General features: G+C 74.0%; 49 protein-coding genes, 3 pseudogenes and 1 riboswitch (1 of these 53 running past the window's edge). Of the genes and pseudogenes, 13 read left to right on the top strand and 39 right to left on the bottom strand.

Annotation, left to right across the window (positions count from 1 at the left end):
* Positions 1-1,037, bottom strand: partial view of an ABC transporter substrate-binding protein gene (locus tag AC0AIB_RS17425; protein WP_465097068.1) — the 5' portion only. The gene continues 508 nt to the left of window position 1, outside the view; only the first 1,037 of its 1,545 coding nucleotides appear in the window; the start codon lies at positions 1,035-1,037; the stop codon falls past the left edge of the window.
* A gap of 226 nt (positions 1,038-1,263) precedes the next feature.
* Positions 1,264-1,674: a hydroxyphenylacetyl-CoA thioesterase PaaI gene (gene paaI, locus AC0AIB_RS17420; RefSeq protein ID WP_328348809.1), complete on the bottom strand. Its 411-nt coding sequence runs from the start codon at positions 1,672-1,674 to the stop codon at positions 1,264-1,266.
* A 486-nt stretch (positions 1,675-2,160) separates the two neighbouring features.
* Here paaI and AC0AIB_RS17415 point away from each other — a divergent pair, with 486 nt between their 5' ends.
* Positions 2,161-2,646 (top strand): fluoride efflux transporter FluC, encoded by a 486-nt coding sequence (locus tag AC0AIB_RS17415; protein WP_465097067.1) that lies wholly within the window; start codon positions 2,161-2,163, stop codon positions 2,644-2,646.
* A complete protein-coding gene (gene crcB, locus AC0AIB_RS17410) occupies positions 2,643-3,005 on the top strand; it encodes a fluoride efflux transporter CrcB (RefSeq protein WP_465097066.1) in 363 nt (120 codons plus the stop codon). The genes AC0AIB_RS17415 and crcB overlap by 4 nt, the downstream gene beginning before the upstream one ends.
* Positions 3,006-3,098: 93 nt before the next feature.
* Here the strand turns inward: crcB and AC0AIB_RS17405 are convergent.
* The 20 genes and pseudogenes from AC0AIB_RS17405 to AC0AIB_RS17310 all read right to left on the bottom strand — a co-directional run.
* Positions 3,099-3,980: pseudogene (locus AC0AIB_RS17405) on the bottom strand (sirohydrochlorin chelatase); the annotation flags it as partial.
* Complete coding sequence (locus tag AC0AIB_RS17400) at positions 3,977-4,570, bottom strand: precorrin-8X methylmutase (protein WP_328347544.1); 594 nt, start codon at positions 4,568-4,570, stop codon at positions 3,977-3,979. The gene AC0AIB_RS17400 and the pseudogene AC0AIB_RS17405, both read right to left, overlap by 4 nt.
* A gap of 67 nt (positions 4,571-4,637) precedes the next feature.
* A pseudogene (locus AC0AIB_RS17395) lies at positions 4,638-4,838 on the bottom strand (DUF362 domain-containing protein); the annotation flags it as partial.
* A 23-nt stretch (positions 4,839-4,861) separates the two neighbouring features.
* A complete protein-coding gene (gene cobJ, locus AC0AIB_RS17390; RefSeq protein WP_465097065.1) occupies positions 4,862-6,685 on the bottom strand; it encodes a precorrin-3B C(17)-methyltransferase in 1,824 nt (607 codons plus the stop codon).
* The gene (gene cbiE, locus AC0AIB_RS17385) at positions 6,682-8,010 is read right to left on the bottom strand and encodes a precorrin-6y C5,15-methyltransferase (decarboxylating) subunit CbiE (protein ID WP_465097064.1); all 1,329 of its coding nucleotides are present in this window, start codon (positions 8,008-8,010) and stop codon (positions 6,682-6,684) included. Before cbiE ends, cobJ begins: the two co-directional genes overlap by 4 nt.
* Entirely contained in the window at positions 8,007-9,158 is a 1,152-nt protein-coding gene (locus AC0AIB_RS17380) for a cobalt-precorrin-5B (C(1))-methyltransferase (RefSeq protein WP_465097063.1), read from the bottom strand. Before AC0AIB_RS17380 ends, cbiE begins: the two co-directional genes overlap by 4 nt.
* Positions 9,155-9,985, bottom strand: a complete 831-nt coding sequence (cobM, locus tag AC0AIB_RS17375) for a precorrin-4 C(11)-methyltransferase (RefSeq protein WP_465097062.1) — start codon at positions 9,983-9,985, stop codon at positions 9,155-9,157. The genes AC0AIB_RS17380 and cobM overlap by 4 nt, the downstream gene beginning before the upstream one ends.
* Positions 9,982-10,734, bottom strand: coding sequence for a precorrin-2 C(20)-methyltransferase (cobI, locus tag AC0AIB_RS17370; protein ID WP_465097061.1), 753 nt, complete (start codon positions 10,732-10,734; stop codon positions 9,982-9,984). Before cobI ends, cobM begins: the two co-directional genes overlap by 4 nt.
* A complete protein-coding gene (locus AC0AIB_RS17365; protein ID WP_442930746.1) occupies positions 10,731-12,077 on the bottom strand; it encodes a cobyrinate a,c-diamide synthase in 1,347 nt (448 codons plus the stop codon). The genes cobI and AC0AIB_RS17365 overlap by 4 nt, the downstream gene beginning before the upstream one ends.
* Positions 12,074-12,685 (bottom strand): cob(I)yrinic acid a,c-diamide adenosyltransferase, encoded by a 612-nt coding sequence (gene cobO / locus AC0AIB_RS17360; protein WP_465097060.1) that lies wholly within the window; start codon positions 12,683-12,685, stop codon positions 12,074-12,076. The genes AC0AIB_RS17365 and cobO overlap by 4 nt, the downstream gene beginning before the upstream one ends.
* Positions 12,685-14,904 carry a VWA domain-containing protein gene (locus AC0AIB_RS17355; RefSeq protein ID WP_442930747.1) on the bottom strand — a complete coding sequence of 740 codons (2,220 nt, stop codon included), beginning with the start codon at positions 14,902-14,904 and terminating at the stop codon, positions 12,685-12,687. The genes cobO and AC0AIB_RS17355 overlap by 1 nt, the downstream gene beginning before the upstream one ends.
* Positions 14,905-15,018: 114 nt before the next feature.
* Positions 15,019-18,717: a cobaltochelatase subunit CobN gene (gene cobN / locus AC0AIB_RS17350; protein ID WP_465097072.1), complete on the bottom strand. Its 3,699-nt coding sequence runs from the start codon at positions 18,715-18,717 to the stop codon at positions 15,019-15,021.
* A 576-nt stretch (positions 18,718-19,293) separates the two neighbouring features.
* Positions 19,294-19,423: riboswitch (cobalamin riboswitch) on the bottom strand.
* A 257-nt stretch (positions 19,424-19,680) separates the two neighbouring features.
* Entirely contained in the window at positions 19,681-19,917 is a 237-nt protein-coding gene (locus tag AC0AIB_RS17345; RefSeq protein WP_465097059.1) for a hypothetical protein, read from the bottom strand.
* Positions 19,918-20,484: 567 nt separating this feature from the next.
* Entirely contained in the window at positions 20,485-20,820 is a 336-nt protein-coding gene (locus tag AC0AIB_RS17340; protein ID WP_328347562.1) for a hypothetical protein, read from the bottom strand.
* 163 nt (positions 20,821-20,983) lie between these two features.
* Positions 20,984-21,877 carry an aldo/keto reductase gene (locus tag AC0AIB_RS17335; RefSeq protein ID WP_328347563.1) on the bottom strand — a complete coding sequence of 298 codons (894 nt, stop codon included), beginning with the start codon at positions 21,875-21,877 and terminating at the stop codon, positions 20,984-20,986.
* A gap of 73 nt (positions 21,878-21,950) precedes the next feature.
* A complete protein-coding gene (locus AC0AIB_RS17330; RefSeq protein WP_328347565.1) occupies positions 21,951-23,177 on the bottom strand; it encodes an MFS transporter in 1,227 nt (408 codons plus the stop codon).
* A gap of 97 nt (positions 23,178-23,274) precedes the next feature.
* The gene (locus AC0AIB_RS17325) at positions 23,275-24,393 is read right to left on the bottom strand and encodes an FUSC family protein (RefSeq protein WP_465097058.1); all 1,119 of its coding nucleotides are present in this window, start codon (positions 24,391-24,393) and stop codon (positions 23,275-23,277) included.
* A gap of 268 nt (positions 24,394-24,661) precedes the next feature.
* On the bottom strand, positions 24,662-25,459 hold the full coding sequence (locus AC0AIB_RS17320) for a sugar phosphate isomerase/epimerase family protein (protein WP_465097071.1): 798 nt from the start codon (positions 25,457-25,459) through the stop codon (positions 24,662-24,664).
* 59 nt (positions 25,460-25,518) lie between these two features.
* Entirely contained in the window at positions 25,519-26,667 is a 1,149-nt protein-coding gene (locus AC0AIB_RS17315; RefSeq protein WP_442930748.1) for a dihydrodipicolinate synthase family protein, read from the bottom strand.
* On the bottom strand, positions 26,664-27,815 hold the full coding sequence (locus AC0AIB_RS17310) for a Gfo/Idh/MocA family protein (protein WP_328347570.1): 1,152 nt from the start codon (positions 27,813-27,815) through the stop codon (positions 26,664-26,666). Before AC0AIB_RS17310 ends, AC0AIB_RS17315 begins: the two co-directional genes overlap by 4 nt.
* Before the next feature lie 155 nt (positions 27,816-27,970).
* Between AC0AIB_RS17310 and AC0AIB_RS17305 the strand changes: the two genes are divergently transcribed.
* Positions 27,971-28,987 (top strand): LacI family DNA-binding transcriptional regulator, encoded by a 1,017-nt coding sequence (locus AC0AIB_RS17305; RefSeq protein WP_328348814.1) that lies wholly within the window; start codon positions 27,971-27,973, stop codon positions 28,985-28,987.
* Between the two features lie 46 nt (positions 28,988-29,033).
* On the opposite strand, the gene AC0AIB_RS17300 is transcribed toward AC0AIB_RS17305, so the two are convergent.
* Genes AC0AIB_RS17300 through AC0AIB_RS17265 form a run of 8 tightly spaced genes read right to left on the bottom strand, consistent with a single transcriptional unit; the run spans position 29,034 to position 36,677 of the window.
* The gene (locus AC0AIB_RS17300; RefSeq protein WP_465097057.1) at positions 29,034-29,642 is read right to left on the bottom strand and encodes a bifunctional 4-hydroxy-2-oxoglutarate aldolase/2-dehydro-3-deoxy-phosphogluconate aldolase; all 609 of its coding nucleotides are present in this window, start codon (positions 29,640-29,642) and stop codon (positions 29,034-29,036) included.
* Positions 29,642-30,697, bottom strand: coding sequence for a sugar kinase (locus AC0AIB_RS17295; protein WP_328347574.1), 1,056 nt, complete (start codon positions 30,695-30,697; stop codon positions 29,642-29,644). The genes AC0AIB_RS17300 and AC0AIB_RS17295 overlap by 1 nt, the downstream gene beginning before the upstream one ends.
* Positions 30,694-31,677, bottom strand: coding sequence for a DUF6807 domain-containing protein (locus AC0AIB_RS17290; RefSeq protein ID WP_465097056.1), 984 nt, complete (start codon positions 31,675-31,677; stop codon positions 30,694-30,696). Before AC0AIB_RS17290 ends, AC0AIB_RS17295 begins: the two co-directional genes overlap by 4 nt.
* A complete protein-coding gene (locus AC0AIB_RS17285; protein WP_465097055.1) occupies positions 31,674-32,306 on the bottom strand; it encodes a hypothetical protein in 633 nt (210 codons plus the stop codon). The genes AC0AIB_RS17290 and AC0AIB_RS17285 overlap by 4 nt, the downstream gene beginning before the upstream one ends.
* Positions 32,303-33,184, bottom strand: coding sequence for a carbohydrate ABC transporter permease (locus AC0AIB_RS17280; RefSeq protein ID WP_328347580.1), 882 nt, complete (start codon positions 33,182-33,184; stop codon positions 32,303-32,305). The genes AC0AIB_RS17285 and AC0AIB_RS17280 overlap by 4 nt, the downstream gene beginning before the upstream one ends.
* Positions 33,184-34,161, bottom strand: coding sequence for a carbohydrate ABC transporter permease (locus tag AC0AIB_RS17275; RefSeq protein WP_465097054.1), 978 nt, complete (start codon positions 34,159-34,161; stop codon positions 33,184-33,186). The genes AC0AIB_RS17280 and AC0AIB_RS17275 overlap by 1 nt, the downstream gene beginning before the upstream one ends.
* A 35-nt stretch (positions 34,162-34,196) precedes the next feature.
* Positions 34,197-35,540 carry an ABC transporter substrate-binding protein gene (locus AC0AIB_RS17270; RefSeq protein ID WP_328347584.1) on the bottom strand — a complete coding sequence of 448 codons (1,344 nt, stop codon included), beginning with the start codon at positions 35,538-35,540 and terminating at the stop codon, positions 34,197-34,199.
* Between the two features lie 18 nt (positions 35,541-35,558).
* Positions 35,559-36,677 (bottom strand): LacI family DNA-binding transcriptional regulator, encoded by a 1,119-nt coding sequence (locus tag AC0AIB_RS17265; RefSeq protein WP_328347586.1) that lies wholly within the window; start codon positions 36,675-36,677, stop codon positions 35,559-35,561.
* Positions 36,678-36,919: 242 nt separating this feature from the next.
* Between AC0AIB_RS17265 and AC0AIB_RS17260 the strand changes: the two genes are divergently transcribed.
* The 6 genes from AC0AIB_RS17260 (at position 36,920) to AC0AIB_RS17235 (ending at position 45,310) form a co-directional block, all read left to right on the top strand.
* Positions 36,920-38,248, top strand: a complete 1,329-nt coding sequence (locus AC0AIB_RS17260; RefSeq protein ID WP_328347588.1) for a Gfo/Idh/MocA family protein — start codon at positions 36,920-36,922, stop codon at positions 38,246-38,248.
* A 138-nt stretch (positions 38,249-38,386) separates the two neighbouring features.
* Positions 38,387-39,811 (top strand): glucuronate isomerase, encoded by a 1,425-nt coding sequence (uxaC, locus tag AC0AIB_RS17255; protein WP_465097053.1) that lies wholly within the window; start codon positions 38,387-38,389, stop codon positions 39,809-39,811.
* Positions 39,808-41,112 carry an enolase C-terminal domain-like protein gene (locus AC0AIB_RS17250; RefSeq protein ID WP_465097052.1) on the top strand — a complete coding sequence of 435 codons (1,305 nt, stop codon included), beginning with the start codon at positions 39,808-39,810 and terminating at the stop codon, positions 41,110-41,112. Before uxaC ends, AC0AIB_RS17250 begins: the two co-directional genes overlap by 4 nt.
* On the top strand, positions 41,103-42,593 hold the full coding sequence (locus AC0AIB_RS17245) for a mannitol dehydrogenase family protein (RefSeq protein ID WP_465097051.1): 1,491 nt from the start codon (positions 41,103-41,105) through the stop codon (positions 42,591-42,593). The genes AC0AIB_RS17250 and AC0AIB_RS17245 overlap by 10 nt, the downstream gene beginning before the upstream one ends.
* Positions 42,590-43,876: a Gfo/Idh/MocA family protein gene (locus AC0AIB_RS17240; RefSeq protein ID WP_442930751.1), complete on the top strand. Its 1,287-nt coding sequence runs from the start codon at positions 42,590-42,592 to the stop codon at positions 43,874-43,876. Before AC0AIB_RS17245 ends, AC0AIB_RS17240 begins: the two co-directional genes overlap by 4 nt.
* A 75-nt stretch (positions 43,877-43,951) precedes the next feature.
* Positions 43,952-45,310 (top strand): pectate lyase family protein, encoded by a 1,359-nt coding sequence (locus tag AC0AIB_RS17235; RefSeq protein WP_328347596.1) that lies wholly within the window; start codon positions 43,952-43,954, stop codon positions 45,308-45,310.
* A 182-nt stretch (positions 45,311-45,492) separates the two neighbouring features.
* On the opposite strand, the gene map is transcribed toward AC0AIB_RS17235, so the two are convergent.
* Positions 45,493-46,263, bottom strand: a complete 771-nt coding sequence (map, locus tag AC0AIB_RS17230) for a type I methionyl aminopeptidase (protein ID WP_328347598.1) — start codon at positions 46,261-46,263, stop codon at positions 45,493-45,495.
* Positions 46,264-46,329: 66 nt separating this feature from the next.
* On the opposite strand from map, the gene AC0AIB_RS17225 reads away from it, so the two are divergent.
* The 3 genes from AC0AIB_RS17225 to AC0AIB_RS17215 all read left to right on the top strand — a co-directional run bounded on the left by AC0AIB_RS17225 (position 46,330) and on the right by AC0AIB_RS17215 (position 48,234).
* A complete protein-coding gene (locus AC0AIB_RS17225; protein WP_328347600.1) occupies positions 46,330-46,632 on the top strand; it encodes a helix-turn-helix domain-containing protein in 303 nt (100 codons plus the stop codon).
* Positions 46,633-46,731: 99 nt separating this feature from the next.
* Positions 46,732-47,280: an ATP-binding protein gene (locus AC0AIB_RS17220; protein ID WP_328347602.1), complete on the top strand. Its 549-nt coding sequence runs from the start codon at positions 46,732-46,734 to the stop codon at positions 47,278-47,280.
* Positions 47,281-47,517: 237 nt separating this feature from the next.
* Entirely contained in the window at positions 47,518-48,234 is a 717-nt protein-coding gene (locus AC0AIB_RS17215; protein WP_328347604.1) for an HD domain-containing protein, read from the top strand.
* Positions 48,235-48,237: 3 nt separating this feature from the next.
* Here the strand turns inward: AC0AIB_RS17215 and AC0AIB_RS17210 are convergent, their stop codons facing one another.
* The 7 genes and pseudogenes from AC0AIB_RS17210 to AC0AIB_RS17180 form a co-directional block, all read right to left on the bottom strand.
* Positions 48,238-48,675, bottom strand: coding sequence for a barstar family protein (locus AC0AIB_RS17210; protein WP_328347606.1), 438 nt, complete (start codon positions 48,673-48,675; stop codon positions 48,238-48,240).
* 60 nt (positions 48,676-48,735) lie between these two features.
* Complete coding sequence (locus AC0AIB_RS17205) at positions 48,736-49,173, bottom strand: ribonuclease domain-containing protein (RefSeq protein ID WP_328347608.1); 438 nt, start codon at positions 49,171-49,173, stop codon at positions 48,736-48,738.
* 289 nt (positions 49,174-49,462) lie between these two features.
* On the bottom strand, positions 49,463-50,734 hold the full coding sequence (locus AC0AIB_RS17200) for a cellulose-binding domain-containing protein (RefSeq protein ID WP_465097050.1): 1,272 nt from the start codon (positions 50,732-50,734) through the stop codon (positions 49,463-49,465).
* A 451-nt stretch (positions 50,735-51,185) separates the two neighbouring features.
* Positions 51,186-52,040, bottom strand: coding sequence for a hypothetical protein (locus AC0AIB_RS17195; protein ID WP_328347612.1), 855 nt, complete (start codon positions 52,038-52,040; stop codon positions 51,186-51,188).
* Between the two features lie 324 nt (positions 52,041-52,364).
* A pseudogene (locus AC0AIB_RS17190) lies at positions 52,365-52,602 on the bottom strand (winged helix-turn-helix domain-containing protein).
* A 307-nt stretch (positions 52,603-52,909) separates the two neighbouring features.
* Complete coding sequence (locus tag AC0AIB_RS17185; RefSeq protein ID WP_328347614.1) at positions 52,910-53,611, bottom strand: VOC family protein; 702 nt, start codon at positions 53,609-53,611, stop codon at positions 52,910-52,912.
* Between the two features lie 131 nt (positions 53,612-53,742).
* Positions 53,743-55,536 carry an ABC transporter ATP-binding protein gene (locus tag AC0AIB_RS17180; protein ID WP_328348816.1) on the bottom strand — a complete coding sequence of 598 codons (1,794 nt, stop codon included), beginning with the start codon at positions 55,534-55,536 and terminating at the stop codon, positions 53,743-53,745.
* A gap of 326 nt (positions 55,537-55,862) precedes the next feature.
* On the opposite strand from AC0AIB_RS17180, the gene AC0AIB_RS17175 reads away from it, so the two are divergent.
* Positions 55,863-56,270: a MarR family winged helix-turn-helix transcriptional regulator gene (locus AC0AIB_RS17175; protein ID WP_328348817.1), complete on the top strand. Its 408-nt coding sequence runs from the start codon at positions 55,863-55,865 to the stop codon at positions 56,268-56,270.
* Between the two features lie 154 nt (positions 56,271-56,424).
* Here the strand turns inward: AC0AIB_RS17175 and AC0AIB_RS17170 are convergent, their stop codons facing one another.
* A complete protein-coding gene (locus AC0AIB_RS17170) occupies positions 56,425-57,531 on the bottom strand; it encodes an endonuclease domain-containing protein (protein ID WP_465097049.1) in 1,107 nt (368 codons plus the stop codon).
* Positions 57,532-57,671 lie beyond the last annotated feature (140 nt).

The following is a 57,671-nucleotide window of genomic DNA, read 5'->3' as shown; positions in this document are numbered from 1 at the left end:
GCCTGGTCCGGGTCGTGCCGGTACGGCGAGTAGTCGTAGTACCAGGAGCTGCCCTTGGGGATGGCTGTCTGGTTTGCGGTGGCCTGCCCGAACTTGGCGGCCTTGGTGATCGCCTCCCGGTCCAGCGCGAACGCGACGGCCCGCCGGACGTTCACGTCGTCGTACGGCTTGCGCCCCTCGTTGAGGGCCAGGTACCAGTAGTCGGTCGAGGGGGTGGTGGACACCGCCACCTCACCGGCCTCCTTGAGCGCCGGCACCTGCTGCGGCGGCAGGTTGTCGGTCCACTGCACCTCGCCGCCGCGCAGGTTCTGCAGGGCCACCGTCGGGTCCTTGACGAAGGTGAAGGTGACCCCGTCGAGCTTGGGCTTCGCCCCCCAGTAGGCGTCGTTGCGGGTCAGCTTGATGTTGTCGCCGGAGGTGTAGCCGGCCACCGTGAACGGGCCGCTGCCCACCGGCCTGGTCTTGATCGCGCCGGACTCCACGTTGGACTTCTCGACGATGGCGACGCCCTTGAAGCCGCCGAGGTTGGCCAGCAGGTTGGGCGTCGGCGCGGTCAGCGTGACCACCACCGTGGCCGGGTCGGGCGCGGTCACCGACTTGACGGTGGCGAACTTGTACGACGCGTTCAGCTTCTCCTTGATGATCCGCTGATACGAGTAGACGACGTCCTCCGAGGTCAACGGCGACCCGTCGGAGAACTTCACCCCCTCGCGGAGAGTGAACGTCCAGCTGAGCTGGTCGCTGCTGGTGGTCCACTTCGTGGCCAGCGCCGGGCCCATCTTCAGGTCGGCGTCCGGCTCGACGAGGGTGTCGTAGACGTTCTCCAGCACCTCGAAGCTGTAGTAGGCCGAGGTCTTGTGCGGATCGAGCTGGTCCGGTTCGCCGCCGATGGCGGCGGTGAGCGTGCCGCCGGCCGACCCACCGGCGGTGGAGCCGCCACCGTCGACGTCGACGCTCTCGCCCGCGCTGCACCCGGCCAGGCCGGTCAGGACGACGGCGAGTGCTCCCGCGGCGATCCTCGATCTGGTCATGGACACGGTCATCCTCCGTCGCCTGGCAGATCAAAAACGCGAGTCTTCTCCGCCAAGCGGGGCAATGTCAATGAAATCAGTGCAATTCCTCGATTGTCGCGCTGCGGCGCGTGCCGCCGGCCGTCGCGCGTGGAACGTGCCCCGCCAGCATCGCGCGTGGAACGTGCCCGCCAGCATCCCGCATGGAACGTGCACAGCGGACACCCCGCTACTCTTTCCCGCAGCACGACGGTCAAACCTCACCCCCGCGACGGGGCACGGACCCCTCGCCGACCGGCCGGTCGAGGGTGCGGCTGCGTCCCCGGAACTCGGCCACCACCTCGTCGCCCCGGGTGACGGTCACGTCGTAGATGCCGCTGCGGCCGTACCGGACGCGTTCGCTGGCGTACGCGGTCAGCAGGTCGCCCTCGCGGACGGGGCGCAGGAAGCTGATCTCGCCGCCGGCCGCGACGGTGGCCGGGCCGTGGGTGTTGCAGGCCAGCGCGAAGGCGGTGTCGGCGAGCAGGAAGACGAAACCACCGTGGCCGATCCGGTGCCCGTTGACCATCCCGGCGGTCACCCGCATCCGGGCCACCGCCGCACCGCCGCCGGCCGAGACCAGCTCGATGCCGAGGCCCCGGGACGCCACGTCGGCGTCGAACATGTCATGGGCGGCCGTCCGGCCCGTCCCGCCACCACCGGCTCCTCTCTCCCCGGCGGGCTCGTTCTTCCCGCCGGCCGGGCCCTCCCCGGCGGGCTCCTTCTCCACGGCGGAGGCGGGCTCCACCCGCCCGGCCCGCCCGCCGCCGCGCCGCCTGCCGCCGGTCCGCCCGGCAAGGTCCGGTTCGCCGGGGCGTGGGCTGCGGTCCGGCACGGTTCCTCCTGTGGTCACCCGGCGCGACGACCGGGGCCGACGCCGGTCGCCGCTGCCGACCGTACGCGGGCGGAGCGGTGACCACCGGCCGCGGGGGGCGGGGCGGGCACCGCGACCTGCGGCGTCACCTCCTCCGGGCGGCGGGGGGAGGTCGGCCGGGCTATGCTCACGGACGTGTCGGCGGTGGGGCCCGCCGTCCCGGCGTCGACCGGGAGAACCGCGCCGGACGCGCCAACGGTCCCTGCCAGTGGTCCACGTACTGGTGGGGAGGTCCCGATGGCACCACGGTCAACGCGCCGCGTCGATCCCGACGTCGACCTGCACGTCCCGGCCGACCGGGGTGAGCTGACCGCCCGCCCGGCCGCCGTGCTGGGCGCGATCGCCGCCGGTGGGATGCTCGGGGCGCTGGCCCGCGCCGGGGTGCAGACGGCCCTGCCGTACGCCCCGACCGGTTTCCCCTGGTCCACCTTTGCCGTGAACGTCACCGGTTGCCTGCTGATCGGGGCGCTGATGGCGGTGCTCGGCCGGCGTCGGGTCGGCCCGCTGGTCCGGCCCTTCGTCGGGGTAGGCGTGCTCGGCGGCTTCACCACCTTCTCCGCGTACGTGGTGGACGTGCACCGGGCGCTGGCCTCCGGGGCCGCCGGGACGGCCCTGTGCTACCTGGCCGCCACCCTGGTCGGCGGCCTGCTGGCGGTCGTCGCCGGTGACGCCCTGGCCTCCCGGCTGCTGGACCGGCGCACCGGCCGGGAGGTCCTCCGGTGACCGTGCTGCTGATCGCGCTGGGCGCGGCGCTCGGCGCGCCGCTGCGTTACCTCACCGACCGCGCGGTGCAGGCCCGCCACGACTCCCGGTTCCCGTGGGGGACGCTGACCGTCAACGTCGCCGGCTCGCTGCTGCTCGGCGCGGTGGTCGGGATGCCCGTCGGGCCGGCGGTGACCGCGCTGGTCGGCACCGGCTTCTGCGGCGCGCTGACCACCTGGTCCACCTTCGGCTACGAGACCGTACGGCTGGCCCGCGCCGGTGCCCGGCGGCACGCGGTGGCCAACGCCCTGGTCAGCGTCGTCGCCGGGCTGGGCGCGGCCACGCTCGGCTTCGCCCTGGCCCAGGCGCTCACCGGCTGACCGGCGGGCCGGACCTCAGCGGACCGTGGTCACGTCCCGGCCGGCGTGCTCGTGGCCTCCGCCGTGCTCGTGGCCGTGCTCGTGGCCGTCGCCGTGCCGGTGGTGGTGACCATGGCCGTCGACCGGGTCGTCGGGGTGGTCGTGCGGGGTCTGCGGGCGGCCCACCTTGTCGGCGAAGCCGGGCATCGACACCCGGTACACGCAGGTGTCGCAGTTCATCCGGATGTCCCCGCCCAGCGCCTCGGCCTGCCGTTGCAGCACCAGGTCGGCCAGGGCGTCGCAGTCGCCGATCACCTCGGCGACCCGGATGTCGAGGTCGGGACGGTCGGCGGCGAACGCCCGCGACTGGTCCACGATCCGGTCCGGTAGCACCCCGGCGAACAGGAAGTACGGGGCGACCACGATCCGGCGGGCACCGAGCCGACCCAGCCGGTCCAGCACCGCCGGCACGGACGGCTCGGCCAGCGAGATGAAACCCGGCTCGACTCCGGCGTAACCCCGCCCCTCCCAGAGCAGCCGGGCCACCTTCGCCACCTCGGCGTTGGCGTCCGGGTCGGTGGCGCCGCGCCCGATCAGCGCCACCCAGGTGCCGGCCCGGTCGGCCCCGGCCAGCGCGGCGTCGATCCGCTGCTCCAGGACGGTGTGCAGCAGCGGGTGCGGGCCGAGCGGCCGACCGTACCGGTAGGTCAGGCCGGCGTGCCGGTCCCGCTCACGCGCCATCGCGGCGGGGATGTCACCCTTGCCGTGACCGGCGGCGGTGAGCACCAGCGGCAGCGCGACAAGCGACAGGTGACCCTGCGCGACCAGCGCGCTGACCGCGTCGGTCAACGGCGGCCGGGACAGCTCGATGAAACCACCCTCGACGTCGCCGACAGCGGCCCCGGCCCGGTGCCGGACCCGGTCGACGAGGGCCGCGAACTGACCGACCCCGGCCGCGCTGCGCGTACCGTGCCCGACGATGACCAGTGCGGTCATGATTCCTCCAGATAGAGCAGGGCGTTGAGGGCGGCGGCGGCGACCGCCGAGCCGCCCTTCTCGCCGATGTTGGACACGGCGGGCAGGCCACTGGCCCGCAACGCCGCCTTGGACTCGGCGGCCCCGACGAAGCCGACCGGCAGGCCGACCACAAGCGCCGGGGCGGCTGCCACCGCGATCAACTCGACAAGTGCGGTCGGCGCGCAACCGACCACCCAGACCGCCCCCGGGCCGACCCGGTCCAGGGCGATCCGGACGGCCGCCGCCGACCGGGTCAGCCCGGCCTCCCGGGCCAGGACGGCGGTGGCCGGTTCACCGACCGGGCAGACGATCTCCCGCCCCGGGTGGGTGATCCCGGCGGCCACCATCGCCACGTCGGTGACGATCGGCGCCCCGGCCCGCAGCGCGGCCAGCCCACCGGCCAGCGCCACCTCGTCGCAGACCAGGTCGGTGACGTAGTCGAGGTCGGCGCTGGCGTGCACCACCCGCTCGACGACCGCGCGGGTCAACGGCGGCAGCCGTCCCAGGTCCACCCGGTCCCGCAGGATCCGGTAGGACTCCCGTTCGATCGGGTGGACGACCCGGCTCACCGGCCACCCCCGGCGGTCGGTCGGGCGACGGCATGTCCGGTCATGGCGCTCCTCGCACATCGGTGGTGGCCCGGATCGCGTCCACCGGGCAGATCTCCACACACTCCAGGCAGCCGGTGCAGCGGTCGGCCCGGACGGTCAGCCCGCCGGGCACCGGCCGGATCGCGTGCGTGGGGCAGGTACGCAGGCAGGCCCCGCAGCCCTGACAGGCGTCGATCACCACCGGTGGGAACCCGTGGGCCCCCGCTGCCGCGCCAGCCGGAGCCACCCCGGGCGGGGGCACGGCGGGGATCACTCGCGCCACCGGTAGCCCCGGGGGGTGACCATCCGGCCGCCGACCAGCCGGGTCTGCGAGCTGCCCACCACCACCAGCCCGTACATGTCGACCACTGTCGGGTCGAAGGTGGCGAGGGTGGCCAGGTGGACCTCTTCGTCGGGTCGGCTGGCGTGACGTACCACGCCGACCGGGGTCTGCGGCGGGCGGTGCGCGGCGAACGTCTTCAGCACCGCCCCGAGCTGCCAGTGCCGGGCCCGGCTGCGCGGGTTGTAGAGCAGCGCGACCAGGTCCGCCTCGGCGGCGGCGGCGACCCGCCGTTCGATGACCGCCCACGGGGTGTGCAGGTCGGACAGGCTCAGGTAGATGTGGTCGTGCCCGATCGGCGCGCCGAGCAGCGCGGCGGCGGCCAGCGCGGCGGTCACCCCGGGCACTCCGACCACGTCGATCCGCTCGTCGGCGTACTCCAGGGCGGGGCTGGCCATCGCGTACACCCCGGCGTCGCCGGAGCCGATCAGCGCGACGGCCTGCCCGGCGGCGGCCTCGGCGACGGCGCTGCGGGCGCGTTCCTCCTCCGCGCCGAGCCCGCTGGCGAGCACCCGGGTGCCCGGCCGGAGCAGGTCGCGGACCTGGTCGACGTACTGGTCGAGGCCGACGACCACGGCGGCCCGGCGCAGTTCGGTGACGGCGCGCGGAGTACGCAGGTCGGCCGCGCCGGGGCCCAGGCCGACGATGGCCAGCCGGCCACGCGGTGCCTGCCGGGCGACCGCGACGGTGGCCATCGCCGAGGCGGTCTTCGGCACCAGCAGGGTGCCGCCGTCGTGCAGCGCCGCCGCCTCGGCGACGCTGGGCGTGCCCACCGCGGCCCGGACCACCTCGCTGGGGTGCGGCACGTCGACCGTCGCCAGCTCCGCCGCCGGCCAGGTCCGCAGCGGTACGCCGAGCACGTCGGCGGTGGCCCGGATGCCCTCCTCGTCGGCCTTGACGTCGACGCTGGCCAGGCAGCGCAGGCTGGCCGGGCTCAACCCGGCGTCGCCGAGCGCCCGGCACAGCAGCGCGTCGACCTCGGCGGCGTCCACCCCCCGGCTGGACCCCACCCCGGCGACCAGGGACGGCGGTCGCAGCACGGCGGTCCGGCCGTCGACCGGCACGACCCGGTCGGTGACCAGCACCCGGAACCCGCCTTCCACCCCCACGCCACGATCCGGGCCGGCGGTGGGCTCCGGTCCGGCCGGTGCCTGCGGGTGAGGCGCGGTGGACGGGTCCACGGCGGCCGGGTGGACGAGGTGGACGTTCGGCGGCAGGGCGGGCAGCGGCCAGACCGCGTCGGCGACCAGCCGGACCGGTTCGCCGTCGAGGATCGCCCGGGACACCGCCGCCACCGCCCCCTCGACCGGCCAACCGAGGGTGTCCAGGCCGGGCAGGTCGACCGCGTCGGTGGCGGTGGTGACCACAGGTCGGGCGTCGAGCAGCGCGGCCACCTCGGCAGCCAGCGCGTTCGCTCCCCCGGCATGGCCGCCGAGCAGGGCGACGGCGTGCCGGGCGGCCTCGTCGACCACCACCACCGCCGGGTCGGTGCGCTTGTCACCGAGCACCGGCGCCAGGATCCGCACCACCGCCCCGGTGGCCAGGAACGCCACCACCGCGTCGTACCCCGCCCAGGCCTCGCGCAGCGCGTCGGCGACCCCGTCGGCCTCGACGAGTCGGGCGTGCGGCCACGCCGCGGCCAGGGTGCGGGCGTGTCGGCGACCGGCGGCGGTAGCCGCGACGAGTCCGATCCGGTGCGGGCCGGTGCCGGTTTCGGGCGTTCCCCGGTGCCGGCGTGGTGCGGTGGCGGTCACGGGCGCTCCCCGGTGAGGACGACCACCGGGTTGGTGGCCGCGAGTCGGATGGATCCGCCGGGCAGGTCGGCGAGGCGGGCGGCGGTGAGCTGGCTGCCCGTCACCGGGTAGCCGGCCGCGCGCAGCAGGTGCACCGCCGGGGCGACCCGGTCCAGGGCGGCGAGGGTGACCACCACCCGGGCGGGGCGACGGTCGACGACGGCGGCCAGCACGTCGGTGCCCCCGCCGCCGACGAAGACGGCGTCCGGATCGGGCAGCGCACCCAGCACGGCTGGTGCGTCACCGGTGACCACCCGGACGTCGACGCCGTGCCGGGCGGCGTTGTCGGCGATCGGGGCAGTCGGATCCCGCTCGACGGCGATCACCGCCGCGCCGAGCAGCGCGCACTCGATGCCGACCGACCCGCTGCCCGCGCCGACGTCCCAGACCAGCCGGCCGAGCCGGGGGCGCAGCCGGGCGACGGCCAGCGCCCGTACCTCGGCCTTCGTGATCATCGAGTCCCGGTGCCGGTACGCGGACTCGGGCAGCGCCCACCCGTCGACGGGCGCGGCGGCCGGCTGGTTGTCCGCCCGCACCGGCCCGACACCACCCGGGCCGTGGCTGCCCTCCGGGTCACCGGTCCCGGCGGCGGTCGGGGTCAGGCTGAGCAGGACGTGCGGGTCGGCCCAGCGGCGGGTGGCGGCCTGCTCCGGGGTGGTCCAGGTGACCCGCTCGGCGGCGCTGCCCAGGTGCTCGGCGACCACCAGGCGGCGGGACCAGCCGACCAGCCCGGCACCGATCTCGGCGGCCCCGGCACCCGGCGCGGTGAGCACGGCGACGGCGGGCAGCGCCCGGCAGGCGTTGAGCGCGGGGCCCAGCTCACGCCCATGGGCGGTGACCACCACCGCGCCGTCCCAGTCGAGGCCGGCACGGGCGAACGCGGCGGCCACGCTGGACACCGCCGGCAGCACCCGCACCGGCAGTCCGGCGACGCGCAGCCGGCGTACCACGCCGAAGAACCCGGGGTCGCCGCTGGCCAGCACGACGGCCGGCTGCCCGGCGGCGTGGGCGGCGGCGAGCCGGTCCAGCGCGGGGGCGAGCGGGCCGAGGGTGACGGTGTCGACGCCGGGCGGCACCGGCACGGCGGCCAGGTGCCGGGCCGCCCCGACGACCAGCCCGGCCCCGGCCAGGGCGGCGAGCGCCGGCGGGGGCAACGACCGACCGGCCGCGTCCATCCCCACCACCACGACCGGCTCCGGCCGCAGCACCTCGACCAGCGGCACCGATCCGGACCCGCTGGCCACCGGCTCCGGTCCGGTCCCAGCCGGCATCGGCGAGCGCGTCATGCCGGCCACCGGCCGGAGGAGGCGACCAGATGGTCACCGGTGAAGTCGACCATCGCCACGTCGACGGTGGGCACCGGTCCGGCGAAGCGGCGCAGCACCTGGCGGACCCGGCCGCAGAGCAGGTCACCGGCGGGCCGCAGCAGCCCGGCGGCCTCCCACAGCTCGTACGCGTGCCGGCCGGTGTTGGCCGCCAGCACCGCCGCGACCAGGTCGGCGTCGCCACCCGCCTCGGCGGTGACCGCGCCGAGCAGGGACAGGTCCACCTTCGAGCGGGTGTAGTGGGTCATCAGGATGCCGGCGGCGAGTTTCGCCAGCTTGCCGGCCATCCCGACGAAGACCACCCCGGTCATCGCGTCGCCGACGGCGGCGGTGACGGCCGCGCCGGTGAAGTCACCGACCTCGACGAAACACACCTCGGGCAGCTCCGGCAGCAGCGTGCGGGCGGCCCGTTCGGTGCGCCCACCGGTGCACAGCACCACGGTCCGCTCCCCCTGGGCGGCCATCACGTGCACCGCCTGCACCACGCTGGCCCGCCAGGAGGCGGTGGAGAACGGCCGGACGACGCCGGTGGTGCCGAGGATCGAGATGCCGCCGACGATGCCGAGCCGCCGGTTGGTGGTCCTACGGGCCATCACCTCACCGCCCGGCACGCTGATCACCACCCGGACGCCCACCTCGGTCAGGTCGACCACCTCGGCGACGGCCTGGCCGATCATCCGCCGGGGGGTGTCGTTGATGGCCGGCCCGCCGACGGCGAGGCCGAGCCCGGGTCGGGTGACGGTGCCGACGCCGGAGCCACCGGCGAGGTCCAGGCCGGGCCGGGGCCGCCAGCCGACGGTGGCGGTGAGGTGCGCGCCGTGGGTGACGTCCGGGTCGTCCCCGGCGTCCTTCACCACCACCGCCTCCGCCCGCGGGTCGGGCGGTCCGCTGAGGTCGCAGCGGGCGACCGGGAAGGACACCCGCCGACCGGCGGGCAGCCCGATCTCCACCTCCCGCTGGGGAACCCCGGTGACCAGGGCGGTCACCGCCGCCTTCGCCGCCGCCGTCGCGCACGCGCCGGTGGTCCAGCCGGTCCGCAGCGCGACCGGCCGGACCTTCGCGGTACGCGGCAGGTCCGGCTCGCGCAACGGCGGCTCGGCGTACGTCACGGTGTCGCGTCCCCCGGTCCGGCGGCGCGGGACCGGCGCAGCTCGGCGCGGGCGGTCGGCTCGGCCCGGCGGAAGGTGTGGAAGTGCCCGGGGTGGTAGAGGTGCGAACGGGTGCCGCTGGCGGCGAGCGCCGGGCCGACCAGGAACAGGGTGTGCTTCCACAACCGGTGTTCCCTGACGGTGGCCGCCAGGTCGCCGAGCGCGCACCGCACCACCAGCTCGTCCGGCCAGGTCGCCTGGTAGGCCACCACGACCGGGGTGTCGGCCGGGTAGCCGCCGGCGAGCAGTTCGGCCTGGGCCTGCCCGGCGCGGGCGGCGGACAGGAACAGCGCCATGGTGGTGCCGTGCCGGGCGAAGTCACGGACCCGCTCCCCCGCCGGCATCGGCGTCTTACCGCCCTCCAACCGGGTGAGGATCACCGACTGGGCCACCTCGGGGATGGTCAGTTCCCGGCCGACGATCGCGGCGACGGCGGTGAACGAGGAGACCCCGGGGACGATCTCCACGGCCAGGTCGAGGGCCCGGCACAGGTCGAGCTGCTCCTGCACCGCACCCCAGAGCGCCGGGTCGCCGGAGTGGATCCGGGCCACGGTGAGCCGGTCGGCGGCGGCCCGCCGGTAGAGCGGCAGCACCCCCTCGATGGGCAGCTGCGACGAGTCGACGATCTCGGCGTCGGGGCGGGCGTGTGCCAGCACGTCGGCGTGCACCAGGCTGGCCGCCCAGATCACCACGTCGGCGTCGGCGATCACCCGGGCGGCGCGCAGGGTGAGCAGGTCGGCGGCGCCGGGCCCGGCCCCCACGAACCACACCTTTCCGGTGGACGTCACAGTTTTCCTCCCCGCCGGTCCCGGCGGGCCGGGACCAGCAGCGTCGACAGGTACGGCAGGTCGTCGTCGGCCGGCCCGACCGGCCCGATCCACTCACCGGGCAGGCCGAGCCCCCGGCCGAGCACCGCGTCGTCGAGCCGGCCCTGTCGGCGCAGTTCGTCGACCAGTTCCCGGTGCCGACGCCAGCCCTTGTAGACCACGACGGTGCCCGGCCCGGCGAGGGCGTCGGCGACCGGCGTCAGGCCGGCGGTGGCGGGCAGCAGGGTCAGCGGTTCCCGCCCCTGACACAGCGGGACGCCACTGCGGGCGGCCAGCTCCTGCATGGCGGTGACCCCGGGGACGGTGTGCACCCGCACCGCCGGGCGCAGCGCCCGGACGCCCTGGGCCAGGTAGTCGAAGGTGGAGTAGACGTTCGGGTCGCCGATGGTGGCGAAGGCGACCGACCGGGCACCCGAGTCGATCGCGTCGACCACGACCCGGGCGGCGGTGTCCCAGGCCCGTTGTCGACGTTCGGTCACCCCGCCCCGGTCGTCGAGGGCGAAGGGCAGCCGGCGCAGCCGGTCCGCCGGCACGTGCGCGCGGACCGTCGTCTCGGCCCGACCTGGGGGCGTCGCCGGGTCCGCCGCCAGCCGGTCCAGCACCGGTACGACCACCAGGTCGGCCTCGGCCAGCACCCGGACCGCCTTCAGGGTGAGCAGTTCCGGGTCCCCCGGCCCGACCCCCACCCCGGTCAACGTGGTGGCGGTCACCGGCTCGCCGCCTCGACCAGGCGTCGGGCGGCCCGTGGTCGACCCGCCCAGTGGGTGTGCAGGTAGGAGGCGTGCACCTGCCCGGTGACGAAACCGTGGGCGGTGCCGTCCCAGCGCCAGGCGGGTCGGTCGCCGTGACCGGGGTCGGTGACGGTGCGGTGGAACTCGTGGCCGCGTACCGGCTCACCGGCGGGGTGGACCGGGGAGTCGACGGCGGAGACCGCGTCGCGGTAGCCGAGGGTGAGCCGGCCGGTCATCCGGGCGTGGTGGTCGAGCCGGCCGCACATCGGCACCCCGTCCAGGGACCGGCCGAGGTAGAGCAGCCCGGCGCACTCGGCGACCACCGGCCCGGCGAAGCCGGCCAGCTCGGCGCGGAGCCCGGTGTTGGCGCTCAACGCCTCCACGTGCACCTCGGGGAAACCCCCGCCGATCACCACGGCCCGGGTGCCGGGCGGCAGCGCCGGGTCACGCAACGGGTCGAACGGGGCCACGGTCGCCCCGGCGGCGGCGAGCAGTTCGGCGGTCTCGGCGTACGAGAAGGTGAAGGCGGCTCCGGCGGCGACCGCGACGACCGGACGGTCCCCGCCGGCCGGGCCACCGACGGCGACTGTCGGATCCCAGGCGTCCACGGTCAGCGGTGGTGCGCTGCGGGCCAGGTCGAGCACGGCGTCCAGGTCGATCGTGGACTCGACGAGCCCGGCGAGCGCCTCGACGACGGCACGTGACTCAGGTGCCCGCTCGGCGACCGGCACCAGCCCCAGGTGCCGGGCGGGCGCGGCCACCTCCACGGCCCGGGTGACCGCCCCCAGCACCGGTACGCCGATCTCGGCGAGCGCGTCGCGCAACAGGGTCTCGTGCCGGGGCGAGCCGACCCGGTTGAGGATGACCCCGCCGATCCGCACCGCCGGGTCGAAGGCGCGCATGCCGAGCACCAGCGCGGCGGCCGAACGCCCCTGTGCGGTGGTGTCCAGGACCAGCAGCACCGGCGCGTCGATCAGCGTGGCCACGTGGGCCGTGGAGGCGTACCCGGCCCGGCCGACCGCGCCGTCGTACAACCCCATCACCCCCTCGACCACCGCGACGTCGGCGGGGACGGGGACGCTCGCGCCGTGTCGCAGCAGCGGGGCGATCAGCTCCTCCCCGACCAGCCACGGGTCGAGGTTGCGGCCCGGACGGCCGGCGGCGAGCGCGTGGTATCCGGGGTCGATGTAGTCGGGGCCGACCTTGTGCGGGCTGACCGCGAGACCCCGGCGGCGCAGCGCGGCGAGCAGCCCGGTGGCCACCGTGGTCTTGCCGTGCCCACTGGCCGGGGCGGCGACCACCACCCGGGGCAGCGCGGTCACCACTCGATGCCCTTCTGGCCCTTCTGGCCGGCGTCCATCGGGTGCTTGACCTTGGTCAGCTCGGCGACCAGGTCGGCCGCCTCGACCAGGCGCGGGTCGGCGTCCCGGCCGGTGATCACCACGTGTTGGAAGCCGGGCCGGTGGGTGAGGGTGTCGACCACCTCGTCGACGTCCACCCAGCCCCATTTCATCGGGTAGGTGAACTCGTCCAGGACGTACAGGCCGTAGCGCTCCGCGGCGAGGTCGCGTTGGATCTGCCGCCACCCCTCCAGCGCGTCGGCGGCGTGGTCGGCGTCGCCGCCGCGCTGGATCCAGGACCAGCCCTCGCCCATCTTGTGCCAGGCGACCGGGGCGCCCTGTCCGGTGTCGGCGTGCACCTGGCCCAGGGCGCGGAAGGCGTTCTCCTCGCCGACCCGCCACTTGGCGCTCTTGACGAACTGGAACACCCCGATCGGCAGCCCGGCGGTCCAGGCCCGCAGCGCCAGCCCGAACGCGGCGGTCGACTTCCCCTTCATCTGCCCGGTGTGCACGATCGTCAGCGGGCGGTGCCGCCGCTGCCTGGTGGTCAACCCGTCGGCGGGCACGTGCTCCGGTCTTCCCTGCGGCATCAGCGCACGCTCCGATTCGCTCCGACGGTGGCGAGGCCGGCCAGCGGGTCGGCGGCCACCGTGTCCAGGTGGTGGTGGGCCGCGCCGAGCTGACCGGCCAGCCGGCGGGCCAGGTGCAGCCGGACCGGGCCCGACTCGCAGTCGACCACCACACACGACGCACCGGTGGCGGCCAGCACGGCCGCCGCCCGCGCCGACCGCTCCAGCGGCCGGGTGCCGGCGGTGGCCCGGCCGTCGGTGACGACCAGCACCAGCGGACGCCGTCGCGGGTCCCGCAGCCGCTGCACCCGCAGCAGGTCGGCGGCGGCGAGCAACCCCTCCGCCAACGGGGTACGCCCACCGGTGGGCAGCTCGGCCAGCCGCGCCGACGCGGCAAGCACCGAGGAGGTGGCCGGCAGCAGCACCTGCGCGCCCGCGCCCCGGAAGGCGACCACCGCCACCGTGTCCCGGCGCTGGTAGGCATCGGTGAGCAGGGCGAGCACCGCGCCCTTCACCGCCGACATCCGTTGCCGGGCGCCCATCGACCCGCTGGCGTCGACCACGAACAGCACCAGGTTGCCCTCGCGGCCCTCCCGGACCGCCTCCCGCAGGTCGCCGGGGCGCAGCAGCAACCGGCCGCCGCACCGGCCCCGCCCGGCCTGGTGCGGGGCGGCGGCGCGCAGGGTGGCCGGCAGGTGCAGCGCGGCCGGCCGGCCGGCGGGCACCCGCGCGCCGGTGGTCCGGCCCCGCCCGGTCCGGGCCCGCGACCGCCGGCCGGGCACCCCGTCGCCCACCCCCGGCGCGGTGAACAACCGGGCCGTCATCCCCCGATGAGGTACGGCCACCGAGGAGGCGCCCGCCGCCGGATCACCGGGGCTCCCGGTGCCGCCCTGGTCGGGTCGCCCGGGACGGGCACCGCTGCGGTCGGCCGACCCGTCGTCGGGCCGTCCCGACCGACCGTCGGCGCACCCATCCGGACCACCAGCCGGGGAGCCACCCGGTCCACCTGGTTCGCCCGGTCCGCCGGAGCCACCCGGTCCACCTGGTTCACCCGGTCCACCCGGTTCACCCGGTCCGCCGGTGGGGTCACCGGGGCCGGTCGGGTCCGTGTCGGTCGGGTCCGTGTCGGGTGGGTCGTCGTCGGGGTGCTCGTCGCGGGCCCGCTGCAACGCCTCGTCGAGGCGCTTCTCGTCCAGCCCGGGGGTGTCGAACGGGTCGCGGCGACGGCGGTGCGGCAGGGCCAGCCGGGCGGCGACCCGGACGTCGTCGGCGGTCACCCGGTCCCGGCCCTGCCAGGCGGCGTGCGCCACGGCGGTCCGGGCGGTGACGATGTCGGCGCGCATCCCGTCGACGTCGAACGCGGCGCAGACCTCGGCGATCTGCCGCAGCGCGGCGTCGGGCAGCAGTACCCGGTCGAGCCGGTCCCGGGCGGCAGCCACCCGGGCGGCCACCTCGGCGTCGGCGGCGGCCCACCGGGCGGCGAACCCGGCCGGGTCGGCGTCGGCGGCGAGCCGGCGACGCACCACCTCCACCCGGACGGCCGGATCGCGGCTGGCCACCACCTCGACGGTCAATCCGAACCGGTCGAGCAGCTGCGGGCGCAGCTCCCCCTCCTCCGGGTTCATCGTGCCGACCAGCAGGAACCGGGCTGCATGGCTGACCGAGACACCCTCCCGCTCGACGTGGCAGCGGCCCATCGCGGCGGCGTCCAGGAGCAGGTCGACCAGGTGGTCGTGGAGCAGGTTCACCTCGTCGACGTAGAGCACCCCCCGGTGGGCGGCGGCGAGCAGGCCGGGCTCGAAGGCGCGTACCCCCTCGGCGAGGGCCTTCTCCAGGTCGAGCGAGCCGACCACCCGGTCCTCGGCGGCCCCGACCGGCAGCTCCACCAGCCGGGCCGGCCGCCGCTCGACCGACGCCGCGTGCGGGTGGGGGCCGTCCGGGCAGGTCGGGTCGGGGGCGGCCGGGTCGCAGCCGAACCGGCAGCCGGCGACCCGGTCCACCGGCGGCAGCAGGGCGGCGAGGGCGCGGACGGCGGTGGACTTGGCGGTGCCCTTCTCGCCCCGGACGAGCACCCCGCCGATCGCCGGGCTGACCGCGTTGAGCAGCAGCGCCAGCCGCATGTCGTCCATCCCGAGCACCGCCGAGAAGGGATAACCGCCCACTGTTGTCGGGGGACTCACTGTGCTGCCCTCCGCTCGCGACTGCGGGGCTCGCAAACCCGGCTCGCTCCTCGCGCTCACTGTCCCCCCTCCGCTCGCGACTGCGGGGCTCGCAAACCCGGCTCGCTCCTCGCGCTCACTGTCCCCCCTCCGCTCGCGACTGCGGGGCTCGCAAACCCGGCTCGCTCCTCGCGCTCACTGTCGCTCCTCCAGGTCGCCCTCGGTGGCCAGGTACGTCTCGCGGAGCCGGTCCAGGGTGGCGGGTTCGGGTGCGGCCCACAGTCCACGTTCGGCGGCCTCCAGGAGCCGTTCGGTGATGCCGCGCAGCGCCCACGGGTTGGACCGCTCCAGGAACTCCCGGGTCGGCGCGTCGAACAGGTACGCCTCGGCCAGGTGCTCGTACATCCAGTCGTCGACGACACCGGCGGTGGCGTCGTAGCCGAACAGGTAGTCCACGGTGGCGGCCAGCTCGAACGCGCCCTTGTAGCCGTGCCGGCGCATCGCGGCGATCCACTTCGGATTCACCACCCGGGCCCGGAACACCCGCCGGGTCTCCTCACCGAGGGTGCGGGTACGCACGTCGTGCGGCATCGCCGAGTCGCCCACGTAGGCGGCCGGGGTCGCCCCGGTGAGGTGCCTGACCATCGCCACCATCCCGCCGTGGTACTGGAAGTAGTCGTCGGAGTCGACGATGTCGTGCTCGCGGGTGTCCTGGTTCTTCGCCGCCACCGCGATCCGGGCGAAGGAGCGTTCCATGTCGGCCCGCGCCTCCCTCCCGTCCAGGCCCCGGCCGTAGGCGTAGCCGCCCCAGACGGCGTACACCTCGGCCAGGTCGGCGTCGGTACGCCAGTTCCGGGCGTCGATCAGCGGCAGCAGCCCCGCCCCGTACGCCCCGGGTCTGGAGCCGAAGATCCGGGCGGTGGCCCGCCGCTCGTCACCGTGCATGGCGACGTCGGCGGCCACGTGCGCCCGCAGGTAGTTCTCCTCGGCCGGCTCGTCGAGGGCGGCGACCAGCCGTACCGCGTCGTCGAGGAGGGTGACGACGTGCGGGAACGCGTCCCGGAAGAAGCCGGAGATGCGGACCGTGACGTCGACCCGGGGGCGGCCCAGCTCCGCCGGCGGCACCACCTCGACGCCGGTGACCCGCCGCGACCGGTCGTCCCAGACCGGCCGGCAGCCGAGCAGGGCCAGCACCTCGGCGATGTCGTCACCCTGGGTACGCATGGCGCTGGTGCCCCAGACGGTCAACCCGACCGAGCGGGGGTACTCCCCGGTGTCGGCGAGGTAGCGGGCGAGCAGCGAGTCGGCCAGCGCCACCCCGACGTCCCAGGCGTTGCGGCTGGGGATCGCCTTCGGGTCGACGGAATAGAAGTTGCGGCCGGTGGGGAGCACGTTGACCAGCCCCCGAGTCGGCGACCCGGACGGTCCGGGCGGCACGAACCGGCCGTCGAGCGCGCCGAGGGTGTGGGTGATCTCGTCAGTGGTGCGGTCCAGCCGGGGCACCACCTCGCGGGCGGCGAAGCGCAGCACCTCGGCGACGTCGGGGCAGGCCCGGCCGGTAACCTCCGCCACCACCGCGTCGGCGCGGGCGGCGTCCCAGCCGAGGGTCTCCATGCCGAGGACGAGTCGTCGCGCCAGCGCCTCGATCAGGTCCACCGCGTCGGCGGCGGTGGCCGCCGGCCCGTCGACCACATCAGTCAGTGCCGCCGGCACCGTCACCCGCGCTCCGGGCTCGGCGAGCAGCGTCTGCTCGTCCAGGCCGTAGCCGGCGGCGAGGGCCTGCCGCAGGCCGGGCAGCACGTGGGTGCCGCCCCAGACCTGGGGGGCGCGCAGCACGGCGAGGACGAGGTTCACCCGGGGCTCGCCGGTGGGCACCTCGGCCAGGATGTGCAGCCCGTCCCGGATCTGCACGTCCTTGACCTCGCACAGGTAACCGTCGAGGTGCAGCACGAAGTCGTCGAAGTCGTCGGCGGCGGGCATCGCCTCGGTGTGCAGGTCGTGGTGCAGTTCGGCGGCGCGTACCAGCTCCCAGATCTGCCCCCGGACCACCGGCACCTTCGCCGGGTCGAGGGCCTGCACGGTGGCGTACTCGTCCAGGAGCTGTTCGAGCTTCGCCAGGTCTCCGTAGGTCTCGGCGCGGGCCATCGGCGGCACCAGGTGGTCGACCACCACGGCGTGCGCCCGCCGCTTGGCCTGGGTGCCCTCACCTGGGTCGTTGACGATGAACGGGTAGACAAGCGGCAGGTCGCCCAGCACGGCGTCCGGGGCGCAGTCGGCGGCCAGGCCGAGACCCTTGCCGGGCAGCCATTCCAGGGTGCCGTGCTTGCCGAGGTGCACCACCGCGTCCGCGCCGAACCCGCCGTCGCCGACCGGTGCGGCCAGCCACCGGTACGCGGCCAGGTAGTGGTGGCTGGGTGGCAGGTCGGGGTCGTGGTAGATGGCGATCGGGTTCTCGCCGAAACCGCGCGGCGGCTGGATCAGCAGGGTGACGTTGCCGAAGCGCAGCCCGGCCAGGACGATGTCACCGCCGTCGGTGTAGAGCCGGCCGGGTGGCTCACCCCAGTGTTCCCGCATCCGGTCCCGCAGGTCGACCGGCACCTGGTCGAACCAGCGCCGGTAGGTCTCCCCCGGCACCCGGGCCTCGGCGGCGGACAACTGTTCCGGGGTGAGCCACTCGACGTCGTGGCCACCGGCGGCGATCAGCGCGTGGATGAGCGCGTCCCCGTCGGTGGGTGGTGGCGCGTCGCCGAGGTGGTAGCCGGCGGCGGCGAGGGCGGCGAGCAGCCGTACCGCCGAGGCCGGGGTGTCCAGCCCGACGGCGTTGCCGACCCGGGAGTGCTTCGTCGGGTAGGAACTGAGCACGATCGCCAGCCGCTTGTCGGCGTTCGGCAGGTGCCGCAGCCCTGCCTGCCGAACGGCTATCCCGGCGACCCGGGCGGCCCGTCCGGCGTCGGCGGCGTAGACCGACAACCCGTCGGCGTCGACCCGTTTGAACGAGAACGGCACGGTGATGATCCGGCCGTCGAACTCGGGGATGGCCACCTGCATCGCCGCGTCCAGCGGGGAGATTCCGGCGTCGCTCGCCGCCCACTGCTCGCGGGTGCTGGTCAGGCAGAGCGCCTGGATCACCGGTACGTCCAGGGCGGCGAGCGCGCCGACGTCCCAGGCATCCTCGTCACCCCCGCCGGAGGCGTCGGCGGCGACCGTCCCACCGGCGGCGAGGACGGTGACGACGAGCGCGTCGCAGCGGGCGAAGAGGTCCAGTGGCCCGTCACCGGGAGCGAGCCCGCGCAACGAGCCGCAGAAGATCGGCAGCGGGCTCCCCCCGGCCGCGTCGACCGCCTCGGCGAGGGTCTCGACGAAGCCTGTGTTGCCGGCCAACGCGTGCGCCCGGTAGAACACGATCCCCACCGTCGGCCGCCCGTCGCCACCCACCCGCCACCCGGCCTGCCCGGCCTGCCCGGCCTGCCCGGTCGGCGCGGTCAGCCCGGCCTGCGCGGCCTGCCCGGTCTTTCCGGCGTGCGCTGGCGGCTCGGCCGGGCGGGCGGCTTCAGCCGGGTTGGTCGGGCGTCGGTGGTCGAGGATGCCGTACGGCGGGGTGGGGGCGGGCGGGTCGAAACCCTCGCCGGTGAGCAGGACCGTGTCGGACAGGAACCGGGCCAGCTGGGCCAGGTTCTCCGCACCCCCCTCGACCAGGTAGGACAGTGCCTCGGTGGCCACCCCGGAGGCCACCGTGGAGGCCGCCATCAGCTCCGCGTCGGGCACCGCCTCGCCACCGAGCACGATCGTGGGCACGCCGGAGCCGAGCACTGCCGCGAGGCCGTCCGGCCACGTCTGCCGACCACCGAGCAGCCGTACGACGGCCAGGTCGACGCCGTCGAGCAGCGCCGGCACGGCATCCGCGCCGACCCGGGCGGGGTTGGCGAGGCGGTAGCCGGCGGCGCTGGCACGGGCGGCGAGCAGATCGGTGTCGGCGGTGGACAGCAGCAGGATGCGCACGGGCAGCTCCGGAGAGTGACACCCGGTCGACCGTCGTGGTGGGTCGCGCGGGTTGGGAATGGATGCCGGCCCGGTCAGCGCCGGCGACGGTACCGGTTCACCCACGCCGAGCGGCGGAAGGAGTCGGGGAGGTCGCCACAGGCTGCCGGCGGGCAGGCCGGAACAGCTCCGTCAGCGGTACGCGGCGGACCGACCGCGCCACCGACTGCCGGGCGACGCCGCAACCCGACCCGTCGCCGACGCAACGATCCGGCCCGTCGCCGACGCGGCGCGGCCCCACGCCGGCACGGCAGCACGACTCGTCGGCGGCGCGGTGCGGTGTGGCAGACGACCAGCGGTGCCGGCTCGGAGCGGCACCGGCTCGGTCACGGCGCTGGAATCACCGACCGTAATCGGATCGGCGGCGGTGGAGACGCTGCGCGTCATCGGATCCTCCTCGGGTGTCCACGCCCTGGGGTTCTCCGACGGCCGAAGTATCCTGGCTTCCGGATCGACGCTCACCCCCGGTCTTCCAACCGCGCACGCACGGCCGTGACACACGAGGGGGGATCGCTCCCCGGTGACAGTGGCGGGACCGCGTCGGAATCACACCGACTTCCTTCACTGCCGTCAGGCCGCGAATGCTGCCACACTCCTCGCCCCGAGGTCAACGACGCCCGACCGCACCGGCCACCGATCAGCCCGCCGGCTACGAGTCAGGGAGACGAGACCCCGACGAGGCAGACGCGCCACGACGAGCAGACGCGCCACCGATCCACGCAGCCATGACACCGGCGAGCAGACGTGCCATCAAGGCGACCCGGCTGCGCACCGACCGGCGGCCGGGTTTCTCCTCCGCCCCCTGTCGAGCTGATGACGTCAACGACTCACGCCGAGCCCGCCTGAACCGGGCCGTCGGTGCCCCTCGCTGTCGCCGTCGCCGTCGCCGTCGCCGTCGCCCTCGCCCTCGCCCTCGCCCTCGCCCTCGCCCTCGCCCTCGCCCTCGCCCTCGCCCTCGCCCTCGCCCTCGCCCTCGCCCTCGCCCTCGCCCTCGCCCTCGCCCTCGCCCTCGCCCTCGCCCTCGCCCGGATGATGGTCCTTCCGGCTCCTCCTCACCCACTACCGCTGAAGATCACGCTCGATCCATGTTTGAGTGGTCTCGAAGCGCTTGGATGCCACTCGAACATGGACAACACCGTTGCGTCAGGTGGAACGGCTGTTCGTCAACCACCGCTGCCTCGCCGATCATGGAGTTGTGGTGGGTAACAGAACGCCCGTAAAGCCACCAAAGTCGGCACCACCACTCCATGATCGCCAAGCGGGCCCACCCCGCTCCCCGATCGGGCACTTCCTGTCCCGGGTTGACCAGCCGCCCATGGCGTTAACGCAACGGTGTTGCGAACATGGATCGAGCGTGATCTTTCACCTCGGAGCCACGTGCCGCCCGCGATGCGTCGTACATGGGCGGGCCGCTACCGCGCGGGCTTGCGGGGCTGGACACGCGGGGGTCCCGAATCGGACCCGAGGCCGCGAACGGCGTTCAACGAGTCCGCCGCCTAGCAGGCGCGGCGCTCAGCAGACCCAACGCTCAACGGGCCCGACGCTCAGCAGACCCAACGCTCAGCAGACCCAACGCTCAGCAGGCCCGACGCTCAACGGGCCGATGCTCAACGGGCCCGACGCTCACCGGGCCCGGCGTTCCGGGTGGGCCCGGTTCCAGGCCCGCATTCGCTCCGGGTAGCCGGTCTTGGCAGCCTCGTAGAGTGGCACCGCGTGCCGGTGAGCCAGCTTCGCCGCTGTCCGCGGTGAGCCGGTACGACGGCGAATCCACTCTCCGTCATGCGCGATCGCCACGACGGTGGTGTCGGTGGCGGTGGTCTCCGGTTCGAGATAGAACTCCACCCCACGGTGGGCCGCCACGAAGTCCTCCAACGCGGTCAGGTCCTCCCGGGTGGCCTCCCGGTCGAGCTTCGTCGGAACACCCTCGTCGACCCGGGGTCGCCGGCTGAACCAGCCCATCTGCCCGTCCTCTCCTCGACGTCCCTCCAGTGGAGCATCCCTGCCTGGCAACCCGCTGCGAGCCGCGTGACAGCCGGCTGAACACGGGCGGAGCATCAGCCGGGCACGGCACGGACACGAGCGGAGCATCAGCCGGGCACGGCACGGACACCCGAGCGGAGCATCAGCCCAGGGCGGCCAGGTCGTCGGGGGTGAGGCGCAGCGCGGCAGCGGCCACGTTCTCCTCCAGGTGGGCGGGATCTCCGGTGCCGGGGATGGCCAGCACGTGCGGGCCCTGGTGCAGGGTCCAGGCGAGGCGGACCTGCTGCGGGGTGGCCCCGTGGGCGCGGGCGACGGCCTCGACGGGCGCGGAGTGGTCGATGCGCGCCCCACCCTCCCGGTTGCCGCCGGCGAGGGTGAAGTACGGCACGTAGGCGATGCCCCGCGCGCCGCACTCACGGACCATCGCGTCCTGGTCGGTGCGGTTGTCCAGGGCGTAGTTGTTCTGTACACAGACCACCGGGGCGATGGTCTGTGCCTCGTCGAGATGGTCGAGTCGGACGTTGGACAGGCCCAGGTGCCGGATCAGGCCGGCGTCGCGCAGCTCGGCCAGCGCCCCGAAGCGTTCCGCCATGGAGTCCGGCGCGGGGCGTTTGACGATCCGCAGGTTGACCAGGTCGAGGTGGTCGCGGCCGAGCCGGCGCAGGTTCTCCTCCACCTGGGCGCGCAGGTCGGCCGGGCCGACCGCCACCTGCAACCCGGTCGTCGGGTCGTACCGGAAGCCGACCTTGGTGGCGACGACCAGGTGGTCGGGGTACGGGGCGAGGGCGGCGCGGATCAGGTCGGTGGCGTACCGGGCGGGGCCGGTGCCGACCTTCAACGTGCCGCCCGGCGAGACGTAGAAGGCGGCGGTGTCGAGATGGTCGACGCCCAGTTCGACGGCCCGACGCAGCACGCGCAGCGCCCGGTCCCGGTCGGGATGGACGGTGATCCGCATCGAGCCGAACCCCATCCGGTGCACGGTGCGGTCACCCAGAGTCCAGCGGCCCGCCGCTGCGGCGGTGATCTCGGTTGGCATTCGGCGACCCTAACCAGCACCAGCGGCCTGGGTGATCGGCCACGCACCCGATACCGACGACGGTCGGTGACTGCTAGTTTTCTTGTGTCGGAGCGGTGGGCGTCGGGCCGGCCGGTGGCCGCGTCGCCGGCACCAGGGCCAGCGTCGGAATCAACAGCACCGGCACCACCAGCAGGGCGTGCAGGGTGCCGACGTGGTCGCCGAGCAGACCCAGCAGCGGCGGGCTGGCCAGGAACGACGTGTAGCCGAGCACCGCGACGACGCTGACCCGGGCGGGTGCCCGCTCCTCGTCGTCGGCGGCGGCGCTCATCCCGACCGGGAAGCCGAGTGACGCGCCCAGCCCCCAGAGGACCACCCCGACCACGGCGAGCGAACCGGAGCCGGCCAGCACCGCCAGCAACGAGCCGACGGCGGCGAGCAGGATCGTGCCGACCAGTACCGGGACCCGACCCCAGCGGTCGATGGCCACCGTGCCGACGGTCCGGCCGATGGTCATGCCGGCGACGAAGACCCCGAAGACGGCGGCGCCGGCCGCCTCGCTGACCCGGTAACCGTCGACGAAGGCGACCGCCAGCCAGTCGTTCGCGCTGCCCTCGGTGAACGCCATCACCAGCACCAGCGCGCCGATGAGCAGGGTGCGCGGCTCCCGCCACGCCGCGAGCAGGCCACCACGACGGGCCGACCCGCCGTCGGCGTGGACGTCGACCAGGAACCACCGGGCTCCGAGCAGGGTGCCACCGAGCACCAGCACCGCCAGCACCGTGAGGTGGGCGGCGATCGGCACGCCGAGCCGGGCCGCGCCGGCGCCGAGGCCCGCGCCGGCCACCGAGCCGAGACTCCAGGCGGCGTGGAACCGGGGCAGGATGGTACGGCCCAGCCGCTTCTCCACCGCCGCGCCCTCGACGTTCATCGCCACGTCGCAGGTGCCGGAGCCGTAGCCGAGGGCGAACAGGCCGACCGCGACGCCGGGCAGGGAGCCGAGCGGGCCGGCGGCGAGGCCCACCCCGGCCAGACCGGCGGCCACCAGCACGGTCGAGGTGACGACGGTGCGGGCCGGGCCGAGCCGCTGGGTCACCAGGCCGGCGCTGGTCAGCGCCAGCACCGCGCCGCCGGACATGGCCAGCAGCAGCAGGCCGAGCCGGCCGGCGCTGAGGCCGAGCGACTCGCGTACCGCGGGGACCCGGGCGAACCAGGTGGCCACGGCCAGGCCGTTGAGGGCGAAGACCACAGCGACACCGTTGCGGGCGGCCAGCACCGGCGGGGGTACGGCACTGTGGGGCTGGCTGGTGGTGACGTTCACGACGGTGGTGGTCCTTCCGGGTACGGCATCCTCGCCGTTGATCTCACACCCGATCCGTCACGGTTACAAGCGGTATCCGCCCCTTACCGCCCAGGCGTCAGAGCGCGGGCAGGCCGAGCGCCTCGTCCACCCGGGCCAGCACGGCGGCGTCGTCGTCGGTGCGCACCCCGCGCAGCAGGTCGATGGCGGTGGCCCGGATCTGGCCGACGATCATCGCCAACGGCAGGCTCTGGCCCGGGGTGAAGAGCCGCCCGGCGGTGCGGACCGCCGCCAGGGCGGCCCGGTCGGCGTCCTCGGCGTGCCGGTCACCGGCGTCCTCCGCGCCCTCCAGGTCGGCCGCGAGCGCCCGGCCGGCCGCCTCGACCGCCCGGGCCAGGTCGCGCAGCGCCGCGCCCAGGTCGGGCGGGACGGGGGTGGGTAACCGGCTGAAGGTCACCCCGGCCCGGGCCAGCACCCGGATGTTGCGTACCGCATAGTCGATCTGGCCGATTGAGGCGTCCACGCTCCGGAGCCGGCCGATGTGCCGACGGCGGCGGACGTTGAGCCGGACCGCCTCACCGGCGGCGAGGACGGCGTCACGCAGTGGCTCCACGTCGAGCTGCCGGGCCTGTTCCAGGGCCGCCAGCGCGGCGGGCGCGTCATGCCGGTCGAGTGCGGCGGCCACCTCCTCCAGCACCCCGGTCAGGCCGTCGAAGGTCCGTCGGAACTCGGCGACCAGCGGGGCGAGCGGCCGACGGACGTCGATGAGTTGGCTCGCCACCACCGCCACCCCACCACCGATCAACGCGTCCACGAACCGGAAGGGCACGAGCGACTCGGTGGGTGGAGAGACCACCACCAGGTAGAGGGCGGAAACCGCGGCCTGCACCACCGAGACGGTGCTCGCGCCGACCGCCACCGCGAGGGCGATGGTGAGCAGGATGACCGTGAAGACCGTCCAGGTGGTACGCGGTCCCAGGGCCTGGACCACCAGATCGGCGACCAGGACCCCGGCGGCCACCCCGAGCACCACCTCGACCGCCCGGCGGACCCGCTGGCCCCGGGCCTGACCGAGGACGATCAGCGCGGCGGCGGGTGCGAAGAAGGGCTGCGGGTGGCCGACGATCCGGGTGGCCAGCACCCAGGCCACAGTCGCCGCCAGGGTGGTCTCGACGACCGGCAGCCAGCCCTTGCGCAGCCGGCCGGCGGAGGTGCGCAACCAACTCCATCGCAGCACGCCGCCTCCTCGGGTCCGCCCCCACGCTACGGCGGGTCGGCGGGCCGGCGGGCAAGGGGGCGGGGCGGCGGGCAAGGGGGCGGGGCGGCGGGTGACGTGAGGTGCCACGGCCCGGTATGCCTGTCCGTCATATTCATGCCGCAGTGGCATACCGGTCCCGCAGGGAACCGCCTTCCACCGCCGTCACACGCGGGCGACCGACCTCCGCGCCGCGCGGTCGCCCGCGTCGGTCGACGTGGGCCGGCACCCGCCCCCGCTCCCCGCCGGGTCAGTGCACGTGGGCCAGGTAGGCGTCGATGGTGGCGGCGAGGATGGCCGGGCCGGGCCGGGACCAGAGCGCGGCCTGGAACACCTCGACCTCGACCGGCCCGGTGTATCCGGCGGCATCCACCGCCTCGCGCAGCCGGCGCAGCTCCACGCAGCCCTCGCCGGGAAGCGCCCGGCCGAGCAGCACCCCCTCCGGCAGCGGGGTCACCCAGTCCGCCGCCTGGAACGCGGCGATCCGGTCGCCGGCCCGGGCCACCTGCGCGTACACCGTGTCGTCCCACCACACGTGGTAGGTGTCGACCACCACCCCGACCACCGCCGGGTCGAACCGTTCGGCGACGTCGAGCGCCTGGCCGAGGGTGGCGATCACGCACCGGTCGGCGCTGAACATCGGGTGCAGCGGCTCGATGGCCAGCCGTACCCCGGCTGCCGCCGCCTGGTCGGCGAGCGCGGCGACGGCGTCGGCGACCTGTCGTCTGGCCCCGTCGACGTCGCGGCTGCCGGGTGGCAGTCCGCCAGAGACCAGCACCAGTTCCCGGGTGCCGAGGGTGGCGGCTTCCTCGATGGCCCGCCGGTTCTCGTCCCACCAGTCCGGGGCGGTGAAGAACCCGCCCCGGCACAGCGAGGTGACGGTGAGCCCGGCGGCACGGACCAGCCGCGCCGCCCGGTCGAGGCCGTACTCCTGGACGGGTTCCCGCCAGAGGCCGATGCCGGGCACCCCGGCCGCCACGCAGCCGGCGACCGCCTCGGCCAGCGGCCAGTGCTGGGCGGTGGCCTGGTTGAACGAGAACCGTTCCAGCCCCGGGGCCGGCACCACCCGCCCGGCCGCCGCGCCACCGCCCGACACCGCCGGGGCGGTCACTGGGTCACCCCGGCCACGGTGAGATACGCCCGTGCCCGCGCGGCGGCCAACTCCGCGTCGGGGAGCAGCCCGGCATCGTCGGCGAGGACGAGCAGCCGGGCCAGGTGGGCCGGGGACCGGCCGGACTGCTGCCCGGCCAGCATGGTGAAGTGCTCCTGGTGCCCGGCCAGCCAGGCCAGGAACACGATGCCGGTCTTGTAGAACCAGGTCGGCGCGGCGAACAGGTGCCGGGCCAGGGGCAGGGTCGGGGCGAACACCGCGTCGTACCGGTCCAGGTCACCGGCGTCGAGGGCGGCGAGCGCGGTGGCGGCGGCCGGCGCGATGGCGGCGAAGACGCCGAGCAGCGCGTCGGAGTGGCCCTGTGCGTCACCCCGGATCAGCTCCGGGTAGTGGAAGTCGTCGCCGGTGTAGAGGCGTACCCCGGCGGGCAGGCGGCGGCGCAGCGCGACCTCCCGCCCCGCGTCGAGCAGGGACACCTTGATCCCGTCGACCTTCCCCTGGTGCCCCTTGATCAGGTGCAGCACCGTCTCGGTGGCCTCGTCCAGGTCGGTCGAGCCCCAGTAACCGGCCAGCGCCGGGTCGAACATGTCACCGAGCCAGTGCAGCACCACCGGCTGGTCGGCGGCGGCGAGCAGTTCGTCGTAGACCCGCAGGTAGTCGTCGGGGGCGGTGGCGGCGGCGGCCAGGTGACGGCTGCACATCAGCACCGGTCGGGCGCCTGCGGCGCAGACGTCGGCGAGCTGTTCGGCGTACGCCCGGGTCACCTGGGGCAGCGTCGCCGGCCCGGGTGGGAGCTGGTCGGTGGCGACCCCGGCGACGATCCGGCCGCCGACCGCGCGGGCCTCGGCGGCGCTGCGCCGGATCAGCTCCCGGGTGGCCGGGTGGTCCAGGCCCGCGCCGCGCTGGGCGGTGTCCATCGCCTCGGCCACCCCCAGCCCGTACGACCAGAGGTGGTGCCGGAAGGCGAGCGTGCCCTCCCAGTCGACGGCGGCCGGGGCACCGGGGACGTTCTCCGCCCGGGGGTCGGCGACGACGTGCGCGGCGGCGTACGCCACCCGGCTGGTGGACGGGCCGGTGGGGCGGTCGTGGCCGGCGCTGCCGCGCAGCCGGTGGGTGCTGCCGTCGGGCAGTCGGACGGCGGTCACCGGGACAGCTCCGGCACCTCGACCCGGCGGCCCTCCCGGGCCGAGCGCAGCCCCAGCTCGGCGAGCTGCACGCCGCGCGCCCCGGCCAGGAAGTCCCAGGCGAACGGGGTGCCGGTGACGACGTGCCGCAGGAACGCCTCCCACTGCACCTTGAAGCCGTTGTCGAACTCCTCGTTGTCGGGCACCTCGGTCCACTGTGCCCGGAAGTCCTCGGTGGCGGGCAGGTCGGGGTTCCAGACCGGCTTGGGGGTTACCGCCCGGTGCTGGGCGCGGCAGCGGCGCAGCCCGGCGACGGCGCTGCCCTCGGTGCCGTCGACCTGGAACTCGACGAGTTCGTCGCGGTGCACCCGGGTGGCCCAGGACGAGTTGAGCGCGGCGACCACCCCGCCGTCGAGTTCGAAGATGCCGTAGGCCGCGTCGTCGGCGGTGGCCGGGTAGGGCCGGCCGGCCTCGTCGACCCGCTGGGGGATGTGGGTGGCGGCCACGCAGGTGACCGCCCGGACCGGGGCGAACAGCTCCTCGAGCACGTACTGCCAGTGCGGGAACATGTCCATCACGATGCCGCCGCCGTCCTCGGTGCGGTAGTTCCACGAGGGCCGTTGGGCGGGCTGCCAGTCGCCCTCGAAGACCCAGTAGCCGAACTCGCCGCGGACGGACAGGATGCGGCCGAAGAAGCCGCCGTCGATCAGCCGCTTGAGCTTGCGCAGCCCGGGGAGGAAGAGCTTGTCCTGGACGACACCGGTGCGGATGCCGGCGGCGTCGGCGGCCCGGACCAGCTCCAACGCGGCAGCGCTGGACTCGGCGAGCGGCTTCTCGGTGTAGATGTGCTTGCCGGCCTCGATGGCCTGGCGGATCGCCTTCTCCCGTTGCTGGGTCACCTGGGCGTCGAAGTAGATCTCCGCGTCGTCGCGGGCGAGGGCGGCGGCGAGGTCGGTGGTCCAGTCGGTGAGGCCGTGCCGTTCCGCGACCGCCCGCAGCCGGGTCTCGTCCCGGCCGACGAGGATCGGCTCGGGCCAGACCCGGGTGCCGTCGGCCAACGCCAGGCCGCCCTGCTCGCGGAGGGCGAGCAGGGAGCGGACCAGGTGCTGGCGGTAGCCCATCCGACCGGTGACGCCGTTGACGATGATGCCGATCGACCTTCGGGTCATGGTCGTTCTTCCCCTCTGCACGTCACATAGGTAAGCGCTTTCCTAGCAGCCTAGGTGGCCGCCCGACCACGGGGCAAGGGCCAGCTCCCACCGTTGCGGTAACCTGTCCGCTACCGCGCGGCCCGCCTCGGGGCCGGACACTTTCGGGGGTGCCCATGGCGACGCTGGCCGATGTCGCCCGCCGCGCCGGGGTCTCCCCCGCCACCGCCTCCCGGGTGATCAACGGCAGCAGCAAACCGGTCGCCGAGGAGCTGCGCGAGCGGGTGCTGCGAGCCGTCGCCGACCTGCGGTACGTGCCGAACGCGCACGCCCAGCTGCTGGCCAGGCCGCAGCGCAGCGTGGTCGGCGTGGTGGTGCACGACGTCTCCGACCCGTACTTCGCCGAGCTGACCCGGGGGCTGCAACGGGTCGCCACCGACCACGGCCGGCTGGTCATCATCTGCAACAGCTACCGCGACCCGGAACGCGAGCTGGAGTACGTGGAGATGCTGCGCGCCCAGCAGGTCGCCGCGATCGTGCTGGCCGGGTCCGGCTACCACGACGCCACCTTCACCGCCCGGCTCGCCGAGAAGCTGGCCGCCTACGAGGCGACCGGCGGCCGGGTGGCGGTGGTCGGCCGGCACGAGCACCCCGGCGACGCGGTGATGCCGGCCAACACCGACGGCGGCCGGTTGCTCGGCGAGGAGCTGCTGCGCCAGGGGCACACCCGGATCGGGGTGGTCGCCGGCCCGCAGGTGCTGACCACCATCACCGACCGGCTCGACGGGCTGCGCGCCGCGCTCGCCGACGGCGGCCACCCGCTGCCCGAAGAGCGGATCCGGTACGCCGACTTCGACCGCGACGGTGGCGCCCGCGCCGCCGGTGAACTGCTCGACGCCGTCCCCGGACTGACCGCCCTGGTGGCGTTGAACGACTCGATGGCCGTCGGCGCGTTGACCCTGCTGCGTGCCCGGGACGTGCCGGTCCCCGGGCGGGTGTCGGTCGTGGGCTTCGACGACATGCCGGTCGCCGCCGACGTCACCCCGGCACTGACCACCGTCCGGCTGCCGCTTGTGGAGCTGGGTGCACGGGCGATGACCCTGGCCCTGGGCCCGGCCGCCGACCGCTCCCGGGTCGAGGTGCTGCCGGCCACCCTGGTCGTCCGGGACAGCCTCGGCCCCGCCCCGGCCTGACCAGCCCGTACCGCGCCGGCCGACCGGTTCGACTGTGCGCACCGGCTCAGGCCGGGGTGGTCGCCAACTCGGCGAGGCGGTCGATCTGCCGGGGGTCGGACAGCGCCGAACCCACCGCCACCACCTGTACCCCGGCGGCGAGGAAGTCGGCGGCGTTGCCCGCGTCGATCCCCCCGGTGGCCACGAACCGCAACTCCGGCAGCGGACCGGCGACCGCCTTGAACCACTGTGGACCGAGACTGACCGCCGGGAAAGCCTTGAGCCAGATCAGCCCGTGGTCGAGCGCGAGCTGTGCCTCGGTGGGGGTGGCCACCCCGGGCAGGTGCGGGATGCCGTAGCTGACCGCCGCGTCGGCCACCGCCAGGTCCAGCCCGGGGGCGACGGTGAAGGCCGCCCCGGCGCTGGCGGCCTGCCGTACCTGGGCAGGGGTCCGCACCGTGCCGGCCCCCACCCGCCGGCCCCGGTCCTTGCCGGCCTCCACCGCCGCCCGCAGGGAGAGCGTGGCGTCCGGGGTACGGATCGGCACCTCGACCACGTCGATGCCGAGGTCCCAGGCCCGTTCGGCGAGCCGGACGGTCTCCGTCGGGGGCAGGTCGCGCAGGATCACCATCACCCGCGCGGTGCCGAACAGGGGTGCGAAGTCGTGCGCGGTCATCAACCGTTCCTTCCGGTGGCAGGGGTGGTGAGCAGGCCGGCGTCGACCAGGTCCAGGCCGGCCCACTCCGGTGCCGGCAGGGCGAGGAGCCGGTCGGCCAGCGCCCGTCGCGGCGGCGGGGCGGTGTCTCCCGCGACGGTCAGGGTGGGGGCCGCGCAGAGGTGCCCGAGCCGCAGGCAGCGGTCCAGGTCGAGGCCGCGCAGCAGCCCCGACAGGCAGCCGGCGGCGAAGGCGTCACCGGCACCCACCGGCTCGTGCACCGGCACCCGCAGCGCGGGGACGAAGACGGTCGGCCCGCTGCGCGGCAGCGCGGTGACCCCGACGTCGGCGTCCTTGACCACCACCAGGTCCGGGCCGGGCAGCAGGTCGCGCACGGCGGTCGGGTCGGTGACCCCCCACAGGGTGTGCGCCTCGTCCAGCCCGACGAGGACCACGTCGGCCGCGTCGGCGAGCCCGCGCAGCACCGGTGCGGCGTCCTCGGCCGACCAGAGCCGGGCCCGGTGGTTGACGTCGAAGGTGACCCGGGCGACGGGCAGCGGTCGGTCGGTGATCGCCCGGCGGACCAGGGCCGCACAGGACGGTGAGAGGGCGGCGGTCACCCCGGACAGGTGCAGCAGCCGGACCCCGGCCAGCCTCGGGTCGTCGAGCACCCCGGGGTCGAGGCGGGAGGCCGCTGAGCCGGACCGGTAGTAGTGCACGGCGGTGCCGCCCGGTGCCGGGTCCTTGAGATAGACACCGGTCGGCGCGGTCGGGTCGACGGTGACCAGGCTGGTGTCCACGCCGGTGGCGCCGACGTGCCGCCGCACCCGCCTGCCGAACGGGTCGTCGCCGACCCGGCTCACCCAGGCGGTCCGGTGGCCGAGCCCGGCGAGTGCGGAGGCCACGTTGGACTCCGCCCCGCCGACCGAGACGCCCAACCGGTCGGCGGCCTCCAGCGGCCCGGTCGGATCCGGGCTGAGCACCACCATCGACTCGCCGACGGTGGCCACCTCGGGTCCGGCCGGCACGGGCCCACCGGGGGGCGACTCCGCGCCGGACGGCCGGTCGGCGGTCACCCCGGCTCCGCGGCGGCGAGCAGGGCGGTCACGCCGGCCCGGTCGTGCACCCCGTCGGCGACAAGCACCCGGTGCTGCCCGGTCCGCCGCCCACCGGCGGGCACCACGGCCGGCCGGTCGAAGGCGAAGGCCACACAGACACCCGGGTACATCGCCGTCCGCACGAACCACCTGTCGCCGAGCCCCAGCCCGGTGAAGACCAGGGTGTACGCCCCACCGCCCGGCGCGACACAGGTCAGCGCGACCCAGCGGGCGGTGCTGCCGTTGGCCGCCTGCTCACCGTCGGTGTCCATGGTGAACGCGGTCGGCTCACCGTCGGCGACCGCCCGCCAGAAGAAGCCACCGTAACCGGCCCCGCCGGGTCGGCCGTTGGTGGCCGGGCTGCCCAGGTGGACGTCCCGCGTCGCCGGGGCGGTGAGGGTGTAGTCGACGTCGAGTGCCCAGGCGTCCGCCGTCACCGGGGTCGCGGCGAGCCGGCGGTGCTCGGTGAGCAGCACCCCGCCGGCGCGGTCGCGCCACTGCAACACGTGCGCCAACCGGTCCCGGGTGCGCTCGCGCCACTGCGTGTGCGCGATCATCCCGTGGTCGTCGCGCCAGGTGTAACCGGTGCCCCGCACGTACGTCCGGCCACCCCACAGGTTGGTGCCGTCGACGTCCTGCACGGCAAGCGACGCCCCGAGGTGCCAGACGTGGTCGGCGGGGAGCGCGTCGGTGACCGGGGTGCCGGCAAGCGTCCGGACCGGGTGCAGGTAGGGCCGGGGGCCGTGCTTGGGGGCCAGCTCGGGACGGACCACGTACCGGGCCACCTCGACGTCGCCGACGTGCAGTGCGGGGTCGTCGTCGCCCGGCCCGGCGGGGCCGGACTCGACCGGCTGCGGACCGGGCCCGGCCGGCTGGGGGACCGACCCGATCGGATCCGGGTCGACGTGGTGCGGGTCGGGGTCGGTGCGGGTCGGGGTGGGGTGGGGGTGACCGGTCACGGTGCCTCCGTCCGGGCGGTGGGCCGGCGGGCGGCGACGGCGTGCAGGGCCGCCAACGCGTAGCCGGCCAGGATCGGCACCGCCACCGGGGTGACAAGTATCCCCAACAGCGTGGCCACCGCGCACACCCCGCCGGCCGCCGCCCAGGTGCCCGGCCGGGCCAGGGCGGTCCCGGCGGCGGCGCGGGCCGCGTCCCGCCAACCCTGCCCGCCGGTCCGTCCGATCGCGACCACGGTCAGCCCGGCGTACCCGGCCAGGGCGGCGGTGACCACGACGGTGCCGGCCAGCGCGAGCCCGCCACCGGGCACCCGGCCGGTGGCCAGCGCGACCAGGTCGACGCCGAGCGCGACGGCGACGGCCACCCCGACGACGCCGGCGACCAGGCCGGCCGGCAGCGCCCGACCGAACCGGGCCAGCGTGGTGCGCAGGTCCGGCCAGCCGCCGAGGGTCAGCCGATCGTGCACGGCGGCGCTGGCGGTGGCCAGGGCCGGCGCGAGGGTGAGCACCGGCAGCGCGGCCAGGATCAGCGCGAACCCGAGCAGCGCCAGGTCGGTGGCGTCGCGCAGGGTGTCCCGCCAGTCCCGGCGGGTCGGCTCGGCGGCCGGCTCCGCCAGTGGGGCGGCGGTCATCCCTTCAACCCGCTGGTGTTGATCCCCTCGACCAGCATCCGCTGGAAGGCCAGGAAGAACAGGAAGACCGGCAGCAGGGACAGCACCGACATGGCGAACATCGGACCGACCGCGCTCTGACTGGTGGAGTCGATGAACAGGGTCAGCGCGACAGGCACCGTGTAGTCGTCCAGGCTGGACAGGAAGACCAGTTGCCGGAAGAAGTCGTTCCAGGTCCAGATGAACGAGAAGATCGCGGTGGTGACCAGCGCCGGCCGGCTCAGCGGCAGGATGACGTGCCGGAAGATGCCGTACGGGCTGGCGCCGTCGATCTTGGCGGCCTCGTCCAGCTCGCGCGGGATGCCCCGCATGAACTGCACCATCAGGAACACGAAGAACGCCTCGGTGGCCAGGAACTGCGGGATGAGCAGCGGCAGGTAGGGCCACTCCCCGCCGACCAGGCCGAGGCTGCGGAAGAGGATGTACTGCGGCACGATCAGCACGTGGCCGGGGAGCAGCAGGGTGCCGATCATCACGGCGAACCAGATCCCCCGCAGCCGGAACCGCAACCTGGCGAAGGCGTACGCGGCGAGCAGGCAGGAGACCGCGTTGCCGGCCACGGTCAGCAGGCTGACCATGGCGCTGTTGAGGAAGAACGTGCCGAAGCTGAGGTCGAAGTTGCCCCAGCCGGCGGTGTAGTTGCCCGGGGTGAACGTCTCGGGCAGCAGGCCGATGTTGTTGACGATCTCTTCCTGCGACTTGACCGAGGTGCCCAGCATCCACAGCAGCGGATAGAGCACCACCGCCACGATCGCGATCAGGATCAGCAACCGCACCGCCTGCCGGCCACCAGGCCGGCGGCGGCCGGTGCGACGCGTCGTCGAGGTCACCGCCACCATCACTTCTCCCCGTCGGAGTAGTGCACCCAGAACCGCCCGGTGCTGAAGAAGATCGCGGTGATCAGGCCGATCGCGATCAGGAACACCCAGGCCATCGCGGAGGCGTAGCCCATCTCCAGGTCGGTGAAGCCGGAGATGTAGAGCTTCAGGGTGTACATCAGGGTCGAGTCGACCGGTCCGCCGGTGCCGTTGCTGAGCACGAAGGCGGCGGTGAAGCCCTGGAAACCGTTGATGGTCTCCAGCACCAGGTTGAAGAAGATGACCGGGGAGAGCATCGGCAGGGTGACGTGCCAGAACTGCGACCACCGGCTGGCGCCGTCGACGGAAGCGGCCTCGTACAGCTCGGTGGGCACCTGCTTCAAGCCGGCCAGGAAGATCACCATGGGCGCGCCGAACTGCCAGATGGCCAGCACCATCAGGGTCTGCAGGGCCCAGTCCGGGTCGCTGACCCAGGGCAGCCCCTCGATGCCGAACAGCGCGAGGAACGAGTTGAACGCGCCGTCCCGGTTGAACATGTTGACCCAGACGATGGCCAGCGCGACGCTGCCGCCGAGCAGCGACGGCAGGTAGAACAGCGCCCGGAACAGCCCCACCCCGCGCCACGCCTTGTTGAGCAGCAACGCCACGCCGAGCGCGGCGGCCAGCTTCAGCGGCACCGCCACCAGGGCGAAGGTCAACGTGACCCGGACCGCGTGCCAGTACGACGGGTCGGCGGTGAACATCCGCTCGTAGTTGGCAAGCCCGACCCACCGCACCTCGGACAGCGGGGTGAGGATGTCGTAGTCGGTGAAGCTCAGCCAGAGCGAGAGCAGCATCGGGATCGCCGTGACGCCCATCAGTCCGATGAGCCAGGGCGAGAGGAATACGTAGCCCGCCAGTCCTTCGGCGTGCCGGTCCCGCCCGACCCGACGCCGGTTGGCGTGGGGGCGGGCGGAACCGGAGCGTCCGGTCCGGCCGGGGGCCGTGGTGAGGGCCACGGGGCCGGCTCCTTTCGTCGACCGCGATCGGTCGATCAGGCGATCGCGGACTTGCAGGCGGTGACGAACTGCTCCGCCGCCTGGGCCGGGCTGGCCCGCTTGTACTGGACGTTCTCGGCGGCCTTGACCAGCTCGGACTTGACCTTGCTGTGTCCCTTGATCGGCACCTGCGGCGACTGGCCGAACTTCTGTGCCAACTCGGACTCGACCTGGATGGACTGCTTCATCGCCGGGTCGGTCACCGTCTCGCTGACCGTGGCCCGCAGGTCCATGTTCGACGGCAGGCCCCGGTCGGTGCCGAGCAGCGCCACCGCCTCCGGGTCGTTGGCCAGGAAGCTGATCACGTCGACGGCGGTGTCGCGGTGCTTGCTGCTCTTGAACACCGACCAGTACATCGAGGCCCGCGCCCACTGCGCGCTCGGGTCACCCGGGTACGCCACGACGCCGAGCTCGTCCTTGGTGTTCTTCTTCAGGTCCGGCATCTGGTTGACCCAGACCCAGGAGGTCGCGGCCTTGCCGGTGACCACGAGCTGCTTGGTCACGTCGCTGGCGTTGCCCTCGTGGATCACGTCGGGGGTGGGGGTGGCGCCCCGGTCCCGGGCGCCCTTCCACAGCTCGAACCACTTCGTCACGTCCTCGGCGGTGAAGCCCAGGTCCTTGCCGTCGTAGAGGTCCTTGCCCTGCTGGCGCAGCCAGACCCAGAACGCCTTGTAGTCGGCGCTCGGGTCCTGGGTGCCCGGGATCTTGGTCTTGCGGGCCACCTGCTCGGCCCAGGCGATGTGCTCCTCCCAGCTCTGGCCGGTGGTCGGCTCCGGAAGGCCGTTCTTGGTCAGCAGGGTCTTGTTGTAGACCAGGCCCTGGGTGTTCTCGCCGGAGGCGACCCCGGCCAGCTTGCCGTCGACGACGCCGTACTCCAGCAGGCTCTTGGGGAACTTGGACACGTCGAGCTTGCCGGAGTCCTGGTAGCTCTTGAGGTCGAGCACGGTGCTGCGGCCGGCGTACTCGGCCAGGTAGTTGTCGTCGATCTGGAACAGGTCCGGCGGGTTGCCGCCGGCGGTGAGGGTGGCCAGCTTGTCGAAGTAGCCCTGGTTGGCCTGCCAGGTCTTCTCGAACGTCACGTTCGGGTGCTTCTTGGTGTAGAGGGCGAGGGCGTCCTCGGTGAGCTTGGCCCGCGCCTCACCGCCCCACCAGAAGACCGAGAGCTTGACCTGGCCGCCGTCACCGGCGGAGTCGTCGTCGCCGCAGGCCGCCGCGCCGAACATCAGCGGTACGGCGACGGCGGTGGCGACCAGGCCGCGCAGGAATCGACGGCGCGGTGCGGGGGTACGGTGGTGCGGTTCGGCCGGCGTGCCGGCGGTGGGGGACGTTGCGGGGTGCATCTGCGCTCACTCCTCGGGTTAGGAGGCGACGACGCCACCGGTGGTCACGGTCGGGCCGCCCGGGTCCGCAAGGCGATGCGGGCCCGGGCCATCCGGAACGGAGCCGGGACGGGATCGACCGGGTACGGGTCCGGTCGAGTCGCGAATGACCAGTTCGGTCTGGAGCATTACCTGTGCGGTGGTGCGACGGTCACCGACGGCCGCTGCCCGTCCCCCGCCGCGTGGGCGGGGTTCGGAGTCGTGCTGCAGCAGCATGTCGACGGCCGTCCGGCCGGCGGCCGCGGTCGGCGTGGCCACCGTCGTCAACTTGGGGCGGGTGAGTCGGCTCAGCGCGATGTCGTCGACCCCGACCACGCTGACGTCCCGGGGCACCCGGATCCCGAGGTGGTCGAGCCCCTCGATCAGCCCGATCGCCATCAGGTCGTTGTAGGCGAGTACGGCGGTGACGCCGCTGTCGCGCACCTGTTCGGCAAGCGCGCTGCCGCCGGTCTCGGTGGGCGGGTTCGGCCCGAGCACGGTCAGCTCGGCCCCGCCGGTGCGGGCGGCGGCCCCGGCCGCCCGGCGCATCTGCTGGTTGGTCCAGGAGCCGCGCGGGCCGCCGAGCAGGGCGAGCTGCCGGTGGCCGAGGCCGAGCAGGTGCTCGATCGCGGTGCGGGCCCCCTGGCCGACGTCCATCATCACGCAGGGCAGGCCGGTCACCTGGCGGTTTATCACCACCACCGGGACCTCCCGGCTGACCTGCTCGATCAGGGCGTTGCTCATCCGAGGGCTGCACAGCAGCACCCCGTCGACCTGCTTGGCCAGCGCGTGGACCAGCTCCTCCTCGGCGGCCGGGTCCTCGTTGGTGTCGGCCACGAAGACGTGGTAGTCGCGGTGCCGGGCCTGCCCCTCGGCCGCCTTGATCAGCGGCGGGAAGAACGGGTTGGCGATGTCCGCGATGATCAGGCCGATGTTGTGGGTCCGGCCGGTGATCAGGGCGCGGGCGGCCCGGTTGGGTCGGTAGCCGAGGTCCTCGGCGCAGGCCAGCACCCGGACCCGGGTCTCCGGGTTGACCAGGTGGGGTGCCGAGAAGGTGCGGGACACCGTGGAGATGTGCACGCCCGAGGCCCGCGCGACGTCGCGGATGGTGGCTGGCACGGGCGGCCCTCTCGTCGATGGTGTGGTCGGGGTCACGTGGGTGTCGCCAATTAATGCAAACGGTTGCTCCACTGTCAACGGGGCTTTGTTACGGATCGATTGCGACGACCCTCCCACCATGCCCTCTTAAGCCCACGAAAGGGGATCTATGCCACGGGATTGGCATCGATCGTTGACGTGGTCTTCGCCATCGTGGTTTCTTCACTGCAAACCTTTGCAGCGAGCGGGGAGGATCCCACCCGATGTCACCACCAGCCGCGCACCGCCGACGGCACGCCCTGGTCGGCACCGGGGCGCGGGCCGAGATGTTCGTCCGCGCCCTCGTCACCGACCACGCCGACACCGCAGAACTGGTCGCCTTCGCCGACGTCAACCAGGCCCGGATGGACGCGCACAACAGGTGGCTGACCGAGTTGGGCCACCCGGCCGTGCCGACCTACCGGGCCGGCGACTTCGCCGCCATGCTCGCCAAGGAGCAGGTCGACGTGGTGCTCGTGACAAGCGTCGACGTCACCCACGACGAGTACGTGGTGGCGGCCCTGCGGGCCGGCTGCGACGTGGTCACCGAGAAGCCGATGACCGTCGACGCGGCCCGCTGCCGGCGCATCCTCGACGCGGTCGCCGAGACCGGCCGGCAGGTCACCGTCGCCTTCAACTACCGCTACAACCCGCTGCACGAGCAGGTCCGGCGGCTGCTCGCCGACGGCGCGGTCGGCGAGATCGGCTCGGTGCACTTCGAGTGGCTGCTCGACGTGCGGCACGGCGCGGACTACTTCCGCCGCTGGCACCGGGACAAGGCCAGCTCCGGCGGGCTGATGGTGCACAAGGCCAGCCACCACTTCGACCTGGTCAACTGGTGGCTCGACGCCACCCCGGTCGAGGTGTACGCGGCCGGCCGGCTCTTCTTCTACGGCGACGCGGGCCGGCGGCACGGCTACGCCCGCGACTACGACCGGGCACACGGCTCCCCCGCCGCCGACGACGACCCGTTCGCCCTGCGGATGGCCGACCACCCCCGGCTGCGCGAGCTCTACCTCGACGCCGAGGGCGAGGACGGCTACCACCGCGACCGCAACGTCTTCGCCCCCGGGGTGAGCATCGAGGACGACATGGCGGTGCTGGCCCGCTACTCCACAGGCGCGACGATGACCTACCACCTCACCGCGTACGCCCCCTGGGAGGGCTACCGGGTGATGGTCAACGGCAGCCGGGGCCGGCTAGAACTGGAGGTGACCGAGAGCGACTTCGTCAGCCCGGCCGCCGCCGGGGCGCTCAAGGGCGCCGCCCTGCACGGCGACGAGGCCGCCGTCGAACACGGCGAGGCCACCCTGACCCTGCGCCCGTTCTGGGCCCCGCCCACCCGGATCCCGGTCGAGGGCTACACCCGGCAGGGCCACGGTGGCGCGGACGCCCGGATGACCCGGGTGATCTTCGGCGGTGAGCCGGACCCGCTGGGCCGGGCCGCCACCGCCCACGACGGGGCGCTGGCCCTGCTCACCGGGCTGGCCGCCAACCGCTCCTTCGACACCGGCGACCCGGTCCGGGTAGCCGACCTGCTCACCCTGCCCTGACCGCTGCCCACCCTGCGCCCGCCCCAACCCTGGTCCGTTGCACCCACCCACCTGCCCACCCCGGCCGTTACGGCCCACCCACCCACCGACCCGCCCCGATCCGCCGACCCGCCGCCCGTACCCGAGGAGTCCCCCGACGTGCCGACCTCTCCTGACCTGCTCCTGCCGACCGACCCGGGCGTCCGGGCCATCGCCCGCGAGCTGTACGCCCTGGCCGGGCCGCAGCCGATCATCTCGCCACACGGGCACGTCGACCCGGCGCTGCTGGCCGAGGACCAGCCCTTCCCGGACCCGGCCCGGCTGCTGATCGTGCCCGACCACTACCTCACCCGGATGCTGCTCAGCCAGGGCGTGCCCCCGGCCGAGCTGGGCGTGCCCAGCATTGACGGCAGCCCGGTGGAGACCGACGGCCGGACGATCTGGCGACGCTTCGCCGCGCACTGGCACCTGTTCCGGGGCACCCCGTCCCGGCTGTGGCTGGAACGCACCTTCAGCGAGGTGTTCGGGGTGGACACACCGCTGACCCCGGCGACCGCCGACGCCGTCTACGACGAGCTGGCCGCCCGGCTGGCCGAGCCGGAGTTCCGGCCCCGGGCGCTGTTCGAACGGTTCCGGATCGAGGTGCTGGCCACCACCGAGTCGCCCCTGGACGACCTCGCCGCGCACGCCAAGCTCGCCGCCGACGGCTGGGGCGGGCCGGGTGGCCGGGTGGTCACCACGTTCCGCCCGGACAACGTCGTCGACATGGAGTTCGACGGCTGGGCCGACAACGTGGCCCGGCTCGGCGAGGTGGCCGGCGTCGACACCGGCACGTACGCCGGCTACCTGGACGCGCTGCGGGCCAGGCGGGCGGCGTTCGTCGCGGCCGGCGCGACCTCCTCCGACCACGGCCACCCCACCGCGCGGACCCTGGCGCTCTCCGCCGACGAGGCGGCGCGGCTCTACGACAGGGGCCGGCGCGGGCTCGCCGACGCCGCCGACGCCGAGGCGTTCCGGGCGCACATGCTCGTGGAGTTCGCCCGGATGTCGCTCGACGACGGGCTGGTGCTGCAACTGCACCCCGGCGCGGTCCGCAACCACAACCGCCAGCTGTACGCCACCCACGGCCGCGACGTCGGCGGGGACGTCCCGCACGCCACCGAGTACGTGCACGCGCTGGCCCCGCTGCTCGACGCGTACGGCAACGACCCGCGGCTGCGGGTGGTGCTCTACACCCTCGACGAGTACACCTTCACCCGGGAGCTGGCCCCGCTGGCCGGTGGCTACGCCGCGCTCTACCTCGGCGCGCCCTGGTGGTTCCTGGACTCCCCCGAGGTGCTGCGCCGGTTCCGGGAGGCGGTCACCGAGTCCGCCGGGTTCTACAACACCGCCGGCTTCGTCGACGACACCCGCGCGTTCTGCTCCATCCCGGTCCGCCACGACGTGGCCCGCCGGATCGACGCCGGGTTCCTGGCCCGCCTCGTCGCCGAACACCGGCTGACCGAGGACGAGGCCGCCGAGACGGTCGTCGACCTGGCGTACCGGCTGCCCAAGAAGGTCTTCAGGTTCGGAGGGTCCGCATGAGCACCAGGATCACCGACGTCGACGTTCACGACGTCCGGTTCCCCACCGCGGCGGCCGGCGACGGCTCGGACGCGATCAACCGGGGCGACTACTCGGCCAGCTACGTCGAGCTGCGTACCGACGGCGGCCCGACGGGTGCCGGATTCACCTTCACCAACGGGCGGGGCAACGAGATCACCTGTGCGGCGATCGACGCCCTCGCCCACCACGTGCGGGGCCGGACGGTGGAGGAGATCGCGGCCGAGCCGGTGGCGTTCTGGCGGTCGCTCACCGCCGACGTGCAGCTGCGCTGGCTGGGGCCGGAGAAGGGGGTCATCCACATGGCCGCCGGCGCGCTCGTCAACGCGGTCTGGGACCTGCGGGCCAAGCTGGCCGGCAAGCCGATGTGGCGCTACCTCGCCGAGCTGCCCACCGACGAGCTGGTCGCCAACGTCGACTTCCACCACATCACCGACGCGCTCACCCCCGACGAGGCCGCCACCATCCTCGACAAGGGATTAGTCGGAGGGTCGGAACGGCTCGCGGAACTTGAGCAGAGTGGTTTTCCGTCGTACACGACGTCGGTGGGGTGGTTGGGGTATCCGGACGAGAAGGTGCGGGCGTTGACCCGCGAGGCGTACGCCCAGGGGTGGCGGGCGATGAAGATGAAGGTCGGCGGCCCGCCCGCCGACGACCTGCGTCGGGCGCGGATCATCCGGGCCGAGATCGGCCCCGACGCGCTGCTGATGATGGACGCCAACCAGGTCTGGGACGTCGACGAGGCGATCACCAACATGACCGCGCTGGCCGAGGTCGACCCGTACTGGATCGAGGAGCCGACGCACGCCGACGACATCCTCGGCCACGCCCGGATCGCCCGCGCGGTGAGCGGGCTGACCGACGGCCGGTGCCGGGTCGCCACCGGTGAGGTGGCCGCCAACCGGGTCATCTTCAAGCAGCTGCTCCAGGCCGAGGCGATCGGGGTGATGCAGATCGACGCCTGCCGGGTCGCCGGGGTCAACGAGGTGCTGTCGGAGATCCTGCTGGCGGCGAAGTTCGGGGTGCCGATCTGCCCGCACGCCGGTGGCGTCGGCCTCTGCGAGTACGTGCAGCACCTGGCCATCTTCGACTACCTGCGGGTCGGCACCAGCCTGGACGGGCGGATGGTCGAGTACGTCGACCACCTGCACGAGCACTTCGTCGACCCGGTCCGCACCCGGGGCGGCCGGTACCTGCTGCCCACCGCCCCCGGTTACAGCGCCACCATGCGCCCCGGGTCGATCGCCCGGTTCCGCTTCCCGGACGGCCCGGAATGGCGGTGAACGGGGGCACCGACCGGCTGGGCCTGGCCACCCTGCGCCGGCTGCCCGAGCCGAGCCGACCGCTGATCCGACCGGGCACCGTGCCGGCCGGCATCGTCCACCTGGGACTCGGCGCGTTCCACCGGGCCCACCAGGCGGTCTACACCGAGGCGGCGATCGGCGCGGCCGGCGGCGACTGGGCCATCGTCGGCGTCGCCCCGCGCAGCACCGCGCTGGTCGAGGCCCTCGCGGCGCAGGACGCGCTGTTCAGCGTCAGCACGCTGGCCGCCGACCGGTCCGAGACCCGGGTGGTCGGCGCGTTGGCCGGGGTACGCCACGCGGCCAGCGACCCGGCGGCGGTGGTCGCGCTGCTCGCCGACCCGGCGATCCGGGTGGTGACGCTGACCGTGACCGAGAAGGCCTACCAGCTCGACCCGGTCTCCGGGGCGCTGCGGGCCGACCCGGAGCTGACCCTCGACCTGACCACCGACCGGCCTCCGGTCACCGTGCCCGGCCTGCTGGTACACGGGCTGCTCGCCCGTGCCGCCGCGCAGGCGGGCCCGATCGCGCTGGTCAGCTGTGACAACCTGCCGGCGAACGGGCGTCGGCTGCGCGGCCTGGTGCAGCAGTCACTGGCCCTGGCCGGGGCGTCGGACACCGTGCTGGACGCCCTCGCCGGGCAGGTGGGTTTCCCCGGCACGATGGTGGACCGGATCGTCCCGGCCAGCACCGACGGGACGCGGGCGACCGCCCGCGCCGCGTTGGGGGTGGCCGACCTGGCCGCGGTGGCCGCCGAGCCGTACCTCCAGTGGGTGATCGAGGACGACTTCCCCGGCGGCCGGCCGGCCTGGGAGCAGGCCGGCGCGGTGCTCACCACCGACGCCGGGCCGTGGGAGCGGCTGAAGCTGCGCGGCCTCAACGGCGTGCACTCGGCGGTGGCCTACCTGGGCGCGGTGGCCGGCCGCGAGACGATCGCGGACGCGCTGACGTTGCCCGGCCTGACCGACGTGCTGCGCCGGTTCGTCGCCGACGACGTCGCCACCAGCTTCACCCCACCCGACGGGGTACGGGTCACCGGGTACGGCGACGAGGTGCTGGCCCGCTTCGCCAACCCGGCGATCCGGCACCGCACCCTCCAGGTGGCGATGGACGGGTCGCAGAAACTGCCGCAGCGGGTCCTGCACACCGCCGCCGACCTGCGCGCGCGCGGCAGGTCGGCATACTGGTCGGCGCTGGTCGTGGCAGCCTGGCTGCGGTTCCTCGACGGGCGGGCCGACGACGGCACCGTGCTGCCGCTTGACGACCCGCTGGCCGACCGGATCACCGCCGCGCTCGCCGCCGCCGACGGCACCCCCGCCGGCACGGTCGGGGCGCTGTTCGCCCTGCCCGAGGTCTTCCCGGCCGCGCTCGCCGACGACGACGGGTTCCGCACCGACGTCACCGGGTGGCTCGGCGCGCTGCGTACCCACGGTGTGGCGGCGGTCCTGGCGGGTGCGGCGTGACGGGCCCGGTGCCGCCGGCCGCCGTTGGTGGGCTCGCCGCCCAGGGCGCACCGCCCGCCCGACCCACCGCCGCGACGCCACCGGCCGGGACCGGGCACCCCGGGGTCGCCGTGCCCCGGGTGGCGATCGTCGGGGCGAACGGGCACGGCCGCTGGCACCGGCGGACGGTGGCCCCGCTGCACGCGGCGGGACGGTTGCGGCTGGTGGCGCTGGTCGACGTGCGGCCGGTCTCCGACGAGCCGGCCGCGCCCGTCCCACCCGGGGCCACCGTGCACACCGACCACCGGGAGATGCTCGCCGCCACCCGCCCCGACGTGGTGATCGTGTGCACCCCGCCGCACACCCACCTGCCGATCGCCCTGGACGTCCTCGCCGCCGGTGCGGACCTGCTGCTGGAGAAGCCGCCGGTGCTGTCCACCGCCGAGCACCGGGCGCTGGCCGAGGCGCTGGCCGAGGGCGGCCGGGTCTGCCAGGTCGGCTTCCAGGCGCTCGGGTCGGTGGCGCTGGCGCAGTTGTCGGCCGCCGTCGGGCAGGGCCGGCTGGGCACCGTCACCGGCATCGGCACGGTCGCCGCCTGGCAGCGGCCGGACGGCTACTACGCCCGCTCCCCGTGGGCCGGTCGGCGCACCCTGCACGGCCGGCCCGTGCTGGACGGGGCGCTGGTCAACCCGTTCGCGCACGCCGTGATGCAGTGCCTGGCGGTGGCCGAGACGGTGGTCGGGGCACCGGTGCGGCCGGCGCGCATCGAGCTGGAACGCTACCGGGTCCGGCCGATCGAGGTGGACGACACCGCCACGCTGCGGATCGTCACCCCCGGCGGGCCGCCGATCGTGGCGGCGGTGACGCTGGCCGGGGAGGACTTCGTCGCCGGTGAGGTGATCGTGACCGGCACCGCCGGGCGGGCGGTGCTGGAGTACCCGACCGACCGGCTGTTGCTGCCCGGCGACCCGGAGCCCCGGGAGGTGCCGGGGCGGCGGGGGCTGCTGGAGAACCTGCTCGCCCACCGCGCCGACCCGGCCGGCACCCCGCTGATCGCCCCGCTGGCCCGGACCGCGCCGTTCACCGCCGTGCTGGAGCAGGTGCAGCGCGCTCCCGAGCCGACCATGCTCGGCGGCGACCTGGTCACGGTGACCGGCAGCGGGCCGGAGCGGGCGGTGACGGTACGCGGCATCAACGCGGCGCTGCGCCGGGCCGCCGAGCAGGGGGCGCTGCTGTCGGAGCTGGCGGTGCCGTGGGCGGTGCCCCCGGTGCGCACCGAACTGGCAGTGCACCAGGGCTGTTGAGCCAGGGCGGCCCGGTCCCCCCCGCAGACCTGGCGGAACCGACCGCACCATCCACCACATCCTCCGGAGCGTCACATGCGTCCACGAACCACCGGGGCGGCCCTGGTCGCCGTCTCCCTCCTCCTGACCTCGGGCACCGCGGCACACGCCGCGCCCGGCCGTACCACCACCGACGGGGTTCCCCGGGCGGTCGAGCGGCTGGCCCGGCAGACCCTGCCGGCCGGCGACGGCTGGGCGGCCGACGGCCCCGGCACCACCGGCGGCACGGCGGCCGGCCCGGACCAGGTCCACCTGGTGCGCAGCCGGGCCGACCTGGTCCGCGCACTGGGCGGCGACAACGCCACCAACCGGACCAACGCCACCCCGAAGGTGATCGTCGTGGACGGCGTCGTCGACGGGTTCGCCGCCGACGACGGCAGCCTGCGCAGCTGTGCCGACCTGGCCGACCCGGAGTACAGCCTGCCGGCCTACCTGGCCGCGTACGACCCGGCGGTGTGGGGCATGGTGCCGCCGACCGGGGCGCTGGAGGCGGCCCGGGTCCGTTCGGTGGCCAACCAGACCCGGCAGACGCAGATCAACGTCGGCCCCAACACCACCATCGTCGGCCGGCACGGGGCCACCCTCACCGGGCTGACCCTGATGATCGACGGGGCCAGCAACGTCATCGTCCGCAACCTGACCTTCGACGACGCCCGGGACTGCTTCCCGGCCTGGTCCCCCACCGACGGCGCGACGGGCAACTGGAACTCCCAGTACGACCAGGTCTCGGTACGCCGCAGCGAGCACGTCTGGGTCGACCACAACACCTTCACCGACGGCGACAACCCGGACAGCGCCCAGCCGGTGTACTTCGGTCGGCCGTACCAGGTGCACGACGGTTCGTTGGACGTCACCCACACCGCCAGCCTGGTGACCGCCTCGTACAACCGGTTCGCGGGAAGGGACAAGCTGATGCTGATCGGCTCGTCCAACACGGTCGGGCCGGACGTCGGCCGGTTGAAGGTGACGCTGCACCACAACCTGTTCGACCGGGTCCTCCAGCGGCTGCCCCGGGTCCGATTCGGCCAGGTCGACGTCTACAACAACTGGTACCGGCTGGCCGGCGACGACTTCGAGTACGCGATCGGCGTGGGCGTGCAGTCCGCCGCGTACGTGGAGCACAACTTCTTCACCCTCGGCGTCGGCATCACCCCCGCCGACCTGCTCTACGACTGGGGTGGCACCGCCGTCACCACCCGGGGCAACTGGGTGGACGCCCACCACGCGCTGCCCCGCCCGGTCGACCTGGTGGCCGCCTACAACGCGACCCATGATCCGGACCTGGGCGGTGACGCCGGCTGGACGCCGACCCTGCGCGCGTCGGCGGCCGTACCCGCGCCGCTGGTGCCGATCGTGGTCGGGGCGCTCGCCGGGGCCGGCCGACTGCCCCTGTGACCCGCCTGCCCCTGTGACCCGCCTGCCCGCTCGCCCGCCGGTCGGGCCGCGCCGTCGTGGGTGCGGCCCGACCGGTCGGTCGTCCATCCGCCCGCCGCCTCCCGACCAGGGGCCCGGCCCACGGCACCCGGCGGCGGGGAGCCGGCGTCAGGGAATCCGGGCGGCGCGGATCACGAGGGTGACTACCTGGGCAGGGTCATCACCTCGGCACCGTCGGGGGTGATGGCGATCGTGTGCTCGCTGTGCGCCGTGCGGCAACCGGTCGCGCTACGCAGCGTCCAGCCGTCGGCGTCGGTGACGAGTTCGGCGGTGTCCGCCATCACCCAGGGTTCCAGGGCCAGCAGCAGCCCGGGGCGCAACCGGTAGCCGCGACCGGGCCGGCCGGTGTTGGACACGTGCGGGTCCTGGTGCATGGTGGAACCGACGCCATGGCCGCCGAACTCGGTGTTGACCCGGTAGCCCGCCGCGTCGAGGACCGTGCCGATGGCGTGCGAGATGTCGCCGACCCGCGCACCCGGGCCGGCGGCGGCGATTCCGGCGCGCAGTGCGCGTTCGGTCGCGTCGATCAGCGCGAGGCTCTCCGGGGGGCGGGTGTCGCCCACCACGAAGCTGATGGCCGAGTCGGCGACCACCCCGCCGAGACAGACCGCGAGGTCGAGCGAGAGCAGGTCACCGTCGGTGAGCGTACGGTCGTGCGGCAGGCCGTGCAGTACCGCGTCGTTGACCGACGTGCAGATGTAGTGGCCGAACGGGCCGCGCCCGAAGGACGGCTCGTAGTCGACGTAGCAGGACTGCGCCCCGGCCTCGACGATCATCCGGCGCGCCCACTCGTCGATCTCCAGCAGGTTGGTGCCGACGACGGTGCGGCTCTTCAGGGTCTGGAGGATCCCGGCGACCAGGGCACCGGTGTCCCGCGCCCGCCGCACGTCGGTGGGGTTCAGGATCTCGATCATGCAACGCCCTCCTCGGACCACCAATAAATATCCCGGCCATGTTATCCCGGTACTAGAATCGCAACCATGGTCAGGTTGCCGCTCACTCCCGCCGAGGTCGAACGCGGACAACGCCTCGGTGCACTGCTGCGCCGCGCCCGGGGCCAGCGTTCGATGCTCGGCACCGCGCTGGCCGCCGGGCTCTCCCCGGAGACCCTTCGCAAGATCGAGTCCGGCCGGGTGGCCACCCCCGCCTTCCCGACCATCGCGGTGCTCGCCGACGTCCTCGGCCTCTCCCTCGACGCGGTCTGGTCGGAGATCAACCGGTCCGACGGCGGGATCGACCTCGCCGGCCAGGTCCGCGCCCCCGGCGAGCGGCTGGCCTCGTAACCCGCCGCCACCCCGGCGAAGTGATACAGGGAGAATGACCCCCGGGTGACGGCCGGGCTTCCAGCCCCGGTGGCGTGGATCAACGGGAGGTGGACCCGGGTGGCGGGTGGACGCGACGTGGACGGGGGCTTCCCCGACCCGGCGACCGAACCTCTCCCGCCGGCCGACCCGACACCACCCATCGACCCGGTGCCACCGGTCGGTCCGGCACCACCCATCGACCCGGCGCCACCGGTCGGCCCGGTGACCCGTGACGTGCCGGGGGCGTTCCGCGTCGCGCTGGCCGCCGATCCGGCGCAGCTCTCCCCCACCCGGGAGGCCCTGCGGGCCTGGCTGACCGGGCTCGGGGTGGGCGAGGCGGAGGTGGAGGTGGTGCTGATCGCGGTCGGCGAGGCGTGCGCCAACGCCATCGAGCACGGCTACCGGTTCGCAGCCGGGTCGACCGTCCGGGTGCAGGCGCGGCTACACGGCGATCGACTGGAGATCGAGGTGTCGGACACCGGCGGTTGGCGGGAGGCCCCTTCGGACGACAGGGACCGGGGCCGCGGGCAGTTGATCATGATGCGGTTGATGGACGAGGCTCGGATCGACGGCACCGCCGCCGGGACGACGGTACGGCTGGTCAAGCACCTCGTCGACGCCTCCTGAGACCGCTGCACCGCCCATCCGTTCCTACTCCAGGCCGGCCGGCTCTGCACTTCGGCGCTGGTGACCCGCCAACCGGAGCGGTTCTGCCGGGTGGACGAGAGCGCCCCGATCCGGGATGCGCCGGTTCTGGCGACTGATGTCGGAACGCAACCTCCCGTCGTGGCGGCGCTGGTGACGATCAGTCGCACAGCGGACGGCGGGGTCGGATGGGCAGTGAAGATCGGCTATAAGTAGGCGATGGAGTTCCCGCCGTACCTCGCCACCATGCCGATGCACGCGATCACCGAGCTGCACGGCGAGCCGGGCCTGCTGGCCCGGTTCCGGTTGGAGCTGCCGGCCTTCCCGGCCGCCGAGCGGGACCGGCTGACCGCCGCCCTGGACCTCGCCGCCGAGCTGCACCGCGACGACCGCCGTTCCCGGGAGCCCTACCTCAACCACCTGTTGCGGGTGGCCATCCGGATGATGCACCACTATCAGGTGCGCGACGTCGACGTGATCGTCGCCGGGTTGCTGCACGACGCGGTGGAGGACCACCCGGGCGAGCTGGCCGGCGCGGGAGCCGCCGACCCGACGGCGGCGGCGCTGGCCACCCTTGCCGGCCGGTTCGGGTCGCGGGTGGCCCGGCTCGTCGCGGCGGTCACCAATCCGGCGTACGACCCGGAGCGCGACCCGCACGTGCAGTACCGCGAGCACGTCGCGGCCAGCCTGGACCGGGAGCCGTGGGCACGGGTCATCAAGGTCTCCGACTTCACCGACAACGGCGTGGGGGTGGTCTACGCCGTCGGGCCGAAGGTGGCCCGCTCGGCGGCGAAGTACCGACCGCTGGTACCGGTGTTCCGGGAGCTGATCGCCCGACCGGACACCCCGCTGTCGATGCCGGTGAAGCGGCACATCTTCGCCCAGCTCGACCTGGCCGAGGAGCGGTTCAGCGCGATCCTCGACCACCCCGCCTGACCGTCAGCAGGCCGCGCCGGGTGGCACGGACACCCCGCAGCCGCCGAGGACGGCGGAGAGCCGGTGCCACAGGTCGGGCAGCCGCTGCGGGGTGTCCCGCAGCAGCAGGCAGACCGGTTCCCGGGAGCCGGCCGACACCCCGCCGATCACGTCGAGCAGGGTGCCGAGCTGGCCGGGTGGCTCGTCGGTCAGCAACAGGCCGGCGTCGGTCACCTCGAGGGTGAGCGGCCCGACGTCGAGCCGGTCGGCCAGCAGGTCGGCCAGCGCGTCCCAGTTACGGCCGAAGTGTCCGGGCAGGTCGAGGGCGTCGGTGAGAGCGTCGAACAGCGCCGGGCGGGTGCGGGCCGCCGCCCCGGGCACGGTGACCGACGGCGTCGGGTGCCCTGCCGGCTGCGGCTCGTCGGTCACCCGCAGCCAACCCGGCTGGCGCTGTCCGGTCATCGTGCATCCTCCTGCTCGACGGGGTGGGCCGGCGGACCGGCCCACCCCGGTGGTCCTCGGTCAGATCCGGTAGAAGTTCGCGTAGTGGTCGGGCGAGAACCAGGTCGCTCCGGTGCTCCTGTTCACCACGATGCGGTACGCGTCCCGCGCCGCGCCGGAGACCCGCGGATAGACGTCGTACTCGTAGTAGGTGGCGTTGGCGGGAAGCTGGCCCTCGTAGTTGTAGAACTGGCCACCGGCGAAGTTCGACAGCCCGCCGCTCCAGGCGTACCAGCCCCGGCTGGTCGGGAAGCCCTTGGCCGACCAGCCGGAACGGGCGGTACGGGCGTCCGCGCAGCGGGACATCGTGCAGGAGCCGTAGACCGCCGCCGACGCGGAGTCGGTCAGCCTCGGGGCCACCACGGACGGCCCGACGAGCATCGCCGCGACCAGGGCGGTCAGCAGGGCGAGCGTGCCCGGCAGTCGGCGCGGTCGGGCGACCGGAGTCGGGGCGGTCACGGGGATGGCGGCGATGGCGGGGGTGACGGGGGTGACGGGGATGGCGGGGGTGACGGGGTTCGCGGGAGTGCGCAACGGGTCCTCCGGGTCGCGGGGGCCGACAGGAATGCATCGATCAGGATGGTTATCCCGATCAGCCACATTCTGGCGGGAAGCGAACCCCGCCGACCAGAGGTCAGCCTGGCAACCGTGGATGAACGCACCATGATCGGCACCCCACCGCCGGCTGAATGCTCAGTCGGCGCAGCCGGGACCGGGCAGCCCTGTCGGCCGCCCGGTCCCGGCGGGGTCAGCAGCCGATCCGGCTGGTGCTCAGGGCGACGTCGTCGTACCAGATGGTGTCCGCGCCCTCGCCGTAGCTCTCCCAGCCCAACTTCAGGTCGGTCAGCCGGGGCCGCCAGGTGCGGTTGTACCACTGGCCGTCGATGTCGTGGCTGGGCACGCCGTCGGCGGTCAGCCCGGTGACGGCGGTGCCGTCCAGCCAGGTGCGCAGTTGCCCCTGGTTGCCGTCGACCATGAACTCCAGGCACGTCCAACGCCCGGTGGGCAGCGGCACGCTCAGCGCCACCCCCGACGGGCTCTGCTCGGGCAGCGTCGCGTCGTCGGAGGCCCGGTTCCACTGCAACGCGCCGTTCTGGCCGCCCATCCGCAGGTCCTTGTTGCCGTCGGCGGTGTCGGTCATCGCCGTCATGGTGACATGCTGGGTCGGCAGCGCGGTGGTGTGGCGCAGCCAGATCCGGCCGTACCGCACGGTGCCCACGGCGCTGAGGTCCTTGTTGGACCGGACGAAGACGTGGTTGCAGTAGCCGGCCGCGCCGTCGATCCGCAGCGAGCGGCTACCGCTGTGGGCGGTCGCCGTGTCCACCGAGGCCCGGCCCGCTCCGGAGCAGTCCGGGTTGACCACACTCCAGTCGCCGGCCGGCGTCGTGCCGGTCTGGTTCTCGAAGCCGTCACAGAGCACCGCACCGGCACACCCGACCGGCGGCGGCGTCGTGGGCGGCGCAGTCGTCGGCGGCGGGGTCGTCGGCGGCGGCGTGGTCGGCGGCGGGGTGGTCGGCGGAGGGGTCGTCGGCGGCGGCGTGGTCGGCGGCGGGGTCGTCGGCGGCACCGGCGTGGTGGTCGGAGGCACCGGCGTGGTGGTCGGCGGCGGACCGCCGTTGCACGGTACGCCGTTCAGCGCGAACCCGGTCGGCGCGGCGGCACCCGAGGTGCTGGTGCCCTGGACGCCGAACTCTGTGGCACCGCCGGCCGGCACGCTGCCGTTCCAGGTGGCGTTGCGTGCGGTCACCGTCGTGCCGGCCTGGCTGACCTGGGCGTTCCAGCCACCGGTGATCCGCTGGCCACCCGGGTAGGACCAGGTGACGGTCCAACTACTCAGGGCGGTGTCGCCCGGGGAGACCCGGACGTTGGCGGTGAACCCGCCGGTCCACTCGTTGGGCTGGTAGTCGATCCGGCAGCCCTGGGCGGCCGAGGCGGTGCCGGCGAGCACCGTGGTGACGGCCGCCGCCACCGTGGCGGTGACGGCTAGGGCGGCGGTGATACGGGTACGGGAAATCCTCACAGGGGTCCTTCCGGCTGGCCGTCGGTACGCACCGACGGCGCAGGAGCAACGATGTCGCTCGCGCGTCGACGTGCCTGCTCGGCACGTGGACAACGGCCCGGCTCAGGCCACACAGCCGCCTGGCAACACGGCGGCACCCGAGCCCAATGTAGTGATGGTTGCCTATGGAAACAAGTCCACCGTCGGCTCACGCCCGGCACGGCCGATCGACTGCACCCGCTCACCGATCTCATCGACGGGTACGACGGCATCCACCAACGCCCGTACGGCGAACTCGTTCCCACGCCTCCGAGATCCGCAACTGCGTGAATCCGCTGAAGAAGCCGCCGCCCGAAGATGATCTCGCCACCACCAACCGAACGGCCATCTCCGGCATTGCCAAGCCCACAGATCCCGAGCAGCCGCCCCGGCCGGTCGACACATGATCGGGTCGACCGGCCGGGTGTGCGGCTCAGCGGCCAGCGGTGAGGCTGGCGCAGTCGGTCTCGTCGGGCAGCAGCGGCCGGAGGGTGACCGTCCACTGCTTCCCGCCGGAGGTCCACGGGGTCGCGGCGTTGGCCTTGCCGGCGGTGGCGATCACCTGTTGCACGGCGGTGCCGGTGACCGTCACACAACCCAGGTTGAGGCCCTCGCCAAGGCTGGCACCGGGCAACGTCGGGCCGAGCCACTCCACCCTGGGCTGCTTCGCCGTCTCCGGGGTGGCGACCCACGGCCCGGCCACCGCCGCGATGGCGGTCGGCTGGTACGGCTGCGTCGCAGCGCTCCCCGGGTCGGTCACCTTGTCGGCGAACGCCCGCAGTTTGTCGCGGGCGGCCTGCTGGGCGGCGGTCAGGCCGGACTGGGGGCCGGTCGCCTCGCCCAGGGCGTAGACCTCCAACTGCTCGGTGCCCACCGCCCCCCGGATGGTGAACCGGGTGGTGGCCACGTCGGTGATCGACGGGGTGCCCACGTCGACCGAGCTGCCCACCCCGGCGGCGCGGGCCTGCTCGACCAGCTTCGCCACCTCGGCCGCGCTGATCGTGCGGACCTGGACGTTGGGCAGCGCCGGCCCGGGATAACTCAGGACGGTCGGCCCCTGGGTGATCACCCGACCGTCACCGTAGACGCTGACGGCCGGCAGCCGGGTCAGGTTCGTCTCGGGCCGCACGAAGCCACCCGTGTAGTCGATCCGGAGCACCGGCACGTCAGCAGGAAAGGTAGGCGCGGCATCCTCGGCTGCGCCGGTCGGCTCACCCTGCCCCGCGCAGGCAGCCGTGAGCAGGAGCAGCGGAACGACCGCCACCCACATGCCTCGAAAACTAGTCATACCCCTTGGACGCACCCACACCCCCCACGGCTCCCCCCACTTTCCCCACCCCCACCCCACCTCCCGCTCCCACCCCGGTCCGCCCCGGTGATCAAGAGGTTTACGTCAAGGTTGATCTTCTGAATGACACAAACCTCTTGATCACCGGGGCACAGCGCTCGGCGTGAGGAGCGGGCGAGGCGAAGCGGAGACGCGGGGGCGCAGAGCCTGCCATGCGCCCGGTGATCAAGGAGTTTGCGTCATCGGGGAGATCAACGTCGACGTAAACCTCTTGATCACCGGGTAGATCGCCGCGCGTGGGGCGGGGTGAGGCGGGTTAGCGGGTCAGGGCTCGCGCATCCAGAGCTTCGGGTCGTTGACGAAGACGCCCTTGCCCTGGTGTCGCCAGATCACCCGCAGCGCTTCCAGCCGGACGTAGACCTGTTTGACCGTCGACGGACTGACCTTGTACAGCGAGGCAAGCTCCGTGATCGAGGGCAGCTTCTCCCGGCGTGAGCTTCTTCGCTCTCACGTCGGCGACGATCTTGTCGGCGATGCGGATGTAGTCGGCGGTGATCGGCATGACTCCCCCTGCGTGGCACGCCAATTCGATCACGCAAGGACACCCTCCAACAACTCTATGTTCAACTCAGGTGACTGAGACAGCTAAGTTGATTCCTGCCTCTCCCCTCGCGTGGCAACGAGAGAGGGGTTTCCCCGGTCGGGGCGGGTGTGTGCCCGCCCCGACCCCGTCCGGCTGTTCTGCTGTCGTACCGCTGCCGGCCCACCGGCCGTCGGCAGTCGAGCCGACCGCAAGCCGGCCAGGCCCGACGGAGCTCGTCGGTGAGGGCGGGTGTCCGGCGGGCGTTCCCCCGGGCGGCAGCCGGCGATCAGGCGCCGGACGCGTCCTCGGCAGGATGCCGGTCCGGCTGCCCCTGGCGGGCGCGCAGGAACGGGCCGAGGCCCATCCCGTCCTCGGTGGCCAGGAACGCGCCGCGCGCGGTCAGCAGCGTCTCGTCGGCGTGCGTCATGCAGCCCCACGCCGTGTCGCCCCACGAGTCGGCGAGCTTGACCTCTGCCGGCTCCGCGCAGGGCTCGCCGCGCGGGCCGCCGATCTGGCACCGGGCGGGTGCGCCGCCGCGCCGGCCGACCGCCTCGGCGGCCTCCCGGATCAGCGAGAACCGCGCCTCGCCGCCCGCCTGCGGGTCCCGCTCCTGCTGCGGTACGGCCTGCCGCTGCCCGAAGGCGACCACGTTGCCGTCGGGGTCGGTGACCCGGCACTCGCCCCCGGGGGCGTGCTCCGGGTAGCCCGCCTTCTGCACGGGGTGCCCGGCGGCGGTGAGCCGCTCGGCGGTCGCGGTCAGGTCGTCCACGTACAGGTAGACGAGTAGGGGCAACTCGACGGTGACCAGGCGGGGGGTGACCGCCGCCAGCAGCAGCGTCAACTCCCCGCACCGCAGGTACGACCAGCGTGATCCGCCGTCGCCGCCGGCCCGGATCTCGGTGTAGCCGAAGATCTCGTAGAACCGTCGGGCCGCGTCGGCGTCCGCCACGTACAGCACCGGCACCTGGGCCGCCACACCACTTTGCACGGCGTCACTCTAACCACTGCCGATCGGGGACTCGCGTCTCGTAGTTCGGGTTCTCGATCCCGTGCCATCGCCCCTGGTCACGGCCCCGCCGGGAGCAGGTCAGGGCGCGGGACGGCGGGACGGCTCGTCGGTCAGGTGGCCAGGGTGGCGTACCGGCCGGCGCGGGCAAGCAGGGTGTCGTGGGTGCCGGACTCGACGATCCGGCCGTGGTCGAGTACCGCGATCTGGTCGGCGTGCCGCACCGTGGAGAGCCGGTGCGCGATGGTGATCACCGTACGACCCTCGGCGAGGGTGTCGAAGGCCCGTTGCACGGCGCGTTCGGTCTCGGTGTCCAGCGCGCTTGTCGCCTCGTCCAGCACCAGCACCCGGGGGTCGCGCAGCAGCGTACGGGCGATGGCCAGGCGCTGCTTCTCGCCGCCGGAGAAGCGGTGGCCCCGGGAGCCGACGACCGTGTCGTACCCGTCGGGAAGGGCGGCGATCAGTTCGTGGATCTGCGCGGCGCGGGCGGCGTCGACCAACTGGGCGTCGGTGGCGTCGGGGCGCGCGTACCGCAGATTTTCCCGGATGGTGGTGTGCAGCAGGTAGGTCTCCTGGCTGACCACGCCCACGACGGCGGCCAGGTCGGTGAGACGCATGTCGCGCAGGTCGACGCCGTCGATGGTGATCCGGCCGGCGCCCGGGTCGTGCAGCCGGCTGACCAGCGCGGCGAGCGTGCTCTTGCCGGAGCCGGTCTCACCGACCAGCGCGAGGCTGGTGCCGGCCGGGACGTCCAGGCTGATGCCGGCGACGGCGGCGGTGTCACTGCCCGGGTAGCTGAAGGTGACGTCCTCGACGCGCAGGTGCCCGCGCACCCGGGTCGGGTCGACAGTCACCGGCCGGGCCGGGTCGTCCACCTCTACCGACAGGTCCAGGTACTCGAAGATCCGGGCGAACAGCGCCAGCGAGGCGGTCAGCGTGACGCCCACGTTGAGCAGCCCCATCAGCGGCCGGAACAGCCCACCCTGGAGGGCGGTGAAGGCGACCAGGGTGCCGATGCTGAGCGTGCCGGCGGTGCCGGGCAGCCCCGCGCCGAGGTAGATCACCGCCGGGATGGCGGCGAAGATGATCGTCATGGTGGCCATCCGCCAGCGACCGGCCAGCTCCGAGCGTAGCTCCAGGTCGACCAGCCGGGCCGAGCTGGTCGAGAACCTGTCGATCAGCGCGCCGCCCGCGCCGAGGGTCTTGCTGAGCTGCACGCCGCTGATCGACAGCCCCTCCTCGATGGTGACGTTGAGGTCGGCCAGCTCCCGCTGGCGCTGGGCGGTGATCTCGCGGCGCATCGCGGCGACCCGGCGGGTCAGCCAGATGGCCGGCGGCAGCACCACCAGCGACACCAGGGTGAGCCGCCAGGACAGCGCCACCATAGCGACCAGCGTGGCCACCACGGTGGTCAGGTTGGACGCGATCGAGGTGGCGGTGGAGGTGACCACGGCCTGCATGCCGCCGATGTCGTTGGTGATCCGCGACTGCACCTCGCCGGTGCGGGTGCGGGTGAAGAACGCGATCGACTGCCGGTGCAGGTGGGCGAAGACGTCGGTGCGCAGCCGGTGCATCACCAGCTGCCCGACCCGGGTGGAGATCCAGGTCTGCGCCACGCCGAGCACGGCGGTCACCGCCGCCACGGCGATCATGCCGACGACCAGCCACACCAGCAGGGTCAGGTCGCGCTCCGGCAACGCGCGGTCGATCACCGCCCGCAGCAGGAAGGGCGAGGCCATCGCGACCACCGACGACACCACGATGATCGCGGTGACCACTGCCAACTGCCCACTGTACCGAGTGAACAGCCGGCCGATGCGGCGTAGCGAGACCGCGCGGGCCTGGGACTTCTCGGCGGCACTGACGGTCCGGGGAGCGCCGCCGCGGCCCTCCCGGTGGGTTTGCATGGTGTCCAAGGGGGTTCCTTTTCCGTTCGGGGGTTCGGGTTGATGTCTGCGAGCTCATTGCTGAGGTTACCTCATCATGAGGTAGCAACAGTGACTCCTGCTACCGTATTCCGGTGACCGGTACGACATCCGAACCCCCGGCCGACCCGCCAGCCGAACGGCCCGCCGAACCCCCGGCCGACCCGCCAGCCGGGCGGCAGGTCGAACCTCCGATAGGCGTGCCATCCGACCCGCCGACGGATCTTCCCGGCAAGCCGCCGGCAAACTCGCCGGCCCAGTCACCGATCGAGTCGCCATTCGGATCACCGGCCGAGCCACCGGCCGAATTGGCCGAGGAGAGCCTGGCGGAGCTGTTCTGGGCGGTGGCACGACGGCTGCGCCACCAGTCCCGGCGCACCCTCGAACCCTGGGACGTCAACCCCGGCCACGCCCGCGCCCTCACGGTGCTCACCCGGCACGGTGCGATGCGGCTCAGCGCCCTCGCCGAGCACCTGCACATCGCGCCCCGCTCCACCACCGAGGTCGTCGACGGTCTGGAGGAACGCGGGCTCGTCGCGCGCCGGCCCGACCCGGCCGACCGGCGGGCAACCCTGGTCACACCGACCGACGAGGGTACGCAGGTCGGCGCAGCCATCCGCGCGGCCCGTACCGCCGAGGCGGAACGCTTCTTCGGTCACCTCTCCCCCACCGACCACGCCGACCTCACCCGCATCCTCCGCACCCTCCGCCCCTGACCACACCCCTGCGACCCAGCCCCAGCCCCACCCCGCCCTTCCAGGCCAGGCCCACCCGCACAGTTCGGCGGCCCACTCGGCCAGAGCCTCGACCGGATTTTCAGCGCGTCGAATGCGTGGGAGGAGGACCCGACAATCCGGGAGCCCCCACATGTCAGCGAACCCGGAGCAGGCAACCGGAGCCCGCATCGGCCGCATCGCGTCGGGTGGCGAGGATCGCGCATACCTCGTGGCGTACCGCGTCAGGCTCGTGGACCAGGCGGTGGCGGGCGAAGCGCACCACCAGGATGCCGACGGTGGCGAGCAACGCGTCCCGGCGCAGGTCGATCTCGCGCTGGTGGGGGTCACCGTGGGTCGTCGCGCCGTCGAGCTCGAAATCGACGCGTTCCCGCTCGGCGTACACGTCGAGGTACATGGTGCGGCGGCCGACGACGACCCGGGCCTGGCGGCGGAAGGCGGGCATTCCCGGACCGGTGAAGACGTGGTCGTGTCCCCAGATCTCCAACGGGCTGCGGCATCCGGCGACGAGCCGGTCGAGCAGGGTGCGCAACTGCGCCCGTCCACTTAGCCTCGGTACGGCGGTGAGCGCCGAACCGATCCGCGCCGGGGTGGTGAGCCGGTCGTTGACAGCCCTGATCACCGGGGCCGGACGGTCCTCCGGGGACAACAGGGGCCAGGCGTCCACCAACGCCCGCTCCAACCGCACCACCGGTACTCCCGATCGGACGATCACCTCGGGAGGTCCGATCGTGAAGTCGACCCGCTGGTGCACCACCAGGTGCCGACGGGTCTGGAGTGCCGTGCCACGCGGGGTGTCCAGGTGCACCGGTTCCCCGTCGGGCTGCTCGCGCACACCCCAGACGGCCAGGGCGGTGACGCTGCCCAACGCCGCACGCCCGTCAGCCCAGACGAGCGCCGCACTCCGCTGGTGAGCACAGCCGAGCCTCCGAAATGCCGAACCACCGTCCACCCTGGCAGCCACCGTCCTGGCCTGCACCTGGGCCCCCGGGTGGGCGTGAACACCCGTGGGTGCGGTGCCACCAACGGGTGCGCCCGCATCGGTGGACTCGTGGACCTTGGGGGACTCGTGGGCTCGGGGGCGGATCAGGCTGGCGTCGACGTAGACGCCGGGCAGGACCCGTCGGAGCGCGCCGACGCGATAGGCATGCCGGAGCACCCAGGCCGGAACCACCTCGGCCGCCGCTCGTCGCGTCACCACGCCGCCGCTCCGCTCGACCAGCGACCGCAAAACAGGATGCATGCCCCGAAGGTTGCTCTCCCGCCCCCACCACCTCAACCTCACCACCCCTCTCCTGTGGACAGCGCTAGCCACTGTGGACAACTGCCCACCCGCCCGCCGTATTTGCTATGGGGCCTCATGATCGGGTCAGGATTTTGGAC

This window comes from Micromonospora sp. DSM 43699 (assembly GCF_055517075.1).
This window is presented reverse-complemented; position numbering and strand designations above follow the sequence as displayed.

Excerpts from the sequence above, each read along its gene's own strand:
- AC0AIB_RS17300 (WP_465097057.1), bottom strand. The coding sequence starts at position 29,642 with ATGACCGCGCACGACTTCGCACCCCTGTTCGGCACCGCGCGGGTGATG.
- AC0AIB_RS17335 (WP_328347563.1), bottom strand. The coding sequence starts at position 21,877 with ATGCCAACCGAGATCACCGCCGCAGCGGCGGGCCGCTGGACTCTGGGT.
- AC0AIB_RS17245 (WP_465097051.1), top strand. The coding sequence starts at position 41,103 with ATGGCGGTGAACGGGGGCACCGACCGGCTGGGCCTGGCCACCCTGCGC.
- AC0AIB_RS17215 (WP_328347604.1), top strand. The coding sequence starts at position 47,518 with ATGGAGTTCCCGCCGTACCTCGCCACCATGCCGATGCACGCGATCACC.
- AC0AIB_RS17225 (WP_328347600.1), top strand. The coding sequence starts at position 46,330 with ATGGTCAGGTTGCCGCTCACTCCCGCCGAGGTCGAACGCGGACAACGC.
- AC0AIB_RS17195 (WP_328347612.1), bottom strand. The coding sequence starts at position 52,040 with ATGACTAGTTTTCGAGGCATGTGGGTGGCGGTCGTTCCGCTGCTCCTG.
- AC0AIB_RS17235 (WP_328347596.1), top strand. The coding sequence starts at position 43,952 with ATGCGTCCACGAACCACCGGGGCGGCCCTGGTCGCCGTCTCCCTCCTC.
- cobO (WP_465097060.1), bottom strand. The coding sequence starts at position 12,685 with ATGCCGCAGGGAAGACCGGAGCACGTGCCCGCCGACGGGTTGACCACC.
- AC0AIB_RS17250 (WP_465097052.1), top strand. The coding sequence starts at position 39,808 with ATGAGCACCAGGATCACCGACGTCGACGTTCACGACGTCCGGTTCCCC.
- cbiE (WP_465097064.1), bottom strand. The coding sequence starts at position 8,010 with ATGACGCGCTCGCCGATGCCGGCTGGGACCGGACCGGAGCCGGTGGCC.
- AC0AIB_RS17340 (WP_328347562.1), bottom strand. The coding sequence starts at position 20,820 with ATGGGCTGGTTCAGCCGGCGACCCCGGGTCGACGAGGGTGTTCCGACG.
- AC0AIB_RS17270 (WP_328347584.1), bottom strand. The coding sequence starts at position 35,540 with ATGCACCCCGCAACGTCCCCCACCGCCGGCACGCCGGCCGAACCGCAC.
- AC0AIB_RS17210 (WP_328347606.1), bottom strand. The coding sequence starts at position 48,675 with ATGACCGGACAGCGCCAGCCGGGTTGGCTGCGGGTGACCGACGAGCCG.
- AC0AIB_RS17260 (WP_328347588.1), top strand. The coding sequence starts at position 36,920 with ATGTCACCACCAGCCGCGCACCGCCGACGGCACGCCCTGGTCGGCACC.
- paaI (WP_328348809.1), bottom strand. The coding sequence starts at position 1,674 with ATGTTCGACGCCGACGTGGCGTCCCGGGGCCTCGGCATCGAGCTGGTC.
- AC0AIB_RS17180 (WP_328348816.1), bottom strand. The coding sequence starts at position 55,536 with ATGCAAACCCACCGGGAGGGCCGCGGCGGCGCTCCCCGGACCGTCAGT.
- AC0AIB_RS17415 (WP_465097067.1), top strand. The coding sequence starts at position 2,161 with ATGGCACCACGGTCAACGCGCCGCGTCGATCCCGACGTCGACCTGCAC.
- AC0AIB_RS17285 (WP_465097055.1), bottom strand. The coding sequence starts at position 32,306 with ATGACCGCCGCCCCACTGGCGGAGCCGGCCGCCGAGCCGACCCGCCGG.
- map (WP_328347598.1), bottom strand. The coding sequence starts at position 46,263 with ATGATCGAGATCCTGAACCCCACCGACGTGCGGCGGGCGCGGGACACC.
- AC0AIB_RS17280 (WP_328347580.1), bottom strand. The coding sequence starts at position 33,184 with ATGGTGGCGGTGACCTCGACGACGCGTCGCACCGGCCGCCGCCGGCCT.
- AC0AIB_RS17310 (WP_328347570.1), bottom strand. The coding sequence starts at position 27,815 with ATGACCCGAAGGTCGATCGGCATCATCGTCAACGGCGTCACCGGTCGG.
- AC0AIB_RS17305 (WP_328348814.1), top strand. The coding sequence starts at position 27,971 with ATGGCGACGCTGGCCGATGTCGCCCGCCGCGCCGGGGTCTCCCCCGCC.
- AC0AIB_RS17170 (WP_465097049.1), bottom strand. The coding sequence starts at position 57,531 with ATGCATCCTGTTTTGCGGTCGCTGGTCGAGCGGAGCGGCGGCGTGGTG.